46 protein-coding genes are annotated in these 48,898 nt (G+C 45.9%); 12 read left to right on the top strand and 34 right to left on the bottom strand.

What is annotated here, in order from left to right:
- Nucleotides 1-231 precede the first annotated feature (231 nt).
- The 8 genes from fusA to fkpA form a co-directional block, all read right to left on the bottom strand.
- Nucleotides 232-2,331, bottom strand: coding sequence for an elongation factor G (fusA, locus tag R7E47_RS22040; protein WP_005382794.1), 2,100 nt, complete (start codon nt 2,329-2,331; stop codon nt 232-234).
- Between the two features lie 75 nt (nt 2,332-2,406).
- The gene (gene rpsG, locus R7E47_RS22035; protein ID WP_005382796.1) at nt 2,407-2,877 is read right to left on the bottom strand and encodes a 30S ribosomal protein S7; all 471 of its coding nucleotides are present in this window, start codon (nt 2,875-2,877) and stop codon (nt 2,407-2,409) included.
- 101 nt (nt 2,878-2,978) lie between these two features.
- A complete protein-coding gene (gene rpsL / locus R7E47_RS22030) occupies nt 2,979-3,353 on the bottom strand; it encodes a 30S ribosomal protein S12 (RefSeq protein ID WP_004399892.1) in 375 nt (124 codons plus the stop codon).
- A 177-nt stretch (nt 3,354-3,530) separates the two neighbouring features.
- Nucleotides 3,531-3,806, bottom strand: coding sequence for a sulfurtransferase complex subunit TusB (tusB, locus tag R7E47_RS22025; protein WP_158156949.1), 276 nt, complete (start codon nt 3,804-3,806; stop codon nt 3,531-3,533).
- A gap of 7 nt (nt 3,807-3,813) precedes the next feature.
- Nucleotides 3,814-4,170, bottom strand: coding sequence for a sulfurtransferase complex subunit TusC (gene tusC, locus R7E47_RS22020; RefSeq protein WP_005382801.1), 357 nt, complete (start codon nt 4,168-4,170; stop codon nt 3,814-3,816).
- Nucleotides 4,167-4,562 (bottom strand): sulfurtransferase complex subunit TusD, encoded by a 396-nt coding sequence (tusD, locus tag R7E47_RS22015; RefSeq protein WP_053350707.1) that lies wholly within the window; start codon nt 4,560-4,562, stop codon nt 4,167-4,169. The genes tusC and tusD overlap by 4 nt, the downstream gene beginning before the upstream one ends.
- On the bottom strand, nt 4,559-5,281 hold the full coding sequence (locus tag R7E47_RS22010; RefSeq protein ID WP_005382804.1) for a transcriptional regulator: 723 nt from the start codon (nt 5,279-5,281) through the stop codon (nt 4,559-4,561). Before R7E47_RS22010 ends, tusD begins: the two co-directional genes overlap by 4 nt.
- 143 nt (nt 5,282-5,424) lie before the next feature.
- Nucleotides 5,425-6,207 (bottom strand): FKBP-type peptidyl-prolyl cis-trans isomerase, encoded by a 783-nt coding sequence (gene fkpA / locus R7E47_RS22005; protein ID WP_017821751.1) that lies wholly within the window; start codon nt 6,205-6,207, stop codon nt 5,425-5,427.
- 128 nt (nt 6,208-6,335) lie between these two features.
- Between fkpA and R7E47_RS22000 the strand changes: the two genes are divergently transcribed.
- Nucleotides 6,336-7,322, top strand: coding sequence for a WD40 repeat domain-containing protein (locus tag R7E47_RS22000; RefSeq protein WP_258483941.1), 987 nt, complete (start codon nt 6,336-6,338; stop codon nt 7,320-7,322).
- Nucleotides 7,319-7,546: a SlyX family protein gene (locus R7E47_RS21995; protein WP_005381455.1), complete on the top strand. Its 228-nt coding sequence runs from the start codon at nt 7,319-7,321 to the stop codon at nt 7,544-7,546. The genes R7E47_RS22000 and R7E47_RS21995 overlap by 4 nt, the downstream gene beginning before the upstream one ends.
- An 83-nt stretch (nt 7,547-7,629) precedes the next feature.
- On the opposite strand, the gene R7E47_RS21990 is transcribed toward R7E47_RS21995, so the two are convergent.
- From R7E47_RS21990 to kefG, 5 genes are all read right to left on the bottom strand, one after another.
- On the bottom strand, nt 7,630-8,571 hold the full coding sequence (locus R7E47_RS21990) for an isoaspartyl peptidase/L-asparaginase family protein (protein WP_258483936.1): 942 nt from the start codon (nt 8,569-8,571) through the stop codon (nt 7,630-7,632).
- Nucleotides 8,572-8,702: 131 nt separating this feature from the next.
- Entirely contained in the window at nt 8,703-9,254 is a 552-nt protein-coding gene (gene slyD / locus R7E47_RS21985; protein WP_005381451.1) for a peptidylprolyl isomerase, read from the bottom strand.
- A gap of 92 nt (nt 9,255-9,346) precedes the next feature.
- Entirely contained in the window at nt 9,347-9,547 is a 201-nt protein-coding gene (locus R7E47_RS21980) for a YheV family putative zinc ribbon protein (protein ID WP_005381449.1), read from the bottom strand.
- 33 nt (nt 9,548-9,580) lie between these two features.
- Nucleotides 9,581-11,377, bottom strand: coding sequence for a glutathione-regulated potassium-efflux system protein KefB (kefB, locus tag R7E47_RS21975; RefSeq protein WP_017633740.1), 1,797 nt, complete (start codon nt 11,375-11,377; stop codon nt 9,581-9,583).
- Nucleotides 11,364-11,954 (bottom strand): glutathione-regulated potassium-efflux system ancillary protein KefG, encoded by a 591-nt coding sequence (gene kefG, locus R7E47_RS21970; RefSeq protein WP_213911379.1) that lies wholly within the window; start codon nt 11,952-11,954, stop codon nt 11,364-11,366. Before kefG ends, kefB begins: the two co-directional genes overlap by 14 nt.
- A gap of 209 nt (nt 11,955-12,163) precedes the next feature.
- Here kefG and R7E47_RS21965 point away from each other — a divergent pair, with 209 nt between their 5' ends.
- The 6 genes from R7E47_RS21965 to crp all read left to right on the top strand — a co-directional run bounded on the left by R7E47_RS21965 (nt 12,164) and on the right by crp (nt 17,777).
- Nucleotides 12,164-14,083, top strand: coding sequence for an ABC transporter ATP-binding protein (locus R7E47_RS21965; protein ID WP_042523641.1), 1,920 nt, complete (start codon nt 12,164-12,166; stop codon nt 14,081-14,083).
- Entirely contained in the window at nt 14,080-14,568 is a 489-nt protein-coding gene (locus R7E47_RS21960) for a TIGR02444 family protein (protein WP_005382813.1), read from the top strand. Before R7E47_RS21965 ends, R7E47_RS21960 begins: the two co-directional genes overlap by 4 nt.
- An 87-nt stretch (nt 14,569-14,655) precedes the next feature.
- Nucleotides 14,656-15,663 carry a hydrolase gene (locus tag R7E47_RS21955; protein ID WP_005382814.1) on the top strand — a complete coding sequence of 336 codons (1,008 nt, stop codon included), beginning with the start codon at nt 14,656-14,658 and terminating at the stop codon, nt 15,661-15,663.
- A gap of 33 nt (nt 15,664-15,696) precedes the next feature.
- A complete protein-coding gene (locus R7E47_RS21950; protein WP_005382815.1) occupies nt 15,697-15,909 on the top strand; it encodes a YheU family protein in 213 nt (70 codons plus the stop codon).
- A 125-nt stretch (nt 15,910-16,034) separates the two neighbouring features.
- The gene (locus tag R7E47_RS21945; protein WP_005381434.1) at nt 16,035-16,904 is read left to right on the top strand and encodes a phosphoribulokinase; all 870 of its coding nucleotides are present in this window, start codon (nt 16,035-16,037) and stop codon (nt 16,902-16,904) included.
- 240 nt (nt 16,905-17,144) lie between these two features.
- Nucleotides 17,145-17,777 carry a cAMP-activated global transcriptional regulator CRP gene (crp, locus tag R7E47_RS21940; protein ID WP_005381432.1) on the top strand — a complete coding sequence of 211 codons (633 nt, stop codon included), beginning with the start codon at nt 17,145-17,147 and terminating at the stop codon, nt 17,775-17,777.
- A 136-nt stretch (nt 17,778-17,913) separates the two neighbouring features.
- On the opposite strand, the gene R7E47_RS21935 is transcribed toward crp, so the two are convergent.
- The 6 genes from R7E47_RS21935 to R7E47_RS21910 form a co-directional block, all read right to left on the bottom strand.
- Nucleotides 17,914-18,705, bottom strand: coding sequence for a DUF1338 domain-containing protein (locus R7E47_RS21935; RefSeq protein ID WP_318085062.1), 792 nt, complete (start codon nt 18,703-18,705; stop codon nt 17,914-17,916).
- Between the two features lie 248 nt (nt 18,706-18,953).
- Nucleotides 18,954-20,411, bottom strand: coding sequence for a succinylglutamate-semialdehyde dehydrogenase (gene astD / locus R7E47_RS21930; RefSeq protein WP_318085061.1), 1,458 nt, complete (start codon nt 20,409-20,411; stop codon nt 18,954-18,956).
- A 28-nt stretch (nt 20,412-20,439) separates the two neighbouring features.
- Entirely contained in the window at nt 20,440-21,459 is a 1,020-nt protein-coding gene (gene astA / locus R7E47_RS21925) for an arginine N-succinyltransferase (RefSeq protein WP_033907163.1), read from the bottom strand.
- Between the two features lie 109 nt (nt 21,460-21,568).
- Nucleotides 21,569-22,780 (bottom strand): aspartate aminotransferase family protein, encoded by a 1,212-nt coding sequence (locus R7E47_RS21920; protein ID WP_005381420.1) that lies wholly within the window; start codon nt 22,778-22,780, stop codon nt 21,569-21,571.
- Nucleotides 22,781-23,141: 361 nt separating this feature from the next.
- On the bottom strand, nt 23,142-23,729 hold the full coding sequence (locus R7E47_RS21915; protein ID WP_065274924.1) for an aminodeoxychorismate/anthranilate synthase component II: 588 nt from the start codon (nt 23,727-23,729) through the stop codon (nt 23,142-23,144).
- 189 nt (nt 23,730-23,918) lie between these two features.
- Nucleotides 23,919-26,873 carry an ExeM/NucH family extracellular endonuclease gene (locus R7E47_RS21910; protein WP_213885821.1) on the bottom strand — a complete coding sequence of 985 codons (2,955 nt, stop codon included), beginning with the start codon at nt 26,871-26,873 and terminating at the stop codon, nt 23,919-23,921.
- 543 nt (nt 26,874-27,416) lie between these two features.
- Between R7E47_RS21910 and R7E47_RS21905 the strand changes: the two genes are divergently transcribed.
- The gene (locus R7E47_RS21905; protein WP_005381401.1) at nt 27,417-27,791 is read left to right on the top strand and encodes a hypothetical protein; all 375 of its coding nucleotides are present in this window, start codon (nt 27,417-27,419) and stop codon (nt 27,789-27,791) included.
- A 57-nt stretch (nt 27,792-27,848) separates the two neighbouring features.
- On the opposite strand, the gene trpS is transcribed toward R7E47_RS21905, so the two are convergent.
- The 5 genes from trpS to nsrR form a co-directional block, all read right to left on the bottom strand.
- The gene (gene trpS, locus R7E47_RS21900) at nt 27,849-28,865 is read right to left on the bottom strand and encodes a tryptophan--tRNA ligase (protein ID WP_005381398.1); all 1,017 of its coding nucleotides are present in this window, start codon (nt 28,863-28,865) and stop codon (nt 27,849-27,851) included.
- Nucleotides 28,866-28,981: 116 nt separating this feature from the next.
- Nucleotides 28,982-29,668, bottom strand: a complete 687-nt coding sequence (locus R7E47_RS21895; protein WP_047103969.1) for a phosphoglycolate phosphatase — start codon at nt 29,666-29,668, stop codon at nt 28,982-28,984.
- A 110-nt stretch (nt 29,669-29,778) separates the two neighbouring features.
- Nucleotides 29,779-30,522 carry a 23S rRNA (guanosine(2251)-2'-O)-methyltransferase RlmB gene (rlmB, locus tag R7E47_RS21890; RefSeq protein ID WP_213885820.1) on the bottom strand — a complete coding sequence of 248 codons (744 nt, stop codon included), beginning with the start codon at nt 30,520-30,522 and terminating at the stop codon, nt 29,779-29,781.
- A gap of 67 nt (nt 30,523-30,589) precedes the next feature.
- Entirely contained in the window at nt 30,590-33,097 is a 2,508-nt protein-coding gene (gene rnr / locus R7E47_RS21885) for a ribonuclease R (RefSeq protein ID WP_318085060.1), read from the bottom strand.
- 115 nt (nt 33,098-33,212) lie between these two features.
- Nucleotides 33,213-33,638, bottom strand: a complete 426-nt coding sequence (gene nsrR / locus R7E47_RS21880; RefSeq protein ID WP_017633731.1) for a nitric oxide-sensing transcriptional repressor NsrR — start codon at nt 33,636-33,638, stop codon at nt 33,213-33,215.
- Between the two features lie 157 nt (nt 33,639-33,795).
- Between nsrR and hmpA the strand changes: the two genes are divergently transcribed.
- The gene (gene hmpA, locus R7E47_RS21875) at nt 33,796-34,980 is read left to right on the top strand and encodes an NO-inducible flavohemoprotein (RefSeq protein ID WP_318085059.1); all 1,185 of its coding nucleotides are present in this window, start codon (nt 33,796-33,798) and stop codon (nt 34,978-34,980) included.
- A gap of 80 nt (nt 34,981-35,060) precedes the next feature.
- Here hmpA and motX read toward each other — a convergent pair whose 3' ends face one another.
- A complete protein-coding gene (gene motX, locus R7E47_RS21870; protein ID WP_005381388.1) occupies nt 35,061-35,696 on the bottom strand; it encodes a flagellar protein MotX in 636 nt (211 codons plus the stop codon).
- Nucleotides 35,697-35,912: 216 nt separating this feature from the next.
- The gene (locus R7E47_RS21865) at nt 35,913-37,229 is read right to left on the bottom strand and encodes an adenylosuccinate synthase (protein WP_005381385.1); all 1,317 of its coding nucleotides are present in this window, start codon (nt 37,227-37,229) and stop codon (nt 35,913-35,915) included.
- A gap of 172 nt (nt 37,230-37,401) precedes the next feature.
- On the opposite strand from R7E47_RS21865, the gene R7E47_RS21860 reads away from it, so the two are divergent.
- Complete coding sequence (locus R7E47_RS21860) at nt 37,402-37,587, top strand: DUF2065 domain-containing protein (RefSeq protein ID WP_005381383.1); 186 nt, start codon at nt 37,402-37,404, stop codon at nt 37,585-37,587.
- A 63-nt stretch (nt 37,588-37,650) separates the two neighbouring features.
- On the opposite strand, the gene hflC is transcribed toward R7E47_RS21860, so the two are convergent.
- From hflC to tsaE, 8 genes are all read right to left on the bottom strand, one after another.
- The gene (gene hflC / locus R7E47_RS21855) at nt 37,651-38,631 is read right to left on the bottom strand and encodes a protease modulator HflC (protein ID WP_005381382.1); all 981 of its coding nucleotides are present in this window, start codon (nt 38,629-38,631) and stop codon (nt 37,651-37,653) included.
- Nucleotides 38,632-38,633: 2 nt separating this feature from the next.
- The gene (gene hflK / locus R7E47_RS21850) at nt 38,634-39,839 is read right to left on the bottom strand and encodes an FtsH protease activity modulator HflK (RefSeq protein ID WP_005381381.1); all 1,206 of its coding nucleotides are present in this window, start codon (nt 39,837-39,839) and stop codon (nt 38,634-38,636) included.
- A gap of 45 nt (nt 39,840-39,884) precedes the next feature.
- Nucleotides 39,885-41,174 carry a ribosome rescue GTPase HflX gene (hflX, locus tag R7E47_RS21845; RefSeq protein WP_005381380.1) on the bottom strand — a complete coding sequence of 430 codons (1,290 nt, stop codon included), beginning with the start codon at nt 41,172-41,174 and terminating at the stop codon, nt 39,885-39,887.
- A 38-nt stretch (nt 41,175-41,212) separates the two neighbouring features.
- The gene (hfq, locus tag R7E47_RS21840) at nt 41,213-41,476 is read right to left on the bottom strand and encodes an RNA chaperone Hfq (protein WP_005381379.1); all 264 of its coding nucleotides are present in this window, start codon (nt 41,474-41,476) and stop codon (nt 41,213-41,215) included.
- Nucleotides 41,477-41,670: 194 nt separating this feature from the next.
- Entirely contained in the window at nt 41,671-42,603 is a 933-nt protein-coding gene (miaA, locus tag R7E47_RS21835; protein ID WP_318085058.1) for a tRNA (adenosine(37)-N6)-dimethylallyltransferase MiaA, read from the bottom strand.
- Nucleotides 42,600-44,612: a DNA mismatch repair endonuclease MutL gene (gene mutL / locus R7E47_RS21830; protein WP_318085057.1), complete on the bottom strand. Its 2,013-nt coding sequence runs from the start codon at nt 44,610-44,612 to the stop codon at nt 42,600-42,602. Before mutL ends, miaA begins: the two co-directional genes overlap by 4 nt.
- Nucleotides 44,613-44,630: 18 nt before the next feature.
- Nucleotides 44,631-46,340: an N-acetylmuramoyl-L-alanine amidase gene (locus R7E47_RS21825; protein ID WP_005381374.1), complete on the bottom strand. Its 1,710-nt coding sequence runs from the start codon at nt 46,338-46,340 to the stop codon at nt 44,631-44,633.
- On the bottom strand, nt 46,334-46,798 hold the full coding sequence (gene tsaE / locus R7E47_RS21820; RefSeq protein WP_005381372.1) for a tRNA (adenosine(37)-N6)-threonylcarbamoyltransferase complex ATPase subunit type 1 TsaE: 465 nt from the start codon (nt 46,796-46,798) through the stop codon (nt 46,334-46,336). Before tsaE ends, R7E47_RS21825 begins: the two co-directional genes overlap by 7 nt.
- Nucleotides 46,799-47,074: 276 nt before the next feature.
- Here tsaE and queG point away from each other — a divergent pair, with 276 nt between their 5' ends.
- Nucleotides 47,075-48,202, top strand: a complete 1,128-nt coding sequence (gene queG, locus R7E47_RS21815) for a tRNA epoxyqueuosine(34) reductase QueG (RefSeq protein ID WP_005381370.1) — start codon at nt 47,075-47,077, stop codon at nt 48,200-48,202.
- The last annotated feature ends 696 nt before the right edge of the window (nt 48,203-48,898 follow it).

Genomic DNA, 48,898 nt, shown 5'->3' with positions numbered 1-48,898 from the left:
TGTTTTACCGTGGTCAACGTGGCCGATAGTACCAACGTTAACGTGCGGTTTCGTACGTTCAAATTTTTCTTTAGACACGATCGTGTTCCTTCCTAGTTATGATTCGTCGTGATCATTATTGATCGACGACGCGCCAGAAATTGTTATTTTATGCGCCAACGCCCGTTAGCGCAATATTTGGACGCCCTGATCTCGCAAAAAGTCGTAAACTTTTTGCAGTTCAATCGTCAATTAGTAACCACGCTCTGCAATAATTTTATCTGCGAAGTTTTTCGGCACTTCAGCGTACTCGTGAAACTCCATAGAGTAAGACGCACGGCCTTGAGTTGCAGAACGTAGATCAGTTGCGTAACCGAACATTTCGGATAGTGGTACTTGAGCACGGATGATCTTAAGACCAGCCACACCTTCGTCCATGCCTTCAATGATACCGCGACGACGGTTTAGGTCACCAACAACGTCACCCATCCAGTCTTCCGGAGTGGTTACTTCGACATTCATCATAGGTTCTAGAATCACAGGTTGTGCTTCTAGTGCACCTTTCTTGAATGCCATCGAGCCAGCGATCTTAAACGCCATCTCGCTTGAGTCTACATCGTGGTAAGAACCATCAAATAGTGTAGCTTTAATATCTAGTACAGGGTAACCCGCTAGAACACCACTATTCATTTGCTCTTCGATACCTTTCGATACCGAGCTGATGTATTCCTTAGGAATCACACCGCCCACGATTTCGTCTACGAATACGAAACCTTCACCAGGCTCAGAAGGCTCAAGTTTGACCCAAACATGACCGTATTGACCACGACCACCTGATTGACGAACAAACTTACCTTCAACTTCCGCTTTACCACGAATGGTTTCACGGTAAGCAACCTGAGGTTTACCAACGTTACAATCAACGCTGAATTCACGCTTCATACGATCAACGATAATGTCTAGGTGAAGTTCACCCATACCTGAGATCAGAGTCTGACCTGATTCGTCGTCCGTTTCCACGCGGAATGATGGATCTTCCGCTGCTAGTTTACCTAGCGCGATAGCCATTTTCTCTTGGTCTGCCTTAGAACGAGGCTCTACAGCAATCTGAATAACTGGTTCAGGGAACTCCATGCGTTCTAGAATCACTTTGTGGTTCTGATCACACAGTGTGTCACCTGTTGTTACGTCTTTCAGACCGATAGCAGCTGCAATATCACCAGCGCGAACTTCTTTCACTTCTTCACGCTTATTCGCATGCATCTGAACGATACGACCGAAACGCTCTTTCTTCTCTTTTACTGAGTTGTAAACAGCGTCACCCGAGTTTACAACACCGGAGTAAACACGCATGAAAGTTAACGTGCCCACGAATGGGTCAGTCGCAATCTTAAACGCTAGCGCAGAGAAAGGTTCGTTGTCGTCAGCATGACGCTCAACTTCATTTTCTCTTTCGTCGACACCTTTAATTGCAGGTACGTCAACTGGCGATGGCAAGAACTCAACTACTGCATCCAGTACCGCTTGAACACCTTTGTTCTTAAACGCACTACCACAAGTAGCCAGTACGATTTCGTTATTTAGTGTGCGAGTACGTAGAGCTTGTTTGAGCTCAGCTTCAGTCAATTCACCTTCTTCAAGGTACTTGTCCATCAGCTCTTCGCTAGCTTCAGCAGCGGATTCAACCATGTGGTTGCGCCACTCTTCAGCAAGTTCAATCATGTCAGCTGGGATGTCTTCGTAAGTAAACGAAGTGCCTTGATCGGCATCATTCCAGTTGATCATTTTCATCTTGATAAGGTCGATGACACCTCTGAACTCATCTTCCGCACCAACGTTCAGCTGGATTGGAACAGGAGTCGCACCAAGACGATTCTTAATTTGGTTCACAACGCGTAGGAAGTCTGCGCCCGCACGGTCCATCTTGTTTACAAATACCAAACGTGGAACGTGGTATTTGTCTGCTTGACGCCATACAGTTTCAGACTGAGGTTCAACACCAGATGAGCCACAGAACACAACCACAGCACCATCAAGTACACGAAGAGAACGCTCTACTTCGATAGTAAAGTCAACGTGTCCAGGGGTATCAATGATGTTTACGCGATGCTCAGGGAACTGTGCTTCCATACCACGCCAGAATGTAGTAGTCGCAGCGGATGTGATAGTGATACCACGCTCCTGCTCCTGCTCCATCCAGTCCATGGTTGCTGCACCATCGTGAACTTCGCCGATTTTGTGAGAAAGGCCAGTGTAGAACAGAATACGCTCAGTTGTGGTTGTTTTTCCTGCATCTACGTGAGCACAGATACCGATATTACGGTAGAGCTCAATAGGAGTTTTACGAGCCACGATTGTATCCTCTTACTAAGGTGTACCTTAGAGTATAGAAAAGTGCTGCGAGAGAACCTCGCAGCACAGAAGGTATTACCAACGGTAATGAGCGAACGCTTTGTTTGCGTCAGCCATGCGGTGAACGTCTTCACGTTTCTTAACCGCAGTACCTTTGTTCTCAGACGCGTCTAGCATTTCAGCAGCTAGGCGTTGAGCCATAGATTTTTCACCACGCTTGCGCGCAGCTTCAACCAACCAACGCATAGCAAGTGCGTTACGGCGAACCGGACGTACTTCTACAGGTACTTGGTAAGTTGAACCACCAACACGGCGAGATTTAACCTCTACCGCTGGGCGAACGTTTTCAAGAGCTTCTTCAAAAATAGCTAAGTGGTCTTTACCAGACTTTTCAGCCATAGCATCTAGTGCAGTGTAAACGATTTTCTCTGCAGTAGATTTTTTACCGTCAACCATTAGGATGTTAACGAATTTTGCCAGCAATTCAGATTTGAATTTTGGATCTGGAAGGATCTTACGCTGACCAATGACGCGACGACGTGGCATGGATTTATCTCCGTTGTCTTCTTCAGGTTTTATCCAAAACTTTTCAGTTTTTTCAAAAAATTAAAAATAATTTAGTGTTTGGCCTTACTTAACGGAATCCATTAAGACTTAGGACGCTTCACACCGTACTTAGAACGACCTTGTTTACGGTCATTTACGCCAGCACAGTCTAGTGCGCCGCGAACAGTGTGGTAACGCACACCTGGAAGGTCTTTAACACGACCACCACGGATTAGAACAACTGAGTGCTCTTGAAGGTTGTGACCTTCACCGCCGATGTACGATGTAACTTCGAAGCCGTTTGTCAGACGTACACGACAAACTTTACGAAGTGCTGAGTTAGGTTTTTTAGGTGTAGTAGTGTAAACACGAGTACATACACCACGTTTTTGTGGGCACGCTTCTAGTGCAGGCACGTTGCTTTTAACAACTTGCTTTGCACGTGGCTTACGTACCAACTGGTTAATAGTTGCCATTAACTAGCTCCTGATTTACTTGAAAGTAAGCTTTGTGAAAAATCTATCCCCAACTGCCAATGCAGTTAGGGACGCAAAATTCTATGCAGCAGTGAGAGGTGTGTCAAGAAATATACGGATCTTTTTTGTTCAATTAGAACAATTCATCCGTAAAGCTTTGTCGACAGCAAATCTTGTTCAATCCCAAGTTAGGGATTTATCCTGTTTTGCTGTTAGTTCAACGAAGCCTGAATAATTCACAATCGTCAGCGATGGACTAATACGACTTGCAATACCGCGAGCTTGAGTATCGCTCTCTAACACAAATACGCTGCGGTTGTTTAGGTGGGAAAATGCTTTATGTTGCGAGTTAGCAGCGTACACTGCATCTTCTATAAGTAAGATGTCATCCTGTTCACTGCATAAAGGCATAGCGTCTTCTAGAGCAGAGACTGTTTTTATGATGTGTAACATAACTTCCTCAAAAAGACAGTAGCTTGCCAGCGTGTTGTAACTTATCTTTGAGCTGTTCTGAGCTTAACGCTTGGGCTTCAATGACTAAATCCGCTTGCGCCAAACCTCGCTGGGTTAACGACTCTGAACACACAAAGACTTGTTCGATGTCGTATAAATCGAAAAGCTTTAACATCGGCGCGTAATCTTTACTCAAAATATTGTTGGGGTCTTGTCCGAGTAGAAGCTGGTATACCCCGTCACCCATGAAAATGACGCTGATATCTTCACAGTAAGCCGACGCGGCTAACAGTGCATCCACACCTTCACGACCAGCTGCACTGCCATGTGGCGCACTACGAAATAGATAAGTTAACTGACTCAAAACTGTACCACTCTGTCTTGGGTTAACATCGCTTCAGCTAGGCTACCTAAGCCTGCTTGTTCAAAACCATCGGCTAGATTGTTCTGAACCAAACCATGTTGATTCGCTTCTTCTTCACTTACAATCCCGCGACGCAAAGCGGCCGCGACACAAGTTTCTAGGCGAACACTATGCTCTTTAGCCAAAGACTGCCACGCCTTATTGAGATCAAATTCATCGTTGGCTGGCACACTCAAGGCAGTACCATTAGTCACACCATCTTGATAAAAGAAGACGCTCACTAGCTGATGGCCTTGCTCTATCACCGCTTTGGCGAACTGATAAGCACTGCGCGCTGACTGGCTGCCATAAACGGGACCATTCACCACTAACGTATAAGTCAGTTTACTCACCTTTCATCATCCTCGGTTTTACGTTGACGAATGTACAAGTAAACGGTGTGTTTTGAAATATTAAGGCGATCCGCGACACGGTTGATGGCATCTTTAATATCGAAGATACCTTTGTCGTACAACTCCATCACGATCTGGCGATTTTTGGTGTTGTTAGACACGGATTTATCCGCATTGATCTCTTCGATGGTGCGTTCAACAGTTTGGTCCACCAGCTCTTCTACGTCACTAGCAAAGTTGACCGAGGAAGCCGCTTCTTTCGCTTCTTGCGTCGGCATGAAAGACTGAAGAACTTGCGAGAAAGGCGCATCCAAGTTGACGTTGATACACAACAGACCAATCACGCGATTTTCGCCATTACGAATGGCGACAGTAATCGACTTCATCAACACGCCACCTTTTGCACGGGTAAAATACGAACGTGAGAAGTTGCGCTCCGAGCCTTCGATGTCTTTTAGCATCTTAAGCGCTAAATCAGTGATTGGTGAGCCGACTTGGCGCCCCGTGTTTTCACCGTTAGCGATTTTAATTGCAGAGGTATTTAAGTCTTCTAGAGAGTGAAGAACGATTTCACAAAATGGACCTATCAGGCTGGCGATACCATCCACGACCGCCTCATAAGATCTTAAAATGATTTTGTCGTGCTCGGTAAACGGCATCACGTTAACGGATTCCATTTCGAGCAACATCTCCGCGTTTATTGTTTCTGTAGTTGTCATAAGCCTTCGAGCGAAAAATCAACAAATTGGTGTAAGTTTATCAGAAAATTTGAAAAGCAACCTAGCAAACTCACCAACTAGTGACCTAGAACAAAAAAGGCCCGTTAAACGGACCTTTTTCAATAACTTATCGCAGCTTATTGTTATTGCTCTGCGTTGTCGTTCTCAACTTTTAGCAGCTCAACTTCAAATACTAGCGTTGAGTTAGCAGGAATGCTTGGTGTGTCTTGGTCACCGTATGCTAGCTCTGGCGGGATAACGAATTTGAATTTAGAACCCACAGGCATTAGCTGAACACCCTCTGTCCAACCTGGGATTACACGGTTAAGTGGGAACGTTGCAGGTTCACCACGATCGTATGAGCTGTCGAACTGAGTACCGTCGATCAGAGTACCTTTGTAGTGTACTTGAACCGTATCAGTGTCTTTTGGCTTCTCACCTTCAGCTGGTGTCATTACTTGGTATAGAAGACCTGTATCTGTCTTCACTACGCCTTCTTGCTTCTCAAACTCAGCACGGAAATCATCGCCAGCTTTTTTCGCTTCAGCTGCTTTCTCAGCCGCTTGTGCTTGCATCTTTTCTGCAACACGCTTGTCTAGAGATTCTAGTGCTGCACGTGTTTCTTCTTCATTCAATTCAGCATTGCCTTTGAAGACGTCTTCGATACCTTTTAGTACCAAATCTTTGTTAAGATTAATGCCGATTTCGCTTGGCTTGTCGATGCTTGTGCTTAGGTAGTTAGCAAATGAAACACCGATTGCGTATGCCGCTTTGTCGTCGTCGGTTTTAAAGTGAACCGCTTTACCGGTTTCTGCTTGAACTTGTTCTGCTTGAGGTGCGGTTTCTGTTTTAGTTTCTTCTTTCTGACAACCTACCGCTAGCATGACTGTTGCAGCAAGTAGCGACACTTTTAAAACTGATTTCATTAAATTCTCCCAATAATGGCTCTGCCATTGGTTGTTGTGCACAAATCTTCTATGAGACTAGTGAAGACAATCGTTATACCAATATACTAGCTATATGTCTTAAGACACAAACCGGATTATTAGATGTGATGCAAAGAATTTTTCATTTATTCCTATATTTAATTGTCATCACCACGTTAAATGGTTGCTTTTTCGCCGAGCGTGAAGTGCAGCGTTGGCCGATAGAACCACAAGGTGCGACGAGCTTCGCACTTAGCAGAGATGGACGGTTTGCTCTGCTCTATTCTCAACAACGTCATTTGATGTTGTGGGACCTAGAGCAAAATGAACAACTAGCCAATCTGGGTGAACTCGATGCCGATGCCAATGTGGTTTCCCATATCCGCATATCTGACAATGGTCGCTACGCAATTACAGCAAGCCAAATGAACTTCGCAGTTTGGGACCTAGGCTGGACGCAATCCGAAGGCCTTTGGTCTATCTCTGATGCGCTCATTCGCGACGTTGATATCACCAGTAATGGTGGACAAGTTCTGCTTGGGTTATCCAACGGTAAAGCAATTTATGTCAACTTAGTCACCGGGCGTCGCATGGAGTTCCTTGCGCATCGTGAAAAAGTCAATTCCGTGGCCATTTCTCCTAATGGGCGCTTCGCCCTAACCGGAGGTAATGACTATAAAGCGTATCTGTGGGATACCGAAACCGGACAAGTACTACGAACCTTCGAACATGAACAACGAATTGTTCGCGTGGTCCTGCAAAGAGATGGAAAATTAGCAATGACATCTGATGGCGGAAACCAAGCGATTGTTTGGAATTTAAAAACTGGACAAGAAGTCACACAGTTGAGCAGTTGGTCACGCCAATTAATTTTCTCTACCGCACGATTTTCTGACGACGGGACTCAACTAGTCACAGGAAGCCCTTCTGGCCGTGTGTCGATATGGGATACTCAAACCGGAAAACGAATGAGTGGATTTGAAGTGGAGCCCAAAAAAGACACTCGCCCTCCCCGTGCGGTCGTGTATGATGCAGCCTTTGATTCAAAACAACGCGTAATTACTGCTACTTCAGCAGGTATTGCCCAAGCTTGGCAGTTAGAGAACGGATCATGACAGAAAAAATCATTCAGCAATTGGAAGCACGCATTAATGACTTAGAATGTCAGCTTGCGTTCCAAGAACAGACTATTGAAGATCTGAACGGCGCTTTATCGCAGCAACAACTGCAAATTACCAAGATGCTCGATCAGATGAAATATGTGGTAGGTAAAGTAAAAAATATGGACTCGTCGAATTTAGCCGATCCGTCAGAAGAAACCCCACCACCGCATTATTAAAATGCAGGCTCAAATAGCATAAAGCCCAGAACATGTTCTGGGCTTTGTTGTATTAATTACTTAAGAAGGTACTCAAGAGGAAGCTATTCGTCGGCGTAGATTTTAACGCTCAGCTCGCCTTGCGTATTAATGCCTGCTCGGTACATGCCAGAACTGTTCATCGCAAAGTGCATCTCACCTTTAGCATCAATGGCAATCAAACCGCCCTCTCCGCCCATTTGTTTGAGATCACCTTGGATAATGTGTTCACAAGCCGTATGAATATCTTCTTGTAAGTAACGCATACGTGCTGCAACGTCTTCCGCAACACGTTTACGAATAAAGAACTCGCCGACACCCGTAGTGGAAACTGCCACGACGCCATTTTCGGCCACCGTACCACAACCAATCAGAGCAGAATCTCCGACTCGGTTGTATTTCTTATTCGTCACGCCACCCGTACTGGTGGCAGCGGCTAAGTTGCCTTGTTGGTCCAATGCCACCGCACCAACCGTACCGTGCTTACGGTCATCTGGGTAACGAGATTCCGACAAAGCAAGCAGTCCTTTCTCACGCATAGACAGCAACTGCTCATAACGGCGATCAGTAAAGAAGTAATCTTGCTCGGTATACTCATGGCCTTGCTCAAAAGCAAACTTCTCTGCGCCCTCACCCACCAACAGCACATGATTGCTGTTTCGCATCACGTCACGAGCGAGCTCAATTGGGTTTCTGATATGACGAACCCCAGCGACCGCACCTGCTGCAAGGTTTCGCCCATCCATCACAGAAGCGTCCATTTCGACCATTTCGTTGTTGGTCAGCACTGAGCCTTTACCCGCATTAAAGTTAGGAGAGTCTTCCAATACTTTCACTGCCGCTACGACGGCATCTAAGGCTTCACCGCCCGTTTCTAGAATTTGATGTCCCGCTTTTACCGCAGCTTCTAAATCCGCCAAGATGGATTGTTGCAGCTCATCGCTCATCTGTTCACGCAAGATGGTGCCCGCACCACCATGAATGGCAATCGAGAAAGGTTTCGTCATCACTTTGTCCAACTGTTATTCCTTGTATGGTTGGCACTACACCTTAGATAAACAAAAAGCGCAAGTTGAAAACTCAACTTGCGCTTTTCAAAGCTTTGCTAGATAAGATTATCTAGTGAAGGAGCTTATGATTAGTGAGAACCACAGCTACCGCCGCCACAGCAGCCGCCTTCTTCTTCGTGATCGTGGTCATGATCGTGACCACCACAACAGCCACCACCTTGGTGGATGTGACCGTGTTCGATCTCTTCTGCTGTTGCTTCACGTGTAGACATAACTTCTACTTCGAAAGTTAGTGTTTGACCAGCTAACATATGGTTACCGTCAACAACCACTTCGTTGCCGTCAACTTCTGTTACTTCAACAGGGATTGGACCTTGGTCAGTGTCAGCTAGGAAGCGCATGCCAACTTCGATTTGCTCAACGCCTTGGAATACGTCCGCAGGAACGCGCTGTACTAGCGCATCGTTGTGCTCACCGTAAGCTTCTTCAGGAGCTACCGTTACTGAGAACTTGTCGCCAGCCACTTTACCTTCAAGTTCTTTTTCAAGACCTGTGATTAGGTTGTTGTGACCGTGAAGGTAATCTAGAGGTGCTTCTGCTGTTGATTGATCAACAACGACACCGTCTTCCATCATTACTTTGTATGCAAGGCTTGCAACAACGTTCTTTTCAATTTTCATACTAACTCCAGGGAGATTAATTGACTTAACCTGAATGGGGTTAAGTACTGAGATATCTGGGTGTATTATGGGGATCAATTATCGAAGTTCAATTACTCCGGCTTAAAAATTCCGATCATTTCCTGATCTGAGTGTTTATTTTTCTCTACAGATTGTGGTTTGCGCTGCTCTGTAAACTCACACTCGACACACTCAACTAACTCGATGTTATTTTCAATCCACCAGCGCAGGGTATCTTGCTGGCTGCAATTTGGGCAGCTAGCGCCGGCAATAAAACGTTTCTTGATTTTCACGCTATTTCCTTAGCTTGAGTCTTGGCTCAAGTACTACTTCCAATGATTAGGTGACTGATGGTCGCTCTCCATTTCACGACCAAATATTTCTTCTAGCTCTTTGCGTGCCTCTTTCGCCCTTTGAGCTAATTTCTTATCTTCATTGTGTTGAGGCAATAAGTCCTTAAGCATAGCATTATCCAACTTGCGAAAATGTGCTTCTGCCCGCTTTGCTTGATAAGGATGCATACCCAGTTCTACGAGCGCTTGGCGACCGAGATCTAGCGCCCCTAAAAATGTTTCACGAGAGTAATTCTCTACACCATGACTCATTAACTGGTAAGCCTCGACACGGCTTCTTGCTCGGGCTAACAACTTAAGTTTCGGGAAGTGCACGCGACAAATGTCCACGATGGCCATCACCTCATCAGGTGAATCAGTACAAATAATCAATGCTTCCGCTTTATCAGCGCCAGCAGCCCTCAATAGGTCAATTTGTGTAGCATCGCCATAAAACACTTTGTAACCATACTTACGTAATAGGTGGATTTGGCTGGCATCACTTTCTAATACTGTCACTTTGATTTTATTGGCATACATTAAACGTCCGACGATCTGACCGAAACGTCCAAAGCCTGCAATGATAACGCGTGGTCGGCGATCCACGACTTTCGTGGTCATGCCCTCTTCTTCTTGATTCAGGGTATGAGCAAACCACTTCTTTTGTCCCATCAGCAAAAGAGGAGTCGTCACCATGGATAGACTGACCACCACCAACAGAAACGCCACTTGCTCTTTGGACAAAATGCCCTCTTGGCTCGCCGCGGTAAATATGACAAAGGCAAACTCACCGCCTTGGCTCAAAATTGCAGCCATACGGCTTCTCGCTTTGGCTCCGACACGGGCAGCTCTCGCCAATGCATACAAAACCAAACCCTTAACCACGACCAAAGCCACCACCGCACCGAGAATCTCTAAAGGATGTAATGCCAATAACCCCAAGTTTACCGCCATGCCCACCGCAATAAAGAATAACCCCAACAACAGACCTTTAAATGGCTCGATAGCGATTTCCAACTCATGGCGATACTCACTCTCTGCCAGCAAAACGCCTGCTAAAAAAGTCCCCAATGCCATCGAAAGGCCGAGCTTTTGCATCACGACCGAAATGCCAAGCACGACTAAAAGTGCAGCAACGGTAAAGAGTTCACGAACGCCGCTCATCACGACAAAACGAAATAGCGGACGTAGTAAAAAGTGACCACCAATCAACAGTGCTACCACACTGCCTAAAATAGTGAAGACATCCAACCAACTTCCACCACTATGCCCGCCTGCTAGCAAGGGCAACATCGCCAGCATCGGGATCACTGCAATATCTTGAAAGAGCAGCACCGCAAAACCAGATTGCCCCGTTTCGGTACCATTAAGCCCTTGCTCTTCAATGACTTTAAGCGCAATCGCCGTCGAGGACAGCGCCAACCCCATCCCGATCACTAAACTCACTTGCATGCTTACGCCAAACATACTGACGACACTACCAATCACGGCGGTCGTGACCACAACCTGCGCACCGCCTAAACCTAAAATCGGCCCTCGCATCTGCCACAATTTTTTAGGGTTTAATTCCAGCCCTATCAAAAACAGTAACAACACAACCCCAAGCTCGGCAAAATGCAAAATGGCATCAACGTCGCTAATTAAGCCAAGCCCCCATGGGCCAATCAACACACCAGCAAGTAAATAACCTAAAACCGAGCCAAGCCCAAGGCGCTGAGCAATCGGCACCGCAATAACCGCAGCCGAAAGAAAGACCACACTGCTTTGAAGAAACTCACTAGTGATCGCCATACTGACCTCCTCGATCTGCCGCTTGCCCGTTTTCAAGTGGGTTACTCAGCCATCCACGGTATAACTCGGCATGTTCGTAGCGTTCAATATCCGAAACATTTCTTGACCAATACAACACCAGAGGTTCAATCCAGTGCATTTGGCATAGGGCTGCCGTCAGTTCAAACGGTTGCAAGATTTGCTCAAGTGGGTATTTGTTGTACCCCTTCGCGCTGAAGGCTTCTTCTTTACCACCTGTTGTAATGACACTGCGCCAGTATTTTCCTTCTAGAGCCGCACCTCCGCCAAACGCAAAGCCTTTACCTAACACTCGGTCTAGCCACTCTTTTAATAGGGCTGGACATGAATACATATAAAGTGGGTGGTGAAATACGATCACATCGTGAGCGAGCAACAACTCATGTTCGTAATTCACATCAATAAAGAAATCGGGGTAAACACCGTAAAGATCGTGCACAGTGACGTGATCAAGCGACTGAGCTTTTTTTATCATCACTTGATTGGCAATCGAGTTATGTGGCTCTGGATGAGCATAAATGACCAGAACTTTTGGGAGAATAGACGGTGCAACAGCCAAATGGTCGTCCTTGTGGTTATTTTTATCCGTTATCAAATTGTTATACTTTTTTGTACAGCATAATGCAATTAAAGCGAATCAATCGACTTTTCCGGTCAATACCCCTACTATTCACCGCTAGATATATACCCAAGTGGCTTTAAAAACGATTGAAACCACTTCGCTATGTAACCAAGCAACGCGCACTGCGCAAAGTGAATGAAAACTTTATGATTACCTTCTCTGATATTCAGTTACTGCGTGGCGGTAAACCTCTTTTAGACCAAGCTTCTGCGACTATTCACCCTGGCGATAAAGTCGGTCTTGTGGGCAAAAACGGCTGCGGTAAATCAACGCTGTTTGCCCTACTGAAAGATGAACTGTCAATTGATGCAGGCTCATTTAGCCAACCTCAACATTGGGAGTTGGCCTGGGTCGCACAGGAAACGCCTGCGCTAGAGCGCACTGCACTGGAATACGTCATTGATGGTGATCGCGAATACCGCGCTCTCGAAAAGCAGTTAGCTGAAGCAGAAACACAAGACAACGGAACCCTAGTTGCCGAGATACACGGTAAAATTGAAACCATTGGTGGTTACAGCATTCGCGCTCGCGCGGCAGAACTGCTCGATGGTTTAGGGTTCAGCCAAGAGCAAATGAGTTGGAGTTTGACCCAATTCTCGGGTGGTTGGCGTATGCGTCTTAACTTGGCTCAAGCGCTATTGTGTCGTTCTGACTTATTGCTACTCGATGAGCCAACCAACCACTTGGATTTGGACGCGGTAATGTGGTTAGAGCGTTGGCTACAAAACTACCCTGGCACGCTGATTCTGATCTCGCACGACCGAGACTTCCTTGATCCAATCGTTGGTCGCATCATTCACATCGAGAATCAGCAGCTGAACGAATACACGGGTAACTACTCGTCATTCGAAAACCAACGCGCACAAAAGATGGTGTTACAACAAGCGATGTTTGAAAAACAACAGAAGCAGATGTCGCACATGCAAAGCTACATCGACCGCTTCCGTTACAAAGCATCAAAAGCACGCCAAGCCCAAAGCCGTATCAAAGCTTTGGAGCGCATGGAAAAAGTACTGCCAGCTCAATTCGATAACCCATTTAGCTTCCAATTCCGTGAGCCAGCTGCGCTGCCAAACCCAATCATGATGATGGATGAAGTATCTGCAGGTTACGGTGACAACCTCATCTTAGAGAAGATCCGCTTGAACTTGGTTCCTGGCAGTCGTATTGGTTTACTCGGCCGTAATGGTGCGGGTAAATCGACCTTAATCAAGCTGCTCTCTGGTGAACTTAACGCGCAAGGTGGTGACCTAACTTACTCACAAGGCGTGAAAATTGGTTACTTCGCTCAGCACCAGTTAGAAACGCTTCATCCTGAAGAAACGCCGCTGCAACACATGATGCAAATCGCACCCGATCAAACCGAACAGCAGCTACGTGATTACCTAGGTAGCTTTGGCTTCCAAGGTGACAAAGCACTAGAAAAAGTTGCGCCGTTTTCTGGTGGCGAAAAAGCCCGTTTGGTATTGGCTTTAATTGTGTGGCAAAAGCCAAACCTGTTGCTACTTGATGAACCGACCAACCACTTAGACTTGGACATGCGCCAAGCATTGACGATGGCACTGCAAACATTCGAAGGTGCGATGGTGATTGTTTCGCACGACCGCTATTTACTGCGCGCTACGACCGATGACTTGTATTTAGTGCATGATAGACAAGTTGCTCCGTTCGACGGTGACTTAAATGACTATTATAAATGGTTAACCGAACAACAAAGAGCGGAACGCAAAGAAGCGCAGGCTGCACAGCCAAGCAAAGATACGGCCAACAGCGCAGCTGCGAAGAAAGAGCAAAAACGTCGCGATGCAGAGTTTCGAAAACAGACAGCGCCAATTCGCAAAACGCTGACACAACTAGAAAATAAAATGGATAAGTTAGGTGCTGCACTGGCCGAAGCTGAAGAACAATTGGCGGACAACTCACTGTATGCGGCCGAAAATAAAGCTAAACTTAACCAAGTGCTGGCACTTCAAGCTTCCAGTAAAGCTGAGCTCGAAGAAATTGAAATGGAATGGATGTCTGCTCAAGAAACGTTGGAGCAGATGGAGCTAGAGTTTAATCAATGAGTAATCAACACGCTGAATACACACTCACCCTAGAACACCTTTGGCAGTTTAGTCTGCAATTTTATGGTGTGCGAGAAGTGAAAGAGGCGTGTTTATCATTACAGAACAATTATCACGGTAACGTGAACCTACTCCTGCTGCTCAGATGGCTCGATGAGCAGCAACTCATTTTCCAAGAAAAAGACTGGCCCTTGGTGCAAGACTGTCTAGGTAGGAGCGAAACTTTACTTCACTCCTTTCGCGACCTTCGTCGCCACCTTAAGTCTCAAGTCAATGACGCTTTGTATCGTGAGACCTTGCAGTTTGAGCTGCAACTAGAAAAGCAGCAACAAGCGGATTTGGTGGACTGCATTAACTCACTTGCACTACTCAAAAATGATGGTGACCCACTGACGTTGAGATACTGTCGTCAACTCGGTGGAGAGCATTTGCAGCAAGCCTTTGCTATGCCGGTGCCAAACATTCAACCACCAAAACGCCCATAAATCTGTAGAATACCTATAATCTTTATAAAGGATTATATTAATAAGTTCTTCAACGGACACCGAAGGACCGCATAAGAGCAGTTAGGTATGACACAATTTTTCGCAGCCGCCGGGATCAAAAACCCGCATCTCCAAACGCTTTTGCCGCGTTTTATTCGCAAAAAAGCGTTGTTTACGCCGATTTGGCAAACCCTCGATACATCCGATGGCGACTTTCTCGATCTCGCGTGGAGCGAGGACCCAACCCAAGAGCCTGCACTAAAAAAGCCGATTTTTGTTTTATTTCATGGGTTAGAGGGATGCTTCTATAGCCCTTATGCCAATGGGCTAATGAATGCATTTGCTCAATCTGGATGGCTGTCGGTGATGATGCATTTTCGTGGCTGCAGCGGTAAACCAAACAAAAAAGCACGAGCTTACCACTCGGGTGAAGTGACGGATGCTCGTTACTTCCTAGAGCACCTTGAACAACGTTTTCCTGATAATCCCAAAGTTGCGGTTGGTATTTCTCTTGGCGGTAACATGTTGGCGAATTATTTAGCCCAATATAAAGACCACCCTATTTTGAATGCAGCGACTATTATCTCAGCTCCTTTAGACCTAGCGGCGTGTGCGAACCGTATAGAACAAGGCTTTTCGAAAGTGTATCGCCGTTATCTGCTTTCTTCACTGAAACGTAACGCGTTACAAAAGCATCATCTATTGCATGGCGAGCTCGCTTTGTCCTACAACTCAATAAAACGTGTCACACGATTGTATGAATTCGATGATTTGATCACCGCACCATTGCATGGCTTTAAAGACGCACAAGATTATTACGACCAATGCTCTGGCTTAAGTAAACTACAGCAAATCACGCTACCCACACTGATCATCCATGCCAAAGACGATCCGTTCATGACCGACGATGTGATCCCGAAATTTGTTCTGCCAGATAACATTGATTACCGTCTCTTTGAGCACGGTGGCCATGTTGGCTTCCTGACAGGAACGGCGTTAAAACCTAAGTTTTGGTTGGAGGAAGCGCTGCCCGCGTATTACGAAAGTATCGCCGCAGATTACCTTTCTGCTGTATCCAAGCAACGAACGCAGTAAACTAGCCGCTCATCATAAAAGTTAGAGGTATTTATGATCATTCCATGGCAAGACATTGCGCCGGAAACATTGGAAAACTTAATTCGTGAATTCGTCTTACGCGAAGGAACGGATTACGGAACCGTCGAGGTTTCTTTGCAAGACAAAATTGATCAAGTTAAAGCTCAATTGGAAAAAGGTGAAGCGGTTATCGTGTTCTCTGAGCTACACGAAACCGTCGATATTCAGCATAAAACAAAATTTTAGACCCTTCACATTTTACCGTATCCCACTCGATGACAAGGTATTGTTACGTGCTATAGTGGGATATCGACCGTGCAGTAGTAACTCTACTGCACATTACAGGTAAGTAATTTTCGACAAGGTTTGTCATGTCAGCTAAACACCCAATTATTGCGGTTACTGGTTCGTCCGGTGCCGGCACGACCACTACATCTGAAGCCTTCCGTAAAATGTTCAATATGATGAACGTTAAACCCGCATGGGTTGAAGGCGATAGCTTCCATCGCTTTACTCGCCCAGAAATGGACATCGAAATTCGCAAAGCCCGCGAGCAAGGTCGACACATTAGCTACTTTGGCCCACAAGCTAATGACTTCCCGGGATTAGAAGAGTTTTTCCGTAAGTTCGGGCATGACGGTACTGGCAGCGTGCGCCGTTATCTGCACACGTTTGACGAAGCGGTTCCCTACAATCAAATGCCAGGCACGTTTACACCGTGGCAAGACTTACCCGAAAACAGCGACGTGCTGTTTTATGAAGGGTTACATGGTGGCGTGGTCGATGGCGATGTTAATGTTGCTCAACATGTGGATTTCTTAATTGGCATGGTGCCGATTGTGAACTTAGAGTGGATCCAAAAATTCGTACGTGACACTCGCGATCGCGGCCATTCGCGTGAAGCGGTAATGGACTCAATCGTGCGATCCATGGACGATTACCTCAACTATATCACTCCGCAGTTTTCTCGTACTCACATCAACTTCCAGCGCGTACCGACCGTTGATACTTCCAACCCACTTAATGCAAAAGGCATCCCTAGTTTGGATGAGAGTTTTGTGGTGATTCGCCTACGCGGTATCAAGAATGTCGACTTCCCATATCTGCTGGCCATGATTGATGGCTCATTCATGTCACGCCACAACACGATTGTCGTACCCGGCGGTAAGATGAGCTTTGCAATGGAGCTCATAGTTCGGCCTATCCTACAACAGCTCATCGAAACAGGGAAAATTGGCTAAAAACCTGCCTGCGAAGATGTTTACTTTTCATACCGTGATCATGTGCACAGTTTTGCTTACAAAATCTCAATCATGGCACGATTAAAATCAAGAAATCGTTTTCGAAAAAGGATACTATTTCTTACCGAAACACAAGAGAGCTTGCAGCATATAAAAAGTGCTCTTATTCTAGTAGGCCTAATTCAGGCTTAGCTAAAATATGGATAGCGCAAGCGTACCCTGCAGAGGAAGTGAGATATTATGGTTCTAGGTAAACCTCAAACCGACCCAACATTAGAGTGGTTTCTTTCACACTGTCATATTCATAAGTACCCTTCAAAGAGCACGCTAATTCACGCGGGCGAAAAGGCAGAAACTTTGTACTACATCGTTAAAGGTTCTGTTGCGGTTCTTATCAAAGACGAAGAAGGTAAGGAGATGATCCTTTCTTACCTAAACCAAGGAGACTTTATTGGTGAACTTGGTCTATTCGAGGAAGACCAAGAGCGCACAGCTTGGGTTCGTGCTAAATCTCCTTGTGAAGTTGCTGAAATTTCTTTCAAGAAGTTCCGTCAGCTTATCCAAGTAAACCCAGACATCCTAATGCGTCTTTCTGCGCAGATGGCTCGTCGTCTTCAAGTAACTAGCCAAAAAGTGGGTGACCTGGCGTTCCTAGACGTAACTGGTCGTATCGCTCAGACGCTTCTGAACCTTGCAAAACAACCAGACGCAATGACTCACCCAGACGGCATGCAAATCAAGATCACTCGTCAAGAAATCGGTCAAATTGTTGGCTGTTCTCGTGAGACAGTAGGTCGTATTTTGAAGATGCTAGAAGAGCAGAACCTAATCTCTGCTCACGGTAAAACCATCGTGGTTTACGGTACTCGTTAATCTCAAACTAGAGTGACACGAACAAAATTATAAAAGCCACCAATGGAAACATTGGTGGCTTTTTATTTGCTCATGACCAAATGAGATAGGGTGCAGCGAACACTAATGAGTAAGCTTAACAGGTTAACCCTAAAACTTAGCTATTCGTACTTTCAAAGATTTTGTCAGCTGAAGCGGCCACGAAACCTGGGTACAAATCACCATTTTCCATCGGATAGCGCTTAGCAAATTCATAAAACCCGCCAGGGATAATTTCAGTGCCTTCGCTAAAACGAACCGCTACTTTATCTGCCATGGTCGATGACTGCTCTAGCAACACCTCAGGAGTGCCCTTCACTTCACCACCATTTTCATTAATGGTAAACCCAGCGGTACGCAGATGATCGTTTACCTGCTTCACTTCTTCATATTCATTGAGCTGGTTAACGCTCACCGTGAAGTGGTTTGCTCCGTAACCATGCGCCGCAAGCCAAGATGCGTACTCACTTTCTTTAGCCAACGTTTGGTAATCAGCAAAGCTTAAATCCCACAAGCGTCCACCATGTAAGAATGCGCTATCGTTCAGCTTGTCAGCATCGACTTGTGCCACCAAATTTTTCACAATCTCTTGTAGCTCAGACGAGCACTCTTCAACTTTTAGCTCACTAATAAAGACTTTAGGTCGCTTCGGATCTGGGTGCTCATAGTGCTTAGCAACCAGCTTTTTGCTTTCGAAAACGTAATCACCACACGCCTTGTAACCAATAGCTACAAATGGCTTAGCTAGAGTTTCAATACCAAGAGGCGCGATATTGAAGGTACGTAAAGCTATATGATCATTAATCAGAGGCTCATCTTCTTGAAGCAGCTGATGCACTTTAGCAGCCGAAGGGCAAAGACGTTGAATGTAATCTTGCCATAGCGATTCAAATAACACATCGGGCGTCATAACGACTCCTTGTTACGAGATGTAGAGTTTAAAGGTAAGCGGAAGTTGGCTGCTCGTTCACAACAAAAGTTGTCCAGAATAATGAACGAGCAACCATCAACCTGTGACGGTAAATGCCAGTCAGTCAACACGCTTTTCCGAGTCTTTGCTCACTTTTCGTGTTCTGCCAACGATCACTACAACCCATACCTAAATGATGCGCCGGCAAGGTGAGCCGCAATGCATAGTTGCGACTCTATTATTAAAACTTATAGCGCTACACCTGGACTCAATGTTGCAGGCAAGACAGTCTCTTGACCTTCCATTGATGCCATTGGGTACGCACAGTAATCTGCTGCGTAGTAAGCGCTTGGGCGCAAGTTACCCGACGCCCCCGGACCACCAAATGGCGCATCACCGCTTGCACCAGTGAGCTGGCGGTTACGGTTCACGATTCCTGCACGAATGTGGTCAACGAAGTATTCCCATTCTTGGTAGTCGGTTGAAACCAAACCAGCAGATAAGCCAAAGCGCGTATCGTTTGCTAGCGCCACGGCTTTGTCTAATCCTTCGTAGCGCACCACTTGCAGAAGTGGGCCGAAGTACTCTTCATCTGGTAACTCAGCAATGTTCGTTACATCAATGATGCCTGGAGAAACAAACGCCGCCTCTCCTGCTTTCGCTTCAATCAAGCTTTCACCGCCAAGAGACTGTAGATTAGCTTGTGCATCAAGAATAAACTTGGCTGCCGCGACCGAAATTTGCGGTCCCATAAATGGCGCAGGTTCTGCAAATGGTTGGTCTACGCGAATATTGCGTGTCGCTTCAACGAGTTTGGTGATAAGCGCATCGCCTTTTTCACCCAATGGCACATACAAACGACGAGCACACGTACAACGCTGCCCAGCACTGATAAACGCTGACTGGATGATGGTGTAAACCGTGGCATCCAAATCACCATATTTATCAGAGATCACCATCGGGTTATTACCACCCATTTCTAGTGCGAGCATCTTGCCCGGTTGACCCGCAAATTGACGGTGTAATACATGCCCCGTATTCGCGCTACCCGTAAACAGTACGCCATCAATGCCTTTAGCGTCAGCGAGGGCGATACCAGTTTCTTTCGCGCCTTGGACAAGGTTAATCACGCCTTTCGGCAGACCGGCTTCTTCCCATAGCTTCATTGCCAATTCACCCGTCCATGGCGTTTGCTCAGACGGTTTGAAGACTACCGTGTTACCAGCCAATAGCGCAGGCACAATGTGACCATTTGGTAGGTGGCCTGGGAAGTTGTAAGGACCAAACACCGCCATCACGCCCAATGGGCGGTGGCGCAATACGATTTGGTTGCCTGCTGCTTCACGGCTCGCCTCACCAGTGCGGTCATGATAAGCGCGAATCGAAATGGCAATTTTACCTGCCATGGCTGCTGCTTCAGTGCGCGTTTCCCAAATCGGCTTACCGGTTTCTTTGGCAATCACTTCGGCGATTTTTTCGCTGTTCTCTTTTACTTTCTCCGCAAAAGCCAACACGATTGCCTCACGCTCTGAAAATGGACGCTTTTTCCAGTCAATAAACGCTTCACGCGCTGCAGATACCGCCTGGTTCACCTGCTCTGCCGTTGCACCTTTGCCTTGCCAGATCACTTCTTGGTTGTACGGCGACAGAGACGTAAATGCCTCACCCTGACCTTGTACCCATTCACCTGCAATCCAATGTGTCATTGTTTCTATCCTTAAATTCTGTCGTCTGTTACTGCGGAAGAAGGCGAACGAAATCCCCTTCTTCAACCGAAAGTGCATCCGCAACGTCTGGTGCGATCATTACGCTTTGTGTTTCTGCGTCATACGCCGCTTTAGTGACTGTCGCACGGAAGTTCTCGAAAGATGAATTACACATCAAGAAGTCTTGTGTGCTGGAATGTTCAGAGATTTTGACTTGCGCGCGGAATGAATGACGTACCGACTCAATATTACGCAGATCACACTCAACCGTTGGGCCACCATCGAAGATGTCGACGTAGCCTCGGTTGGTAAAACCTTCACGCTCAAGCAGCTTCAGCGCTGGACGCGTGTTGTCATGTACTTGACCAATCACGGCTTGCGCTTCTGGGCTGAGCAGATTGATGTAAATAGGCAGTTTCGGCATCAAGTCGGCGATAAAGCCTTTCTTGCCGATACCTGTCAGGTAATCTGCAAGCGTGAAATCGATAGAGAAGAAATGCTCTTGAAGCCATTGCCAGAATGGTGAATTACCCTCGTCGTCTGAAACGCCACGCATCTCCGCAAAGATCGTTTCAGAGAAGCGCTCTGGGTGTTCAGCCATCATTAGGAAACGACACTTCGACATTAGACGACCATTCAGACCTTGGCGGAATTTCTCACGCAAGAACAAGGTACAAATTTCGCTGTTACCCGTGTAGTTATTACCAAAAGTAAGCAGTTTAACAACGTTGTTAACGCCAAGCTTTGGCGACGAGTGCACAACTTTACTAATGTGATATGAGTAAAATGGGACATCCCAGCCGATAGATGCTTCGATTCCGGTGGTACCCGCAACCTCACCCGTTTCAGAGTCAAAGCCAACCATCAGGTAGCCTTCATCGCCTGGTTCTGCCACATCTGACTTACCAAAGCTGTACTCTGAATGTTTGATTCGATTGGTTAACAGTTCTTCGTTAACCGGTAGAGATGTAAATCCGTGACCAGACTCCACCGCACAAGTGTGCAGTGCGTCGTAATCCGACATCGCGATAGGGCGAACTACTAGCATCAATACTCCCTCCAGATGCAAGAAGATCCTAACTATATTGTAGGAACAATTCCCCCATCAGAGATCCTTGACGGGGGTGTCTGCGTTGACGTTTAAACTGATATCGCGCTTAAACTAAAGTCGCGATCGCTTTATCCAGTTTCGCCAAGCCTTCTTCAATTTCTTGTTGTGTGATAACGAGTGATGGTGTGAAACGTACGACATTGGCACCCGCAACCAATACCATGAGACCTTGTTTACCTGCAGCAACCAGCACGTCACGCGCACGGCCTTGCCATTCTTCATTTAGTGCAGCGCCAAGTAATAGGCCTTGACCGCGCACTTCTGAGAAGATGTTGTACTTCGCGTTGATCTTCTCTAGGCCTTCACGGAACATTGCTTCGCGTTCTAGCACACCAGCCAACACCTCTGGCTTAGTAACTTCATTTACAACCGCTTCTGCAACCGCACACGCTAGTGGGTTACCGCCATATGTAGAACCGTGAGTGCCCACTTTCATGTGCTCTGCCAATTTTGCTGTCGTTAGCATTGCACCGATTGGGAAACCGCCACCAAGTGATTTCGCAGTACTTAGAATATCTGGCGTGATACCTAAACCTTGGTAAGCGTAGAAGTTACCTGTACGGCCATTACCAGTTTGCACTTCATCGAAGATCAGTAAGGCGTTGTGTTTGTCACACAGCTCGCGAACCGCTTGAGCGAACTCAGGCGTTGGTGGCACGATGCCGCCTTCACCTTGTAGTGGCTCCATCATGACCGCACAAGTACGATCAGACATGTGCGCTTGTAAAGCTTCGATATCGTTGTAAGGAAGGTGTGTCACGTCGCCTGGCTTAGGACCGAAACCGTCAGAGTATGCCGCTTGGCCACCAACCGTTACGGTAAAGAATGTACGACCGTGGAAACCTTGTTTGAATGCAATGATTTCAGATTTCTCAGTGCCATGAACGTCTGCTGCATAACGACGTGCCAGCTTCAAAGCGGCTTCGTTTGCTTCTGCGCCAGAGTTAGCAAAGAACACTCGCTCAGCAAAACTCACTTCTGTTAGCTTTTTCGCCAGACGAAGGGCTGGTTCGTTCGTCATAACGTTACTTAAGTGCCAAAGCTTGTTAGCTTGCTCTGTTAGTGCGTTTACCATTACTGGATGACAATGGCCAAGACAGCTCACTGCAATACCACCAGCAAAGTCGATGTATTCATTACCTTCCTGATCCCAAACACGTGAACCTTCACCTTTAACAGGGATCATTTCCATCGGGTTATAGCAAGGTACCATTACCTCATCGAATAAACCGCGCTCTACTTTAATTTCCGTTGTCATTGCACATTCCTTCTTGATACCGCATGCGTAGCAGATAAGCGAATTTAACCGGCTCTCTTTGCCAGCAAATAATGTTTTGCATTTAAGCTATTGCGGCATTGTATTTACATTTAATTAACCATTTCAATAGTGATTTATTCTTTTCGTTCTCGAAAGTAACTTACATTAATCACTGCTTATGACTATTTATGCATCAAGAAAGTAAAATAGAGAAGTGATTTTTTATAAATGTTATGTAATACAGGGGATAGAAGGTTTTAAAAGACATGAATAGACAAAGAGACTCGAGAGAATCGCATAGTTTTGCAATCCGCTCACCTCAGCAAAAAGATGAATGATTTGTTAAGAAAAGTGATCGCGATCAGATCGTTTTGCGTGCTAAAAAGTTCGCAAGCAACTCGTGACCTTGCTCAGTTTTGATTGATTCTGGGTGGAACTGCACCGCATCAATTGGCAAGGTTTTATGTTGGTAACCCATTATTTCATCCATGCTTCCGTCAGGCAGTTCTGTCCATGCAGTCAGTTCAAACACGTCGGGTAAAGTACCGTTTTTCACCACAAGAGAGTGATAACGGGTTACCGTGAGTGGGTTATTCAGATTTTTAAACACACTACGACCGTTATGACGAATCGGTGAGGTCTTACCGTGCATCACTTGTCGTGCACGTACCACTTCACCCCCAAACACTTGCGCTATCGCTTGATGGCCAAGGCAAACACCCAATATTGGAAGCTTACCAGCGAAGTGTTCTATCGCTTTCAGTGAAATACCTGCTTCGTTCGGCGTACATGGCCCTGGCGAGATCACCAAATGAGTTGGGTTGAGCGCCTCAATGCCTTGGATATCGATTTCATCGTTACGCACCACCTTTACGTCTGCACCAAGCTCGCAGAAGTATTGGTAAAGGTTGTAGGTAAAAGAGTCGTAGTTATCGATGATCAACAACATAAAGGGTCGGTTGCTCCAATCCGTTTTGGCAATGCTTACGTAGTGAATCGCCACGTTCGTGACAATCAAGGGCGGTATTTTGCTATACCAAGCAAGAAAGGCAAGTTTTTGCTGAATAAAAAGGCCAGCATAGGCTGGCCTTTGGTCTTTACAGCTATTTAGGAAAGGTTTATCAGGAAATAAATTCGCTTAGCGGCGACGGCGGAATAAGCCGAGACCTAGCAGCGCAAATAGCGCGCCAAAACCAAACGAACCACCATCTGAATCCTTCGACCCTTCTGTTCCAGTTTCAGTTTGCGTCATTGAAACATCACGAACAGAGCTAAACTTCACGATATTACCTGTCGAGTCAGTCACTTTCTCTTCTAACTGATAATTACCTTGCTCTGGCGTTTGTTCAAACTCAATATTCACGCTACGCGCATCAATATCAGCTTGAACTAAGGTTTGGCTAGCCGAGTAAGCTTTCGTATCGCTGCTTGCCGCAGCCGCTTGTGTGGATGGCGTTAAGTTCACCGTAACAATATCACCTACAACCGCCGTTGGTGGTAAACGGACATCGACGGCTAAGTTGTCACCTGCTTTCGGTAAATCGATGTCATCATCTGGTAAATCAATCGCGATGATCACTGGATCGTGGTCAGAGGCAGAGAACGCATCTTTGTACTTCGGCATATCACCTGTGTACTTGCTGCTGTATTCGAACAAGTTACTCTCTAGTGAGTTGATGTGCCAATCTTCAATTGCTACCACTTTTTGCGCTAGGCTACTGCTTGCCAATGCGTGGTCCAAATTACCCAGCTCGCCCGAATAGGTGTAAGAAAACGTATCAGCGCCGTGCAGCAACGTGTTTAAGTTGTGCAGACCGTAACCTTTTTCAATTTTGGTCTTCTCTACTTGAAGTTCACCATCACCAATGGTTGTGTAAGCAGCAGTATAAATGTCACGGCCGTATTTCTCTTTCGAGTAATCAGTCAGTGTCAGAAGTGGGTCTTCCATGCCATAAGCATTGAGATCGCCCATGAGCAATACATCGCCTTTCACCTCTTTCAACGCTTCACCCACTGCGTGCGCAGCAGAAACGCGGAAGTTGTTACAGTTGCCTTGCAGATCCGCTGGCTCAGAATCTTCTACACCAGCAATCCACTCTTCAATACACTCAGAGCCTTTCGACTTAAAGTGGTTTACGACAATAGACAAATCTTCACCCGTCTCTTTCACCGTAAAGGTCTGAAGTAGACTGTGTCGTTGGTACTTATCGTAAGCAGGGTTACTTTCTGTGCCCTCTTTACGAGTAATTGTGTTTTCTGCAATGTGCTGCTCTGGCGTGATGATCACTTTTGCAGCGTCTTTTGGCGTTACTGCGTTAGCACGATATAAAATCGCCACCATGATCGCATCACTGCCAAAGTATTCGTCTTGGTATTTGTCTTGCTCTTCGATTTCGACATACGTGTAATGATCTTCAGCGTCATCAATCTCAGCATTTAGGGCATCAACTAAGTTTTGGATAGCACTGCCATCACCAAAGCCGTTGTTTTCCACTTCCATCAAACCAATAACGTCTGCGTCCATCTTGTTCATCGCCGCAACGATTTTCGCTTGCTGGATCAGGAATTCGTCTAGATTAGTCGCACCACGGTTTTGTCCGGTTGGGTTTTCATGACCACTGTCAGCCACGGAGTTGAAGTAGTTCAGTACGTTGAAGCTTGCAATACGCAAATCTGAGTCCGCAATCGCTGGGGCATCTTTACGAGCCACATCGAAGCCTTCACCTGAAGTCACAAAGTTGGTGTTATCGACTTCATTGGTCGCAATCAGGCGGTATTCGTTGTAGCTGTAAGCCACGACACCCTGAAGACCTTCTACTCGAGAACCAAGGCGAATGTGCTGCTCTGAAGAGCCATCTTGGTCTGCATCTTTAGCAAAATCTGGGTAGTATGGGATTTGTCCGTTTGGTGCTTTGCCATCTGATTCTAAGTATACGCGGTTCGCTGCGTTGTCTTTTGCTAGCTCAACGGCTGCATCGCTCTCTGCCGCGTGTAATTGAGTCGGCTTTAACAGTGGCGCTTCATGAGAGAGCATCATATTGTTACGACGTGAATCGTAGTCGTAAGAGAAGTTTCGAGTTACAAACAAGTCACTTGCCGAGGTTAACTCAACTTGCATCCCTTCATGACGCTCAAGCGCATCACGTAGTGTCTCACCTTCTTTGATAACAAGATCGGTAACTCGAGGGGTTTCAGAGGTGCCTGTTTTCACATAGCTGTTAGCATCAGAAGCAAGCTGAGTATTGCTGTAATACTCTTGAACTTTACCTTTCACACAAACAACATCACCAGCTTTCAGCGCCGTGTCTGCCGCGTCAGTATGAATGAACAAGCCTTCTGAGGTCTTGTCGTTGTTGTCGCTTTCTAATGCTTGTAGGTAGAAACCTTTGGTTAGGCCAGTGGTAACAGCAGTCACGACACCCGTTACGAAATGATCTTCGTCAGTAATGTATGGGTAACCATCAATGAATGGAGACGTATCGCCTTCACCTTGAATATCTTGGATGGTAGTGAAGTTAGGTTGCTGACCGTCGACTTCACAAGCGAATGGTGCTGGTGGCTCAGTCGCATTTAGCTCACCAAGGCCGTCAATGTTGTCTTTCTCAAATGCCGTCCACTGAGATGCATCATAAGTAGCAGAAGGGGTTAGTGCATCACTGTTACGAACTAATGTGGTGTCTTTACCAAAATCTACGTCACCCATCACACCGATGATGTCGTGCACTTCACCATCTTTAAGCAGTGCGATCGGGTCGTCACCGTTAAAGTTCGCAACGCTTTTATCTGTGATATCCGAGACAGCTTTGATGGTATCGCTCGCGTCACCATGCGCCAGTACATACACTTGGTTAGCTTGTAGCGTCACTTGGCTAAGGTCGAATGTGCTACCCCAAGTACCACCACCGTTTGATGATTTCGCCAACTCGTAGCCAGTGAGTGTCACCGCAGTATCACCCGTATTAGCGATCTCTACCGCTTTATTATAAGCGCCGCCTTCTACGTATTGGGAAATAATAATCTCTGCGTTCGCGTTTGCACTAAGTGCACTGGCGATGGTTAATGCGAGTATTGAGGGTTTGATTAACGTGTCCATTGTCATACCTGATATTTATGTAAATGCAAACTTAGCTCTGGTTAGAGCCTGCCATTTGCGTCTACTATCAGGTTTATTTATGAAATAAATAAGAATGAGTAATTAAAGCCGTGAAATGAATCACATGTGAATATAATAAAATATGCCAGAGCATCCCATTCAAACATTTTTTGTAATAAATACAGAGCGCTATTGATAAACAAGTCAGAATTTAGATTGATTACTCAGTTTACTTTTTCACTTCATGTTAAGGAGTAGAAAATACATCACTTGTTGAGTGGCTTATTAACCCAACCGTTCCGTTACAAATAAAAAATATAATTAGTCACTAATTTAGAATGCTTTAATTTTCACTTGTATCACTGTTCAAGCCCAAGAATCTATTACTCGCTTCGTTCTCTCTTATACAGGCCCCTCATACTTCAAAGTTTTCATGATTTATTCAATAACTTTTCATTACTCACTAGCCAAAAACATACACAAAAGATATAACACCTGCGCGAGACAATAAGATCTCATTAGCTGTAAACCCAGGAACGACAAATGAAAAAAATTCAACGCAGTGTGCTAGCTCTCTCCCTACTTGGCTTGATAGCGGGGTGTCAGTTGACCGCCAGTGAGCCACTTCAACCTACGGCGAATCAAGACATCATCGAATCAGCCAAAAATGAACTGGATGGTATTGAAGAGCTAGAAGTCAGTGACGAGGGTGTTATTACCTTTACTCAGCGTCTAAGAACGCCAGGAACCTACTGGATTCCAGCGAGAATTAAAGAACTCAGCTACGATATATCATGCGTACAGCTTAGTTACTTCATTGATAGAGGCATGGTTGTGAAGTCTGCCTTTCTAGGGGCTCGAGGACGTGTTGAATATTACGACATGGAACGCTGTATGAAAGACACACCATTTCAGTAATACAGGCATAAAAAAAGCTCCACCAAAGTGGAGCTTTTTCGTATTCGTTCTTAGCGACTATGGGCGAGCTACAAAACCTACTGCTTCGTATGCTTTCTTAAGCGTTTCAGCCGCTCGTGCCGAGGCTTTCTCAGCGCCTTGCTGCATTACCTCGTCCATGTAAGCACGATCAGCGCGAATACGGTGATATTCTGCTTGAATTGGCTCAAGCATTGCTACAACTGCCTCACCAACATCTTTCTTAAATGGGCCATACATTTCTACGCCTTGGTACTTCGCTTCAATCTCTTCGAAGCTCATGCCTGTCGCCGCAGAGTACAGACCCATTAGGTTAGCAATGCCCGCCTTGTTCTCGATATCATGACGGATACTTGGTGGCGTTTCGGTATCGGTTTGCGCTTTGTTGATCTTCTTAAGGATCGACTTAGGCTCTTCCAGCAGCGTGATAACGTTCTTACGGTTGTCATCAGATTTAGACATCTTCTTCGTTGCGTCTTGAAGGCTCATTACACGCGCATTTACTGTCGGAATGTAAGGCTCTGGAACTTGGAAGATTGGCTGCTCTGGCGAGTAAATATTGTTGAAACGCGTTGCGATATCGCGCGCTAATTCTAGATGTTGCTTCTGGTCACTGCCTACAGGTACTTGGTGCGCACCGTAAAGCAAAATGTCAGCCGCCATCAACACCGGGTAGTCAAATAGACCGACGTTTACGTCATTCGCGTAACGTGCCGATTTGTCTTTAAACTGAGTCATACGGCTCAGCTCACCCATTTGAGTGTAGCAGTTAAGAAGCCAACCTAATTGAGCATGCTCTGGTACATGTGACTGAACAAATAGCGTGCTCTTCTTCGGGTCAACACCAACTGCCAGACAAATTGCCAGTGCGTCTAGAGTTGCTTCATGCAGCGCTTTAGGGTCCTGACGAACCGTAATCGCGTGAAGGTCTACCACACAATATTGGCAATCATAATCGTCTTGCATCTGCTGCCATTGACGTAGAGCACCCAAGTAGTTACCGATACTTAGTTCACCTGAAGGTTGAACACCACTCAATACAATGGGTTTGCTCATTAGAATGATTCCTTTGACTTCTTAATCTAATTAAATGAAAAAAACCGTGCAGTAATAGGTGCACGGTTTACTCAGTGTACTCATTAACGAGTATTTTGGAAGCTCTTTTGTAGCCGTTATGCAGAAACCGCTACAACGTCCAATAATTCTGCCAAACTGTCAGCGACGAAATCTGGATTTGATGCTGAAATAGGTTCACCGTGGTTGTAACCATATGTCAGACCAAATGAGGCACAGCCTGCATTCTTTGCTGCGAGCATGTCGTTTTTCGAGTCGCCAACCATCAGCATTTCACTTGGTTGGATTTGGTGCTTTTCCATTAGCCAGTTCAATGCTACTGGGTTTGGTTTTTTCTCTGGGAATGCATCACCGCCAAGGACATCAACGAAGTATTTTGCGATGTCGTGCTTTTCCAAAACGTCAGGCACAAACTTTGAAGGTTTGTTAGTCACCAACGCCATAACAAAGCCCGCTTTGTGCAGCTCTGCTAGTGTCTCTTTTACCGTTGGGTATAGGTGACTGAGCTTGTGACCACTTTGCTCGTAGTAATCATCAAACAATACACGCGCTTTAGCACGAAGCTCTTCACTCAGCTCTGGGTTGATGGTCAGGCTTTGGCTTAATGAGCGACCAATAAGCACGTCTGCGCCGTTACCCACATAATCACGAACTTGTTCTTCTGAAACCGATGGAAAGCCAAGCGCCTGTACTGCTTGGTCTGCCGCGACAGCTAGATCTGGCACGCTATCAAGCAAAGTACCATCTAGATCGAAGGCGATGAATTTAATGTCTTGTTGAGTCATAACTTCCCTGAGGATTTTTATTTATAAATCGGTGAAAACGACAAAGGATGGCACCCCATCCTTTGTTTTTATCATTATGTCTGATTCTACAGTAACTGTTTGTTTCGTCGTTACTTTTCAGCAATACGCTGACGAACTGCCTCAAACAAACAGATGCCGGATGCCACAGATACGTTCAAGCTTGAAACGCTACCAGCCATTGGGATCTTAATCAAATCGTCGCAGGTTTCACGAGTCAGACGACGCATACCGTCACCTTCAGCCCCCATTACGATAGCAAGAGGTCCAGTCAGTTTGGCTTGGTAGATGTCGTGCGTTGCTTCACCCGCAGTACCAACAAACCAGATGCCTTTTTCTTGCAATGTACGCATAGTACGAGCCAAGTTAGTCACTCGGATCAATGGTACGACTTCAGCTGCACCACAAGCGACTTTACTTACCGTCGCATTCATTGGCGCAGAACGATCTTTCGGTACGATGATCGCCGCAGCACCTGCCGCATCTGCGTTACGTAAACACGCACCAAGATTGTGTGGATCGGTCACGCCGTCTAACACTAAGAGCAGTGGTGATTCGTGCTTTGCAAGGATGTCATCAATATCGTTCTCATTCAGCTGCTTCGCTGGTTTCACACGAGCGATGATGCCTTGGTGATTTGCACCGCGTGCTTTGTCATCCAAGGTTTTACGTGTCATCTGCTGAATAGAAACACCACAAACCTGAAGATCATTTAGGATTGGCATTAGGCGATCATCTTGACGACCTTTTAAAACGTACGCCTCGATAAAACGCTCTGGTTCGCGCTCCAATACCGCCTTCACTGCGTGAATGCCGTAGATAAATTCGTTACTCATTGTTTAACCTGTTGTTCTGGTCGTATTGCCTGCGCCAACCAAGTTTGAACTAAGTTGGCGCTTCAACCTACTGCGCTTCTTTTTTAGTGCGCTTGGTTTTCTTCGGCTTACTGTGCGGCTTCTTTTTACGTGCTTTTTTCACTTTAGGCTTCTCGTTGCCTTCGGCGTCACCACGTTTTGGGCCATTACGCTTACTCGTTGCGCCCGTTTCTTCTGGGCGTTTAGTTGGCTCTATCGCAGGAATTACACGAGCCGCGCCACCTTCTTTCGATGAAGAGCGAGTCGCAGCGCGTTTTTTATCTTTCGCTTTGCGTTTTGCTTCCGCTGCGCGTTTCTTCGCAGTCTTACCTTCGCCGCGTAGCTTACGACTTGTTTCGACCAATTCAAAGTCAATTTGCTTATCATCGAGGTTAACAGCCAGTACTTTTACTTTTACTGCATCACCTAAGCGGTAGATGTTACCGAAACTTTCACCAATAAGTCGTTGACCAATCGGGTCAAATTGATAGTAGTCGTTCGCAAGGGTAGAAATATGTACCAAACCATCGATGTGCAAATCCGTTAAACGTACAAAGAAGCCAAAGCTAGTGACATTAGCGATAACACCGTCTAGTTCGTCACCGACGTGGTCTTGCATATATTCACACTTCAGCCAATCCGCAACATCACGTGTTGCATCATCAGCACGGCGCTCTGTCATCGAACATTGTTCGCCGTAAAAATCCATGTCGTCAAACGAGTAATGATAGCCACCTGTTGGTGTCCAGCGATCTTGATTACGACCTTCTTCTTTAGCAATCAGATACTTGATTGCACGGTGAAGTAACAAGTCAGGGTAACGACGAATTGGCGACGTAAAGTGCGCATAGCGTTTCAATGCCAACCCAAAGTGCCCCGCGTTATCTGCGTTGTATACCGCTTGCTTCATTGAGCGTAGCAGCATGGTCTGAATCAACTCTTGATCTTGACGCCCGGAGATTTGACGTGCGAGATCAGCATAGTCCGTTGGTGAAGGCTCTAAACCACCTTTTAGCTCAAGACCAAGTTCACTTAAGAAGTCACGGAAACCTTGAAGGCGTAATTCACCTGGAGATTCGTGGATACGATAAAGCGCGGGCTCTTTCGCTTTTTCTACCAGCGATGCCGAAGCAATGTTGGCTAAAATCATACATTCTTCGATGATCTTATGCGCGTCATTACGAATTACTGGCTCAATGCTTTCGATTTTACGTTCCGCATTGAAAATAAATTTGGTTTCAACGGTTTCAAATTCGATTGCACCGCGTTGATCTCGTGCTTCTTTCAGCACTTTGTACATCTTGTGCAACTCTTCTAGATGAGAAACAAGCGGCTGGTAGCGCTCACGTAGTTCTTCATCCCCTTCTAGAATCGCGCTCACTTTGCTATATGTGAGACGAGCGTGCGAGTTCATCACCGCCTCGTAATGCTTGTAACCAGACAGCTTACCTGTATCGGAAATGGTCATTTCGCACACCATACACAAGCGATCTACTTGCGGGTTAAGCGAACATAGGCCGTTCGATAGTACTTCTGGCAACATCGGCACAACTTGCGACGGGAAATATACTGAGTTACCACGATTGATCGCTTCTTTGTCCAACGCAGAGTCAGGACGAACGTAGTAACTGACGTCAGCAATCGCTACCCATAAACGCCAACCACCTTCTTTGTTCTTTTCACAATAAACGGCATCATCAAAGTCTCGTGCGTCTTCGCCGTCAATGGTCACTAGTGGCAAATCACGTAGATCCACACGACCAACTTTGGCTTCTTCTGGTACTTCTTCGCCCAAGTTTTCGATTTGTTTATCGACGGCTTCTGGCCACTCGTGAGGAATTTGGTGTGTACGAATCGCAATTTGTGTTTCCATACCTGGTGCCATATTTTCACCAAGGACTTCAACCACTTTACCCATCATGCCGCGTGAGCGTGAGCCACGATCAGTAATTTCAATTACGACTACGTTACCCATGCGTGCACCCGCTTTGTGCTCATTTGGGATCAGGATATCTTGGCTGATACGCGAGTCATCTGGGACAACATAGGAGTATCCATATTCAAGGAAGAAACGACCGACGATTTGATCATTACGCTCCCCTAGCACACGCACCAAACGTCCTTCACGGCGGCCGCGCTTGCTGTTGTCTGTAGGTTGCACTAAGACAAAATCACCGTGGATGATGTTCTTCATCTGATGGTGCGGTAACAGAATATCATCATCCTTGCCGACGCTGCCTTCTGGACGTACCCAACCATGGCCATCACGATGACCAATCACGTAACCTTTCACCATTTCAAGTTTTTCAGGCAATGCATAGCACTGACGGCGGGTAAACACCAGTTGGCCATCTCGCTCCATCGCACGTAGCCGACGACGCAACCCTTCGTATTGCTCTTCGCCCTCAAGCTTTAGTGCCTCAAACAAGTCGTTACGATTCATTGGAACGCCCGCTTGCTCTAGAAACTCGATGATAAACTCTCGGCTTGGAATTGGATTTTCGTAATTTTTGGATTCACGATCTGCAAAAGGATCGTTTGGAATATTGTCTGACATAGGCACGCCTATCTAGCAAGGAAGGTATATGGCTAGTATATCTGAGTCTCTCGATAAGCTACAGAATTGCTTTGAAAAAAGAATGATCGAGATCGACTCTAGGCATGCAAATGAGTTAAGGACGAGCCAGCAAGATCAAAAGTTCAGAATTGTCACTGAGCAAGGATTCAATCGTGCAGTTATCCAACTCCGCCAGAAAGGCACTTTTTGCTTTCGCCAATTTATCTTTGAGGCGGCAAGCAGGGGTAATATGACAAAAATCCACACCACAGTTGACTAAATCTAACGGCTCTAAATCGCGCACAACACCACCGACTGTGATTTCAGATGCTGGCTTCATCAGCCGGATACCACCGTTTTTTCCGCGCACGGTATGGACATAACCCAACTGTCCTAACCGATTGATAACTTTAACCATATGGTTGCGCGACACACCAAATAAATCCGTCACTTCGGTAATGCTGGTTAACTCATCTTCCGGCAACGAAGCCAAGAAAATTAAGGTTCTCAACGCATAATCAGTGAAACTAGTTAACTGCATATTATCTCCCAAAGTGCGACTCAATAACCCGCTGGTGATGCTAAAACCCCAAACTTGAGCTATCGATAAAAGTGTAAATCTTTTCTTGATCGAAAGATACATTTGAGATACAACTTTAAACATGCATTATAAATACAACTTAAAGTAGGAAGCCCTTATGCTCAGCAATCAAACTATCGAGATCGTCAAAGCGACCGCACCACTCATCGCCGAAACAGGACCAAAACTGACCGCGCACTTTTACGAGCGTATGTTTACTCATAACCCTGAGTTGAAAGATATTTTTAACATGAGTAACCAGCGTAACGGCGATCAGCGTGAAGCATTATTCAACGCTATCTGTGCCTATGCTGCCAATATTGAAAATTTGCCAGCTCTGCTTGGCGCAGTAGAGAAAATTGCGCATAAGCACACGAGCTTTTTGATCACAGAAGATCAGTACCAAATCGTTGGTAAGCATTTACTTGCGACAATCGATGAGCTTTTTAATCCAGGTCAAGAGGTTTTGGATGCTTGGGCTGAGGCTTACGGCGTACTTGCGAATGTATTTATTCAGCGCGAAGAACAAATTTACCAACAAAATGAAGCTTTGGAAGGCGGCTGGCGCGGTCTACGCGAATTTGAATTAGTCGATAAAAAGATTGAGAGCGAACACATTTGCAGCTTTGTATTCAAGCCAACCGATGGCCAAAAAGTGGCGTCGTATAAACCGGGGCAATACCTTGGCATCTACATCAACAGTGACCAGTTAGAAAACCAAGAAATTCGCCAATATAGCCTGTCTTCTGCGGTCCAAGAGAACACCTACCGTATCTCGGTAAAACGTGAAGAAGGTGGAAAAGTATCGAACTACCTGCACGATAACCTGAACATTGGCGAAAAAGTGCAGCTTGCCGCCCCTGCCGGTGATTTCTTTATGGATGCCGAACCACAAACACCCGTTGTTCTAATATCTGCTGGTGTGGGACTTACTCCAACGCTGTCAATGCTAGAAAGTCTCTCAGCACATCAAGCACCTGTAACTTGGGTTCATGCAACAGAAAATGGCCAACAGCATGCTTTCAAGCAACACGTAAACCAACTCGTTGCAGAAAAAGAAAATATGAACGCGCTCATTTGGTATAACCAACCAACGGCAGAAGACAAGCTAGGCGAAGACTTCCACTTCACGGGCTTTGTCAATCTGTATGAAATTGAAGCTGCATTAAAGCAAGATAACGTGCAGGTATACTTCTGTGGTCCTGTAGGATTTATGCAGCACGTAGCGAAACAGCTATTAGAACTTGGCGTACCACAAGAGCAATTCCATTACGAATGCTTCGGTCCACACAAAGTGGTTTAAGCGCTACCAACTATCGGGAAAACAACAAAGCCCACGTGACGTGGGCTTTGTTGTATGAAGTTGTTTGCAATATTGAAGCGTTACCAAAAGGTGTCTCGCCGTTTAGCTCGAGCAATAACGTTTTGTGGCATGCGCTGTTCAAGGCCGTTTCTCAATACAGTTATGCGCTTATGCTGCCGCTTATCTGCTGTGACAGAGTTATATAACCAACGATACGCATCTTCGTAATCGAGTGGACTGCCATAATCACGTAAAAGCAACTCGGCCAGATGAATACGCGCGTTTAGGTTTCCCATTGACGCAGCTTCTCGCAAATATGGAATTGCACGTTCTTTATCTTGCTGTACTAAAGTGCCACGCGAATAGTATCGGCCAATCTGCTCTAGTGCAGCTGGTAACCCCTGATGCGCTGCATTTTCGATGTAGTAAAGACCCAGTTCGACATCTTGCTCGACACACACCCCCCAAGCCAACATATCTCCGTACAGAAATTCATAAGCGGGTAAGTTAATTCGAGTCGCACGAGCTACGATATCCTCCACCAGCTGGCAGTTATCAGCGCGCACACGTTGTAAGTGCTTATTTTGCTCAATAAGCTTTATCAGCTCTGCTTCGGTATAGATCGGAACTGGTGCCCCCACATCAGCAACATTGGCTTTCACTGTGGTAGCAACCAAGGTCAACAACAGTGAAGCAGCCACTGTTCGTAACTTCATAAACGTACCCTTAAGGTATCTAAGAAACCAAAGATCGGTGAAGGTTCTCCTCTGCTTGATAACCTTATCGGCAAAAAACAGCTAAGCTTTAGACAATTTTTGCCTCTGATTTAGGCTCAGCGGCAAAAGCTTGCCATATGAGAGTCACGCTGTTTTTGTTCAGATACAAAAAAGCCGACCAGAAGGTCGGCTTTTGCAATCTTTAACGGCTATCAATTAAGCTTCGAATGGGTGAACTTTGATGATAGTTTCGTTACGGTCAGGACCTGTAGAGATGATGTCTACTGGAACGCCAGTTAGCTCTTCAATACGCTTGATGTAGTCAAGAGCGGCTTGTGGTAGAGCATCTAGTGACTTAGCACCAAATGTGTTCTCAGACCAACCAGGCATTGTTTCGTAGATTGGCGTTGCTTTTTCGAATGCTTCAGCAGCCATCGGAGAAACTTCTAGCACAGAGCCATCTTCCATCTTGTAACCAGTACAGATTTTTAGCTCTTCTAGACCATCTAGTACGTCTAGTTTAGTTAGACAGAAACCAGATACAGAGTTGATTTGGATTGCACGACGCATAGCAACAGCATCGAACCAACCTGTACGACGTAGACGACCAGTTGTCGCACCGAACTCGTGGCCAACTTCACCTAAGTGCTTACCAATTGGATCTTGCTTATCTAAACCGTCGTATAGTTCAGTCGGGAATGGACCAGCACCAACGCGAGTACAGTACGCTTTTGCGATACCCAAGATGTAACCGATGTGACGAGGACCAAAACCAGAACCTGCAGCAACACCACCAGCAGTCGTGTTAGAAGACGTTACGTACGGGTAAGTACCGTGGTCGATATCAAGTAGTGTACCTTGTGCACCTTCGAACATGATCTTGTCGCCGCGCTTACGTGCTGCGTCTAGTTCGTCAGTTACGTCGATAACCATTGACGTTAGTAGTTCAGCGTAGCCTTTAGCTTGCTCAAGTACTTCTTCGTAGCTTACTGGCTCCGCTTTGTAGAAGTTAACTAGTTGGAAGTTATGGAACTCCATGACTTCTTTTAGCTTCTCTGCGAAAGTCGCCATATCGAATAGGTCGCCAACGCGTAGACCGCGACGAGCAACTTTATCTTCGTATGCTGGACCGATACCACGACCAGTAGTACCGATAGCTTTTTTACCGCGAGCGATTTCGCGAGCTTGGTCCATTGCAACGTGGTAAGGAAGAATTAGCGGACATGCTTCAGAAATGAAAAGACGCTCGCGTACTGGAATACCGCGCTCTTCAAGAGGCTTCATTTCTTTAAGTAGAGCTTCAGGTGATAGTACAACACCGTTACCGATAACACATTTTACGTTATCGCGAAGGATACCTGATGGAATTAAGTGAAGAACGGTTTTTTCACCGTCAATTACGAGAGTGTGACCTGCGTTGTGACCGCCTTGGTAGCGTACCACGTATTTTGCATCTTCAGTTAAAAGGTCTACGATTTTACCTTTACCTTCGTCACCCCATTGGGTGCCTAGAACGACTACGTTATTTCCCATCTTTCCAAGTCTGATTGCTAGTTAAAAATGGATTCTAGCACCGAATCACGCTTCTTGCAGTCATTTTTTGTTCACAGAGTTGCTACCAGAATGTCATCTTGCCGCTTTGTTCATTTTGAAATCAGCATATCACTGATAGTATTTAGCTTTCTCTATTCGACTGGAAAGCGCTATGTCTGAATCCATATGGTTGGCGATTGGGCTCGTCTTGATCGTGGAAGGCATTGGGCCACTGATTGCTCCTAACGGTTGGCGGAATATGGTGGCTCAATTAAGTGAACAACCCAACAATCAGCTACGACGCATCGGTGGCTGCCTAGTAGTTGCTGGAGCCGTAATCGCCATCATGATGAGCTAGCACTTAGCATCAGATACAAAAAAGGCTCCCTAAGGAGCCTTTTATTTCAATGAGAAGCGGAGATTATTTCTCCATGCTGCCCTTCGACTGGTTCATGTATTGGAAGAACTCACTCTTCGGATCAAGCACCAGAATATCGCTCTTAGAGCTGAAGGACTTCTCATACGCACGTAGCGAGCGTAGGAAGCTAAAGAACTCAGGGTCTTTGTTGTACGCTTCAGCATAAATCTTCGCAGCTTCAGCATCCGCCTCACCTCGTGTCACACGCGCAGTTTTATCAGCTTCAGCTAGAATAGTTGCTACTTCTAGTTCTGCTTGAGCACGAATAACTTCCGCTTTTTCACGACCTTGAGAACGGTGCTTACGAGCAACGGACTCACGCTCCGCACGCATACGACGGTAGATAGACTCACTGATTTCATCAGGCAGGTTGATTTTCTTCATTCGGAAATCAACGACACGAACACCCAAGTCTTTCATTGCGCTTTCACGCGTGTCTTTCAATACTTCAGACATGATTAGGTCGCGTTCACCATCAATCTCAAGCGCCTCACGAGCCGCTTCAGTTGCGACAACATCGGCACTTGCGTCTTCTGGTAGCACATCATCGTTACGTGGACCAGATACGATCTGTTTGATTTCACGAGCACCGATTTCAGAACGAAGCACGTCCGTCACTTTACGCTCAAGTAGTGCCTCTGCCGTTAGCGAGTTACCACCGCCAGTCGCGAGGTAGTAGCGACCAAAATCTTCAATACGCCACTTCACGTAGGTATCAATGATAACGTCTTTTTTCTCAGACGTTACGAAACGGTCTGCACGGCCATCCATTGTTTGGATACGTGCATCAAGTTGTTTCACACGGTCAAACAAAGGCATCTTGAAATGCAGACCAGGCTCGTAAATTCGAGTGATGTCGTTGTTGTCTTTCAAGACACGACCAAATCGAACCACGATACCGCGCTCACCTTCAGGAATCACAAACAAAGACATCAACATTAATGCCAGTGCGATTACCAGTACAGGGATCATTAACTTACGCATTCTTAGTATCTCCCTTGACGTGAACCTGTTGAACGAGACTGCGAGTTCGAAGTGTCTTCTTGTGTACGATCAGACTCAAGTTGAATTTGATCATAGGTTGAAGATGACTTCGATTTACGTTTGGTATCTGCTTTGCCCTCTTGTCCCGCCAACTTATCGATTGGAAGGTAAAGAAGATTGCCGCTTGATTCCGAGTCAATCAACACTTTCGAAGTGCTTGAGTACACCTCTTCCATTGCGTCAATGTACAGACGATCACGCGTTACACCAGGCGCTGCCTGGTATTCTGGTAGTAGTTTTTCGAACTGTGCTACCTGACCAAGAGCCTCGTTAGTGACACGCTCATTGTAACCTTGTGCTTCTTTCTTCAAACGCTCTGCACGACCCGTTGCCTTAGGCAAGATTTCGTTCTTGTATGCTTCAGCTTCACGAATGAAACGCTCTTCATCCTCACGTGCTGCGATTGCATCATCAAACGCATCTTTCACTTGCTCTGGTGGGCGAGCAGACTGGAAGTTCACATCAACAAGTACCAGACCCATATCATAGCTATCAATGATTTGGTTCAGTGTTTCTTGCGTAGTTTGACGAATTTGCTGACGACCACTGGTTAGAATGCTATCCATCAATGAGTCACCAATTACTGCACGTAGTGCAGAATCCGTTGCTTGACGCAAGCTGTCGTCTGCATTGGTTACACGGTACAAGTATTTGTATGGGTCAGTCACTCGGTACTGAACATCCATCGCAACTGTTACAACGTTTTCATCTTTAGTCAGCATTAGACCAGATGCACGTAGTGAACGAATCGCTTGTACGTTTACCGCTTCGTACTCATCAATAAAGCGAGGACGCCAGTTAAGACCTGGGTCTACGATACGATCGTATTTACCTAAACGCAGTACAACACCACGCTCTGCTTCACCGATGGTGTAAAAACCAGCGAAAAACCAAACCGCAACAGCAATCAGAGCAATCACGCCAAAGCCAATTGCACTACCACCACCGCCGCCGATTGGAGAACCACCGCCGCCTTTTTTACCAAACTTGCCGCCCAGCTTTTGACTCAGTTTGTTGAACACTTCATCTAAATCTGGCGGACCTTGATCTCGGCCACCAGGACGCTGGCCACCACGATTATTATTACCCCAAGGGTCATTATCGCGGCCATTGTTGCCGTTGTTATTTCCAGGCTCATTCCACGCCATTAGAAAGCTCCATCATTTGATATGACGTTATACTGTAGCAGTCCTTTAAGTGACTATAAAGCCAGTCAAAACTGCCCCTTCTCTTTTTTCAAGTCTAGACCAATCTACTTGCTGCATTCGAATATCGATCAACAAGTTACCATCCTGGTCATATTCCTCACGTTGAATACACTTCATTTGGAAGAAGGTACTACGGAATCGTCCTTGATACTGTGGAGGAATTCGCAACTGATGCTCGACCATTTGTGACGCCAGACGTTCCGTCAGAGCCTCAAACAGGACATCAATGCCCAACCCATCCATTGCTGAAACCCAAACTGCGCGAGGTACGCCTTCCTCGTCTCGTTCTATACGTGGTTTCTGCGAATCTAGATTGTCGATTTTGTTCATGACAACCAGAGTCGGCACTTCATGCGCGTCGATCTCTTCTAGTACTTCATGAACAGCTTGAATATTCTCACGAAAACGCTCATCACTGGCATCAACAACATGTAACAAAATGTCAGCTTCTTGCGTTTCCTGCAAGGTTGCCTTGAAGGCCGCAACCAAGTCATGTGGCAAATGTCGAATAAAACCAACCGTGTCTGCCAAGATGGCAGGACCAACATCTGCTAACTCTATCTTACGTAAAGTCGGGTCCAAAGTAGCAAATAATTGATCAGCCGCGTACACGCCAGCTTCTGTAATACGGTTGAAGAGTGTCGACTTACCCGCGTTGGTGTAACCCACAAGTGAAACCGTTGGGATTTCAGCTCGATTTCGGGCGCGGCGTCCTTGTTCACGCTGCTTCGCTACTTTGTCTAAGCGTCGCAGGATGGCTTTGATTCTGTCACGCAATAAGCGACGGTCGGTTTCCAGCTGGGTTTCACCCGGGCCACGTAAACCGATACCACCTTTCTGCCTTTCAAGGTGCGTCCAACCACGAATCAAACGAGTAGAGATATGACGAAGTTGAGCCAGCTCTACCTGTAGCTTACCTTCGTGTGTTCGAGCTCGTTGAGCAAAGATATCGAGAATAAGACCAGTGCGGTCGAGAACTCGACATTGGCACAGTGCTTCGAGGTTACGTTCTTGGGCAGGAGAGAGGGCGTGATTAAAAATCACAATTTCGGCACCCGTTGATTGTACCGCTGTAGCAATCTCTTGGGCCTTACCCTCTCCGACATAGTATTTCGGGTGTGGGGATTGACGACTACCAGTTACCACTTGTAGCGCCTCTACCCCAGCAGAAGAAACCAGCATTTCGAACTCAGCCAGATCTTCCCATTCACCTTCTTGCGTGAAGTTGATATGAACAAGTACGGCTCGCTCACCGGATTCATAACGGTCAAACAAGCAATCAACTCCTTATTTTAAAAATACTCGATGAAGAATTAATCTTCTGATTTCTCTTGTGGACGCTCACCTTGTGGACGTTCACCGCTGTGATGGCTCACTGGACGAGCCGGCACAACTGTTGAGATCGCGTGCTTGTACACCATTTGGTTAACAGTATTCTTCAGCAGGATCACAAATTGATCGAATGATTCGATCTGACCTTGTAGTTTAATACCATTCACAAGGTAGATAGATACCGGGATACGCTCACGACGTAGCGCGTTTAGAAATGGGTCTTGTAGAGATTGCCCCTTAGCCATTTTTATTTTCCTTATTTAATTTGTAGTTGTAATTATTTAGCTAGTGGTGCAATGCAAAAGATACGGCTTTTGCATCTGAGCTAAACGAATCAAAAATGCACTCTAAGTAATTAGCAGCATAGTATAAAAACCGCCAACAACAGATCCTTTGAGAGTGCGTTCACGCAAAAACGATCACATTATACACAGCTATGTCAATCAGATGCTATTGCTTCCGACATCGTTTCTAATGCCTGTTCAATGTTCTCGCTATCCAACCAAGTTAAATCATCCCAGCTGCGTAACCAGGTGATTTGACGCTTGGCCAATTGACGAGTCGCGCATACGCCACGAAATACCGCTTCGTCACGTGTACACTCCCCATCTAAATACTCCCACATCTGTCGGTAACCAACGCATCGTATGGAAGGAAGATCGGGGTGAAGATCTTTTCGCGAATGTAACGCTTTCATTTCTTCTTCAAAGCCCGCTTCCATCATCTTGTCGAAACGGAGTTCAATCCGACGGTGAAGTTCTGCCCTATCCTTGGGAGCTATTGCAAACTGCTTGACTCGGTATGGTAGGCTTTCACCTTTCGTTTGAGTCAATTCAGTCAAAGTTTTACCTGAAATGCGAAAAACTTCCAATGCCCGAGATAAACGTTGGGGATCATTGGGATGGATTCTCGCGGCTGACACAGGATCAACCTCTTTGAGTTCATCGTGCAACACTGACCAACCTTTAGTCAATGCCTCTTGTTCAATTTGCTGACGAATTTCAGGATTTGCAGCAGGAAGTGGTGATAAACCTTCAAGTAACGCCTTGTAATACAGCATTGTTCCACCCACAAGAAGTGGGATTTTTCCTTCTGCAACAATATCATCCATCGCTTTCAATGCATCTCGACGAAAGTCGGCGACAGAGTAAGATTCACTTGGATCCAAAATATCTATCAAGCGATGAGGCGCCAAACTTAACTCTTTTTCATCCGGTTTCGCCGTACCGATATCCATCCCTTTGTAGATCAAAGCAGAATCAACACTGATGATCTCAATCGGAAATTTTTGACGAAGACGAATCGCCAGCTCAGTTTTGCCTGATGCAGTTGGCCCCATTAAAAATAGCGCCAAAGGTAGTTTATCTGTCATGGTTTTAATTTGGCTATCGTGGCAGAGAAATCAACAGCGGATACGAATTTTGTATCTTCTAATGGCAATTGACCATGTCTTAGCTGTTCAAGTTCCGCAATAATTTGAATGGCTTCAGAAAAAGTATAGTGACTCTTCACTGTCGTGACCTGTAATGCGAGCCAATCTATCCACTCAGACAGCATCTGAGCCGCTGCTATACCTTCGTTCACACAAGATTGCGCGTAAGATAACAGATCTGGTACTAAATTTTGTAAGTTTTGTTGACGCAGCGGAGCTGGGACGCCCATCACCATTAAGGCGTGCTCGTTTCTCGCTTTCAATTGAATACCAAGCAATGCCAAATCTTGTTGATAATCTTGGGCCAGTCTCACTAATTCGGCCTCTAACTTAATAGATAGAGGAACAAGCAGAGGTTGTGCCTTGAGTGCACCATCGCTTGGAGAAAGCTGGCCTTTTACACGATAAAATTCTGCTCTAGGTAACGAGACTAACGCCGCCCCACTGTCACTGCTCATCAAAACAAATTGTTCATCGACCACCATCAGCGCTTTGCCCAATGCAGTAATCGATGGCATTGATGTGTGCGAAGTTATCGTTTGGGACGCTATTGGAGTGACTGCCTGAGCCTCAAACTCTGGCGTTTTCAACAGCTCGTGATAAGCGCGTACTTCTTGTTTAGTTGGCGCTGGTTCTACGTGGCGCTCTTTACTGTGACTTGGCTTTGGTGCGGGTTTGGATTCCACCCAATCATTACGTTTGAATGACTCCACTACGCGCGCCTCTCGCACGGAGGTTTCACTAGGACCGCTATTACGAGGCTTCACTTCATAATCACTGCGTCCAGGATAAGCCGGTGTACTCTCTATCGCTTGATAAACCCGTTCTGGTACTGGTGAAGATGCTGGCTCTTGTACTTTTTCAGGCTCTGGCGAATGCTCAATCTCTTCAGACTCAGTCGGTTCCACGCGATGAAATGCCGATTCATTCACCTGTGGTTTATCAATCACGGCGCTTTGTGAAAGTGCATCCGTCAAAGCTTGATAGATGAAATCATGCACCAAACGAGCTTGGTGGAAACGCACTTCATGCTTAGCAGGGTGAACATTCACATCTACTTGGTGCGGATCTAGCTCAATAAAGAGCACATACGCAGCAAACTGATCTGGCTTTAAGCTCATTTCATAGCTTTGACGAATCGCGTGATTGATTAATTTGTCACGCATCATTCGGCCATTCACATAGCAATATTGTAAATCGCTTTGCTGCCTTGCTCCCTCTGGTGTGGTAATCCACCCATGTAACTTTAACCCTTGATGCTCAAGCTCGATTCTGAGCATATGCCGCACAAACGCATTACCGCAGACAGCAGCAATACGCTTTTCGGTTTGAAGCTGATTTTTCGCCGCGCGATATTGACGGATGATCTTGCCGTTATGACGCACATTGATGGTGACATCAAAGCGGCTTAACGCAATGCGTTTCAATAACTCATCAATATGAGCAAATTCGGTTTTCTCCGTACGAAGAAACTTGCGACGCGCTGGAGTATTAAAAAATAAGTCCAACACCTCAACGGTAGTGCCAATCGGGTGAGCTGCTGGCTTAAGCTTCACCTGCATATCACGCCCTTCGGAGTAGGCACTCCAGGCTTCTTCTTGTGCCGCAGGACGCGACGTGAGCGTCAAACGCGAGACTGAGCTAATACTGGCTAACGCTTCACCGCGAAAACCTAGACTCATAATGGCTTCGAGATCATCTAAGGTATGTATCTTAGATGTCGCATGACGACTGAGCGCTAAGCCGAGTTCATCTTTCGCGATACCTTTTCCGTTATCACGAACACGAATCAGCTTTGCGCCTCCTTTCTCGATATCGATATCGATTCGAGTTGCGCCAGAATCAAGACTATTTTCAACCAGCTCTTTAATCACAGAAGCAGGTCTTTCGACCACTTCCCCTGCGGCGATTTGGTTTGCAAGTCTGGCTGGCAAAATTTTAATCGTCATAATGAGTTAGAAGCTCACCTACTTGTTTGGAATGATCAGGACTTGCCCAACCGCTAGCTGATCAGAGCGTAAGTTATTCGCTTTACGAATGCTCGATACGCTAACGCCGTATTTGGACGCTATTTTGCCAAGGAACTCACCCCGAGAAACCTTGTGCTTACGAATCGGTTTATCTTTTACCGCGACCGTTATCTTCAACTTTTGCCCTACCCACAAGGTATCTGACTTCAAGTTATTCTCTCGGCGGATATCTGAAACCTTCACTTTATAGTGATTCGCAATCTTACCTAAGAACTCACCAGACTTAACCTTGTGCGTAATGGTTTCTGTCTCAACAGTAATCGGTTTACTTGGCACTTTAATCGTACCAGCAGAAGGAATGTTGAGCTTCTGACCAATTGCCAAGCCTGTCGACTTCAAGTTGTTTGCCGACATCAGCGCTTTAGAGCTAAGCCCATATTTGTTCGCGATCACCGATAATGACTCGCCACGCTTTACAATATGTACCATTGGCTTCGCTGAAGGCGAGAACACCGTACCCTCTGGTGGGTTATCTTTTAAGTACTTGACGACCGCCTTAGTGATAGCCTGAGCTAACTTATCTTGGTGCGCTCGTTGAAACAGTAAACGCTCTTCTGTTGGGTTAGAAATAAAGCCCGTTTCCACTAGCACAGACGGAATCTGTGGAGAGCGTAAAACCGCAAGGCTGGTGTTGATCGGTTTGGTGTTATGCAGGTGCGCAACACGTCCCATCTCACCTAGGATTTCTGTTGCCAGTTTATAGCCTTCTTTTTGTGAGTGACTAAACTGCAAGTCCAGCAAAGTTTGGTTCACATTACGATCTTTTGTCTTCGTGAAGAACGCATTACCCGAGCCGCCCAATAACTCAGACTGTTTCTCATGGTTCTCGACCCAACGAGCAATTTCGGTATTTGCACGACGAGTATTTAGTACGAAGACCGAACCACCGCGAGGCTTCGGTGAGGTAAACGCATCAGCGTGAATGGAGATCAGTAAGTGTGCATCATTTTCACGAGCAATCGCGACACGACGGTTTAAGTTTACAAAGTAATCTCCCGTACGAGTCATGCGCGTTTTAATACCAGGAGTCGCATCGAGCTGAGCAGCAATTTTTCTTGAGATACTCAATACCGCATCTTTCTCGTACTTACGACGTGAAGGGCCAATAGAGCCAGGGTCTTCCCCACCGTGACCAGGGTCGATAACAATTAACACTTCTTGAGCTCGTTGAACTGAACTCATGTCTTTGCTGGCCGCCGCTGGCTTACTCGGTTTTGAGGTCGATGCCTTCTTACCGTGCGGTAAATCAATCACCAAGCGGTGACCATACTGCCCACCTGGTGTTGGGCTTAATTTAAATAACTCCGCTTGAACGCTCTTTTTTAGTTCAAACACCAAACGATAAGTGCCCTTCTCTGGAGGCGAGCTTTTTCGTACCAGTTTTAAAACAGGGCTATCCGTAACAGTAACAGGTAGTTTGGCCTGCATCGTCGTGCTTTTTAAATCCACGACAAGGCGATCCGGCCCTGATAAAGAGAAATAGGAATAGTCAGCTTCCGAGCCTAAATCGATGACAACACGCGTTTCATCAGGTGAAGGCCAAACTCGAAAACTCTTAACGACGTTAGCAAATGCTAAATTGGGGATGAGAAGGAGAAAAGTGGCGACAAACGTCGCCACCACTCTAAAATTTGAAAAACTCAACATAGCTCCAATCGACTGAGTAACTGCACACCATAATCATTATTAGCTGTTAGTTCGGCTACACGTTGCTCACCTTGGTAGCGAATGTTTACATCAAGATCCGGTTGTGGCAGTAAGCCATGCCCTTTTTCAGGCCATTCAACCAAGCAAATCGCATCGTCTGTGAAATAGTCTCGAATCCCCATAAACTCAAGCTCTTCAGGATCCGCAAGACGATAAAGGTCGAAGTGATATACTTGCCACTGATCCAACTGGTACGGTTCGACTAGAGTATAAGTTGGACTTTTCACGTTACCTTGATGACCAAGAGCACGGACAAAACCACGACTAAAGGTTGTTTTACCTGCACCCAAATCACCATGCAGATAAATTGTGGTTTGCTGGGAACAAAGCTGAGCCAAAGCGGTGCCTAGTGCAACCGTTTCATGCTCATCTTTTAAATTGAATTGTTTCGTGCTCATTGATGCTTCTCTAACTAATGATCGTTGACTATATAAAAATCAAAAGAACAGGAATAGTAAACCGTGTTGGTTTTGAGAGACAAGCTTTCAAATGTCATATGTGCGAAAAAAGTATCCAATAAACGGTATCTTAATCATCTTAGTATCGACCTAGATTTAGAATATATGCAAATGACTTCAATAAGCAGTATTCACAACATCAAAAACGTACCTAACTGGGTAGCACCAAAGCCAGAGATCCGTTAAGATCCGCCCCCCTTTATTCCGGTGGTTAACATGAACTACGAACAACTCGCACAACAAATCAAAGTTTGGGGAAAAGAACTCGGCTTCCAAAAAGTTGGGATCTGCGACGTTGATCTGAGTGAACATGAAGCAGCACTACAAAAATGGCTTGATGCAGGCTATCACGGCTCAATGGATTGGATGGCTCGTCACGGTATGATGCGTGCTAGACCCCATGAGCTACTCCCGGGAACCGTTCGTGTTATCAGCGTCCGGATGGACTATCTGCCACCAGAGGCTCAATTCGCTTCAAACCTCGCGAATAAAAGTCATGCCTATATTAGCCGCTACGCACTAGGGCGTGATTATCACAAGCTCGTCAGAAAGCAGCTAAATAAACTCGGCAAACTTATTGAACAAGAGGTTGGTCAATATGGTTACCGACCTTTCGTTGATTCCGCACCAATATTAGAGCGACCTCTCGCCCAAAAAGCGGGCTTAGGTTGGACCGGGAAACATTCCCTGATTTTAGATCAAGACTGTGGATCGTGGTTCTTTTTAGGTGAACTACTTATCGACTTACCACTACCCGTAGATGAGCCAAGCGTTGATCAGTGCGGTAAATGCAAAGCATGCATTACATCATGCCCAACACAAGCCATCGTTGAAGACAAAGTTGTCGATGCCAGGCGTTGTATCTCTTATCTCACCATCGAGTTCGATGGCGTGATTCCTGAAGAGTTTCGAAAGCCAATGGGTAACCGCATTTATGGTTGTGACGACTGTCAATTGGTTTGCCCATGGAACCGCTACGCCGACATAACGGAGCAAGATGATTTCCACCGTCGTGACAGTTTCAAAAACCCTGACCTCGTCGACATGTTTAACTGGGATGAAGCGACTTTTCTAAAAAATATGGAAGGCTCCGCTATCCGTCGTATTGGTCATATACAGTGGCTACGTAACATCGCTGTCGCACTTGGTAATGCAGAATATAGTCAGCGAATCATAGATGCGCTGGAAAGTCGGCAAGGTGAAAATAAATTACTTGATGAGCACATTAAATGGGCTTTGACAGAGCAACTGAATCAACTCCCCACTGAGAGTAATTCATCTATAGAGACGAAAAAGCAACGCTTAATAAGGATAGTCGAGAAGGGACTGCCGAGAGACGCATAGAGCGTAGTCTATATGCAAGAGATTGAAAGTACTTTTGCATGTTCAATTCATGACCTTGTTCTCAATTTTGTAATGTGGAAAAAAATTTGAGATTCAAGAAAAACAAGCTAGCAGAAAAAAGTTAAACACAGCTCGGAGAAATGACTAGGATCAAAAAAATACCAGTTAATGATCGTATTTTAACGCACTCGATCCGACAAAAAACTTATTTTTTCTTTATATAACAACGATTTAATTGATATTTCTTTGTTGTTTCAACTTCACTTTAGAGAAAAGATCTTTCTTCCCCATCATAAAAAGTCAAGCTAAAAACACTTTATCAACCAACTTATCCACAGAACGACGTATGTGGATAACTCTGTTAATTAAAGTAGATAAAACACGCGAAGCCTCATCATACTTGTACGTCAGCCGATTCATATCGTGTTTTAAACACAAACGAAATCGTCCGACATCATATGATGCGGATAAAAGTTTAGCTTTTGGGGATTCATGCTTCGCAGCATTATGAAAAGAGCGATGTGATTGGTTGCGAGAAGCAGGCGTTGAATCAAGCGGCGCATCCGTAGACGACTTAACAATTGTATACTAAATAAGTACTCAATCTATCGTCTTGTATTTGGTTGCGGGGGCCGGATTTGAACCGACGACCTTCGGGTTATGAGCCCGACGAGCTACCAAGCTGCTCCACCCCGC

This window comes from Vibrio sp. Vb1026 (assembly GCF_033338745.1).
Classification (GTDB): Bacteria; Pseudomonadota; Gammaproteobacteria; order Enterobacterales; family Vibrionaceae; genus Vibrio; species Vibrio alginolyticus.
This window is presented reverse-complemented; position numbering and strand designations above follow the sequence as displayed.

What these genes read in the sequence shown, in the direction of transcription:
- rpsG (WP_005382796.1), bottom strand. Translation starts at nt 2,877, where the DNA reads ATGCCACGTCGTCGCGTCATTGGTCAGCGTAAGATCCTTCCAGATCCA.
- rpsL (WP_004399892.1), bottom strand. Translation starts at nt 3,353, where the DNA reads ATGGCAACTATTAACCAGTTGGTACGTAAGCCACGTGCAAAGCAAGTT.
- tusB (WP_158156949.1), bottom strand. Translation starts at nt 3,806, where the DNA reads ATGTTACACATCATAAAAACAGTCTCTGCTCTAGAAGACGCTATGCCT.
- R7E47_RS22010 (WP_005382804.1), bottom strand. Translation starts at nt 5,281, where the DNA reads ATGACAACTACAGAAACAATAAACGCGGAGATGTTGCTCGAAATGGAA.
- fkpA (WP_017821751.1), bottom strand. Translation starts at nt 6,207, where the DNA reads ATGAAATCAGTTTTAAAAGTGTCGCTACTTGCTGCAACAGTCATGCTA.
- R7E47_RS22000 (WP_258483941.1), top strand. Translation starts at nt 6,336, where the DNA reads ATGCAAAGAATTTTTCATTTATTCCTATATTTAATTGTCATCACCACG.
- R7E47_RS21995 (WP_005381455.1), top strand. Translation starts at nt 7,319, where the DNA reads ATGACAGAAAAAATCATTCAGCAATTGGAAGCACGCATTAATGACTTA.
- R7E47_RS21990 (WP_258483936.1), bottom strand. Translation starts at nt 8,571, where the DNA reads ATGACGAAACCTTTCTCGATTGCCATTCATGGTGGTGCGGGCACCATC.
- slyD (WP_005381451.1), bottom strand. Translation starts at nt 9,254, where the DNA reads ATGAAAATTGAAAAGAACGTTGTTGCAAGCCTTGCATACAAAGTAATG.
- kefB (WP_017633740.1), bottom strand. Translation starts at nt 11,377, where the DNA reads ATGGCGATCACTAGTGAGTTTCTTCAAAGCAGTGTGGTCTTTCTTTCG.
- R7E47_RS21965 (WP_042523641.1), top strand. Translation starts at nt 12,164, where the DNA reads ATGATTACCTTCTCTGATATTCAGTTACTGCGTGGCGGTAAACCTCTT.
- R7E47_RS21960 (WP_005382813.1), top strand. Translation starts at nt 14,080, where the DNA reads ATGAGTAATCAACACGCTGAATACACACTCACCCTAGAACACCTTTGG.
- R7E47_RS21955 (WP_005382814.1), top strand. Translation starts at nt 14,656, where the DNA reads ATGACACAATTTTTCGCAGCCGCCGGGATCAAAAACCCGCATCTCCAA.
- R7E47_RS21950 (WP_005382815.1), top strand. Translation starts at nt 15,697, where the DNA reads ATGATCATTCCATGGCAAGACATTGCGCCGGAAACATTGGAAAACTTA.
- R7E47_RS21945 (WP_005381434.1), top strand. Translation starts at nt 16,035, where the DNA reads ATGTCAGCTAAACACCCAATTATTGCGGTTACTGGTTCGTCCGGTGCC.
- crp (WP_005381432.1), top strand. Translation starts at nt 17,145, where the DNA reads ATGGTTCTAGGTAAACCTCAAACCGACCCAACATTAGAGTGGTTTCTT.
- R7E47_RS21935 (WP_318085062.1), bottom strand. Translation starts at nt 18,705, where the DNA reads ATGACGCCCGATGTGTTATTTGAATCGCTATGGCAAGATTACATTCAA.
- astD (WP_318085061.1), bottom strand. Translation starts at nt 20,411, where the DNA reads ATGACACATTGGATTGCAGGTGAATGGGTACAAGGTCAGGGTGAGGCA.
- astA (WP_033907163.1), bottom strand. Translation starts at nt 21,459, where the DNA reads ATGCTAGTAGTTCGCCCTATCGCGATGTCGGATTACGACGCACTGCAC.
- R7E47_RS21920 (WP_005381420.1), bottom strand. Translation starts at nt 22,780, where the DNA reads ATGACAACGGAAATTAAAGTAGAGCGCGGTTTATTCGATGAGGTAATG.
- R7E47_RS21915 (WP_065274924.1), bottom strand. Translation starts at nt 23,729, where the DNA reads ATGTTGTTGATCATCGATAACTACGACTCTTTTACCTACAACCTTTAC.
- R7E47_RS21910 (WP_213885821.1), bottom strand. Translation starts at nt 26,873, where the DNA reads ATGGACACGTTAATCAAACCCTCAATACTCGCATTAACCATCGCCAGT.
- R7E47_RS21905 (WP_005381401.1), top strand. Translation starts at nt 27,417, where the DNA reads ATGAAAAAAATTCAACGCAGTGTGCTAGCTCTCTCCCTACTTGGCTTG.
- trpS (WP_005381398.1), bottom strand. Translation starts at nt 28,865, where the DNA reads ATGAGCAAACCCATTGTATTGAGTGGTGTTCAACCTTCAGGTGAACTA.
- R7E47_RS21895 (WP_047103969.1), bottom strand. Translation starts at nt 29,668, where the DNA reads ATGACTCAACAAGACATTAAATTCATCGCCTTCGATCTAGATGGTACT.
- rlmB (WP_213885820.1), bottom strand. Translation starts at nt 30,522, where the DNA reads ATGAGTAACGAATTTATCTACGGCATTCACGCAGTGAAGGCGGTATTG.
- rnr (WP_318085060.1), bottom strand. Translation starts at nt 33,097, where the DNA reads ATGTCAGACAATATTCCAAACGATCCTTTTGCAGATCGTGAATCCAAA.
- nsrR (WP_017633731.1), bottom strand. Translation starts at nt 33,638, where the DNA reads ATGCAGTTAACTAGTTTCACTGATTATGCGTTGAGAACCTTAATTTTC.
- hmpA (WP_318085059.1), top strand. Translation starts at nt 33,796, where the DNA reads ATGCTCAGCAATCAAACTATCGAGATCGTCAAAGCGACCGCACCACTC.
- motX (WP_005381388.1), bottom strand. Translation starts at nt 35,696, where the DNA reads ATGAAGTTACGAACAGTGGCTGCTTCACTGTTGTTGACCTTGGTTGCT.
- R7E47_RS21865 (WP_005381385.1), bottom strand. Translation starts at nt 37,229, where the DNA reads ATGGGAAATAACGTAGTCGTTCTAGGCACCCAATGGGGTGACGAAGGT.
- R7E47_RS21860 (WP_005381383.1), top strand. Translation starts at nt 37,402, where the DNA reads ATGTCTGAATCCATATGGTTGGCGATTGGGCTCGTCTTGATCGTGGAA.
- hflC (WP_005381382.1), bottom strand. Translation starts at nt 38,631, where the DNA reads ATGCGTAAGTTAATGATCCCTGTACTGGTAATCGCACTGGCATTAATG.
- hflK (WP_005381381.1), bottom strand. Translation starts at nt 39,839, where the DNA reads ATGGCGTGGAATGAGCCTGGAAATAACAACGGCAACAATGGCCGCGAT.
- hfq (WP_005381379.1), bottom strand. Translation starts at nt 41,476, where the DNA reads ATGGCTAAGGGGCAATCTCTACAAGACCCATTTCTAAACGCGCTACGT.
- miaA (WP_318085058.1), bottom strand. Translation starts at nt 42,603, where the DNA reads ATGACAGATAAACTACCTTTGGCGCTATTTTTAATGGGGCCAACTGCA.
- mutL (WP_318085057.1), bottom strand. Translation starts at nt 44,612, where the DNA reads ATGACGATTAAAATTTTGCCAGCCAGACTTGCAAACCAAATCGCCGCA.
- R7E47_RS21825 (WP_005381374.1), bottom strand. Translation starts at nt 46,340, where the DNA reads ATGTTGAGTTTTTCAAATTTTAGAGTGGTGGCGACGTTTGTCGCCACT.
- tsaE (WP_005381372.1), bottom strand. Translation starts at nt 46,798, where the DNA reads ATGAGCACGAAACAATTCAATTTAAAAGATGAGCATGAAACGGTTGCA.
- queG (WP_005381370.1), top strand. Translation starts at nt 47,075, where the DNA reads ATGAACTACGAACAACTCGCACAACAAATCAAAGTTTGGGGAAAAGAA.